The sequence below is a fragment of the Mycobacterium sp. E2733 genome (assembly GCF_001667585.1).
Lineage (GTDB): Bacteria > Actinomycetota > Actinomycetes > Mycobacteriales > Mycobacteriaceae > Mycobacterium.
The window spans coordinates 1-57671 of the sequence record NZ_LZJZ01000131.1 but is presented as its reverse complement, the minus strand read 5'-3'; the positions used below and the strand labels follow the sequence as shown (position 1 = coordinate 57671).

General features: G+C 67.1%; 53 protein-coding genes, 1 tRNA gene and 1 riboswitch (1 of these 55 running past the window's edge). Of the genes, 30 read left to right on the top strand and 24 right to left on the bottom strand.

What is annotated here, in order from left to right:
* From A5678_RS23985 to A5678_RS23970, 4 genes are all read left to right on the top strand, one after another.
* Positions 1-131 carry the final stretch of a phosphoribosyltransferase family protein gene (locus tag A5678_RS23985; protein WP_082945719.1) on the top strand. 1306 nt of this gene lie to the left of the window's left edge, so only the last 131 of its 1437 coding nucleotides appear in the window; the start codon falls outside the window, past its left edge; the stop codon is at positions 129-131.
* A 415-nt stretch (positions 132-546) separates the two neighbouring features.
* The gene (locus A5678_RS23980; protein WP_068047899.1) at positions 547-972 is read left to right on the top strand and encodes a hypothetical protein; all 426 of its coding nucleotides are present in this window, start codon (positions 547-549) and stop codon (positions 970-972) included.
* Positions 973-1073: 101 nt separating this feature from the next.
* The gene (locus tag A5678_RS23975) at positions 1074-1526 is read left to right on the top strand and encodes a DUF5709 domain-containing protein (RefSeq protein ID WP_068047896.1); all 453 of its coding nucleotides are present in this window, start codon (positions 1074-1076) and stop codon (positions 1524-1526) included.
* 211 nt (positions 1527-1737) lie between these two features.
* Positions 1738-1810 (top strand) — tRNA-Arg (locus tag A5678_RS23970).
* Positions 1811-1828: 18 nt separating this feature from the next.
* Here A5678_RS23970 and A5678_RS27355 read toward each other — a convergent pair.
* Positions 1829-2035 (bottom strand): hypothetical protein, encoded by a 207-nt coding sequence (locus A5678_RS27355; protein ID WP_156747061.1) that lies wholly within the window; start codon positions 2033-2035, stop codon positions 1829-1831.
* A 238-nt stretch (positions 2036-2273) separates the two neighbouring features.
* Here A5678_RS27355 and A5678_RS23965 point away from each other — a divergent pair, with 238 nt between their 5' ends.
* Entirely contained in the window at positions 2274-2501 is a 228-nt protein-coding gene (locus A5678_RS23965) for a hypothetical protein (protein ID WP_068047893.1), read from the top strand.
* 248 nt (positions 2502-2749) lie between these two features.
* Here the strand turns inward: A5678_RS23965 and A5678_RS23960 are convergent, their stop codons facing one another.
* Positions 2750-3133 carry a hypothetical protein gene (locus tag A5678_RS23960; RefSeq protein ID WP_156747060.1) on the bottom strand — a complete coding sequence of 128 codons (384 nt, stop codon included), beginning with the start codon at positions 3131-3133 and terminating at the stop codon, positions 2750-2752.
* Between the two features lie 212 nt (positions 3134-3345).
* On the opposite strand from A5678_RS23960, the gene A5678_RS26805 reads away from it, so the two are divergent.
* Both A5678_RS26805 and A5678_RS28095 read left to right on the top strand, forming a co-directional pair.
* On the top strand, positions 3346-3726 hold the full coding sequence (locus A5678_RS26805; protein ID WP_082945718.1) for a DUF4189 domain-containing protein: 381 nt from the start codon (positions 3346-3348) through the stop codon (positions 3724-3726).
* 84 nt (positions 3727-3810) lie between these two features.
* Entirely contained in the window at positions 3811-4173 is a 363-nt protein-coding gene (locus tag A5678_RS28095; protein WP_156747059.1) for a transposase, read from the top strand.
* Positions 4174-4508: 335 nt separating this feature from the next.
* Here A5678_RS28095 and A5678_RS23955 read toward each other — a convergent pair whose 3' ends face one another.
* The 3 genes from A5678_RS23955 to A5678_RS23950 form a co-directional block, all read right to left on the bottom strand.
* The gene (locus A5678_RS23955) at positions 4509-4742 is read right to left on the bottom strand and encodes a hypothetical protein (protein WP_068047887.1); all 234 of its coding nucleotides are present in this window, start codon (positions 4740-4742) and stop codon (positions 4509-4511) included.
* A 43-nt stretch (positions 4743-4785) separates the two neighbouring features.
* On the bottom strand, positions 4786-4926 hold the full coding sequence (locus tag A5678_RS27350; RefSeq protein WP_156747058.1) for a hypothetical protein: 141 nt from the start codon (positions 4924-4926) through the stop codon (positions 4786-4788).
* A gap of 84 nt (positions 4927-5010) precedes the next feature.
* Positions 5011-6492, bottom strand: coding sequence for a DUF4185 domain-containing protein (locus A5678_RS23950; protein WP_068047884.1), 1482 nt, complete (start codon positions 6490-6492; stop codon positions 5011-5013).
* A 249-nt stretch (positions 6493-6741) separates the two neighbouring features.
* Between A5678_RS23950 and A5678_RS23945 the strand changes: the two genes are divergently transcribed.
* The 4 genes from A5678_RS23945 to A5678_RS23930 all read left to right on the top strand — a co-directional run bounded on the left by A5678_RS23945 (position 6742) and on the right by A5678_RS23930 (position 11586).
* Entirely contained in the window at positions 6742-8142 is a 1401-nt protein-coding gene (locus tag A5678_RS23945) for an MFS transporter (protein WP_068047881.1), read from the top strand.
* Positions 8143-8361: 219 nt separating this feature from the next.
* Entirely contained in the window at positions 8362-9588 is a 1227-nt protein-coding gene (locus A5678_RS23940) for an acetyl-CoA acetyltransferase (protein WP_068047878.1), read from the top strand.
* A 1-nt stretch (position 9589) separates the two neighbouring features.
* The gene (locus tag A5678_RS23935) at positions 9590-11104 is read left to right on the top strand and encodes a carotenoid oxygenase family protein (RefSeq protein ID WP_068047875.1); all 1515 of its coding nucleotides are present in this window, start codon (positions 9590-9592) and stop codon (positions 11102-11104) included.
* Complete coding sequence (locus tag A5678_RS23930) at positions 11104-11586, top strand: VOC family protein (RefSeq protein WP_068047872.1); 483 nt, start codon at positions 11104-11106, stop codon at positions 11584-11586. The genes A5678_RS23935 and A5678_RS23930 overlap by 1 nt, the downstream gene beginning before the upstream one ends.
* A gap of 4 nt (positions 11587-11590) precedes the next feature.
* On the opposite strand, the gene A5678_RS23925 is transcribed toward A5678_RS23930, so the two are convergent.
* The 7 genes from A5678_RS23925 to A5678_RS23895 all read right to left on the bottom strand — a co-directional run bounded on the left by A5678_RS23925 (position 11591) and on the right by A5678_RS23895 (position 18626).
* A complete protein-coding gene (locus tag A5678_RS23925; RefSeq protein ID WP_068047869.1) occupies positions 11591-12019 on the bottom strand; it encodes a hypothetical protein in 429 nt (142 codons plus the stop codon).
* A 63-nt stretch (positions 12020-12082) separates the two neighbouring features.
* Positions 12083-12556: an SRPBCC family protein gene (locus A5678_RS23920; protein WP_068047866.1), complete on the bottom strand. Its 474-nt coding sequence runs from the start codon at positions 12554-12556 to the stop codon at positions 12083-12085.
* A 4-nt stretch (positions 12557-12560) separates the two neighbouring features.
* Positions 12561-12749 carry an antitoxin gene (locus A5678_RS23915; protein ID WP_067951478.1) on the bottom strand — a complete coding sequence of 63 codons (189 nt, stop codon included), beginning with the start codon at positions 12747-12749 and terminating at the stop codon, positions 12561-12563.
* A gap of 42 nt (positions 12750-12791) precedes the next feature.
* Entirely contained in the window at positions 12792-15164 is a 2373-nt protein-coding gene (locus A5678_RS23910; protein WP_068047863.1) for a cation-translocating P-type ATPase, read from the bottom strand.
* Positions 15161-16738: a serine hydrolase gene (locus A5678_RS23905; protein WP_068047859.1), complete on the bottom strand. Its 1578-nt coding sequence runs from the start codon at positions 16736-16738 to the stop codon at positions 15161-15163. The genes A5678_RS23910 and A5678_RS23905 overlap by 4 nt, the downstream gene beginning before the upstream one ends.
* Positions 16739-16776: 38 nt before the next feature.
* Positions 16777-17889, bottom strand: coding sequence for an MBL fold metallo-hydrolase (locus A5678_RS23900; protein WP_068047856.1), 1113 nt, complete (start codon positions 17887-17889; stop codon positions 16777-16779).
* A gap of 5 nt (positions 17890-17894) precedes the next feature.
* Positions 17895-18626, bottom strand: a complete 732-nt coding sequence (locus tag A5678_RS23895; protein ID WP_068047853.1) for an enoyl-CoA hydratase — start codon at positions 18624-18626, stop codon at positions 17895-17897.
* Positions 18627-18653: 27 nt separating this feature from the next.
* On the opposite strand from A5678_RS23895, the gene A5678_RS23890 reads away from it, so the two are divergent.
* Positions 18654-20126: a carboxyl transferase domain-containing protein gene (locus tag A5678_RS23890; protein ID WP_068047850.1), complete on the top strand. Its 1473-nt coding sequence runs from the start codon at positions 18654-18656 to the stop codon at positions 20124-20126.
* A gap of 80 nt (positions 20127-20206) precedes the next feature.
* On the opposite strand, the gene A5678_RS23885 is transcribed toward A5678_RS23890, so the two are convergent.
* Positions 20207-20758: a TetR/AcrR family transcriptional regulator gene (locus A5678_RS23885; RefSeq protein WP_068047847.1), complete on the bottom strand. Its 552-nt coding sequence runs from the start codon at positions 20756-20758 to the stop codon at positions 20207-20209.
* Between the two features lie 104 nt (positions 20759-20862).
* On the opposite strand from A5678_RS23885, the gene A5678_RS23880 reads away from it, so the two are divergent.
* From A5678_RS23880 to A5678_RS23860, 5 genes are all read left to right on the top strand, one after another.
* On the top strand, positions 20863-22002 hold the full coding sequence (locus A5678_RS23880) for an FAD-dependent oxidoreductase (RefSeq protein WP_068047844.1): 1140 nt from the start codon (positions 20863-20865) through the stop codon (positions 22000-22002).
* 187 nt (positions 22003-22189) lie between these two features.
* The gene (gene prrA, locus A5678_RS23875) at positions 22190-22900 is read left to right on the top strand and encodes a two-component system response regulator PrrA (RefSeq protein ID WP_156349628.1); all 711 of its coding nucleotides are present in this window, start codon (positions 22190-22192) and stop codon (positions 22898-22900) included.
* 16 nt (positions 22901-22916) lie between these two features.
* The gene (locus A5678_RS23870; RefSeq protein ID WP_068047842.1) at positions 22917-24257 is read left to right on the top strand and encodes a HAMP domain-containing sensor histidine kinase; all 1341 of its coding nucleotides are present in this window, start codon (positions 22917-22919) and stop codon (positions 24255-24257) included.
* A gap of 285 nt (positions 24258-24542) precedes the next feature.
* Complete coding sequence (locus A5678_RS23865) at positions 24543-24806, top strand: DUF2630 family protein (protein WP_068047839.1); 264 nt, start codon at positions 24543-24545, stop codon at positions 24804-24806.
* On the top strand, positions 24803-26383 hold the full coding sequence (locus A5678_RS23860; RefSeq protein ID WP_231983748.1) for an NAD(P)/FAD-dependent oxidoreductase: 1581 nt from the start codon (positions 24803-24805) through the stop codon (positions 26381-26383). Before A5678_RS23865 ends, A5678_RS23860 begins: the two co-directional genes overlap by 4 nt.
* 100 nt (positions 26384-26483) lie before the next feature.
* Here the strand turns inward: A5678_RS23860 and A5678_RS23855 are convergent, their stop codons facing one another.
* Positions 26484-27776 (bottom strand): citrate synthase, encoded by a 1293-nt coding sequence (locus A5678_RS23855; protein ID WP_068047832.1) that lies wholly within the window; start codon positions 27774-27776, stop codon positions 26484-26486.
* Between the two features lie 303 nt (positions 27777-28079).
* Between A5678_RS23855 and A5678_RS23850 the strand changes: the two genes are divergently transcribed.
* Positions 28080-37958 (top strand): BTAD domain-containing putative transcriptional regulator, encoded by a 9879-nt coding sequence (locus A5678_RS23850; protein WP_068047829.1) that lies wholly within the window; start codon positions 28080-28082, stop codon positions 37956-37958.
* Between the two features lie 99 nt (positions 37959-38057).
* Here A5678_RS23850 and pdxH read toward each other — a convergent pair whose 3' ends face one another.
* The gene (gene pdxH / locus A5678_RS23845; protein WP_068047826.1) at positions 38058-38717 is read right to left on the bottom strand and encodes a pyridoxamine 5'-phosphate oxidase; all 660 of its coding nucleotides are present in this window, start codon (positions 38715-38717) and stop codon (positions 38058-38060) included.
* 71 nt (positions 38718-38788) lie between these two features.
* Between pdxH and A5678_RS23840 the strand changes: the two genes are divergently transcribed.
* Positions 38789-39910, top strand: a complete 1122-nt coding sequence (locus tag A5678_RS23840) for a citrate synthase 2 (RefSeq protein WP_068047822.1) — start codon at positions 38789-38791, stop codon at positions 39908-39910.
* A 131-nt stretch (positions 39911-40041) separates the two neighbouring features.
* Positions 40042-40500: a VOC family protein gene (locus tag A5678_RS23835; RefSeq protein WP_066957585.1), complete on the top strand. Its 459-nt coding sequence runs from the start codon at positions 40042-40044 to the stop codon at positions 40498-40500.
* On the opposite strand, the gene A5678_RS23830 is transcribed toward A5678_RS23835, so the two are convergent.
* Entirely contained in the window at positions 40497-42185 is a 1689-nt protein-coding gene (locus A5678_RS23830) for an FAD-dependent oxidoreductase (protein WP_068047819.1), read from the bottom strand. The two genes, A5678_RS23835 and A5678_RS23830, sit on opposite strands and share 4 nt — an antisense overlap.
* Before the next feature lie 20 nt (positions 42186-42205).
* On the bottom strand, positions 42206-43231 hold the full coding sequence (locus tag A5678_RS23825; protein ID WP_068047816.1) for a diiron oxygenase: 1026 nt from the start codon (positions 43229-43231) through the stop codon (positions 42206-42208).
* A 257-nt stretch (positions 43232-43488) separates the two neighbouring features.
* Here A5678_RS23825 and serC point away from each other — a divergent pair, with 257 nt between their 5' ends.
* Together serC and sepH are read left to right on the top strand one after the other, a co-directional pair.
* On the top strand, positions 43489-44607 hold the full coding sequence (gene serC / locus A5678_RS23820; protein WP_068048006.1) for a phosphoserine transaminase: 1119 nt from the start codon (positions 43489-43491) through the stop codon (positions 44605-44607).
* Positions 44608-44781: 174 nt separating this feature from the next.
* Complete coding sequence (gene sepH / locus A5678_RS23815) at positions 44782-45555, top strand: septation protein SepH (RefSeq protein WP_068047813.1); 774 nt, start codon at positions 44782-44784, stop codon at positions 45553-45555.
* 78 nt (positions 45556-45633) lie between these two features.
* Here sepH and A5678_RS23810 read toward each other — a convergent pair whose 3' ends face one another.
* The 3 genes from A5678_RS23810 to A5678_RS23800 are packed head-to-tail and all read right to left on the bottom strand — an operon-like array spanning position 45634 to position 47164.
* Complete coding sequence (locus A5678_RS23810) at positions 45634-45906, bottom strand: DUF2537 domain-containing protein (protein ID WP_068047810.1); 273 nt, start codon at positions 45904-45906, stop codon at positions 45634-45636.
* The gene (locus A5678_RS23805) at positions 45903-46736 is read right to left on the bottom strand and encodes an RNA methyltransferase (RefSeq protein ID WP_068047807.1); all 834 of its coding nucleotides are present in this window, start codon (positions 46734-46736) and stop codon (positions 45903-45905) included. Before A5678_RS23805 ends, A5678_RS23810 begins: the two co-directional genes overlap by 4 nt.
* A complete protein-coding gene (locus tag A5678_RS23800; RefSeq protein ID WP_067951517.1) occupies positions 46733-47164 on the bottom strand; it encodes a MarR family transcriptional regulator in 432 nt (143 codons plus the stop codon). The genes A5678_RS23805 and A5678_RS23800 overlap by 4 nt, the downstream gene beginning before the upstream one ends.
* Positions 47165-47359: 195 nt before the next feature.
* Between A5678_RS23800 and A5678_RS23795 the strand changes: the two genes are divergently transcribed.
* On the top strand, positions 47360-47635 hold the full coding sequence (locus tag A5678_RS23795) for a DUF2530 domain-containing protein (protein ID WP_068048003.1): 276 nt from the start codon (positions 47360-47362) through the stop codon (positions 47633-47635).
* A 32-nt stretch (positions 47636-47667) separates the two neighbouring features.
* Positions 47668-48123 carry an SRPBCC family protein gene (locus tag A5678_RS23790; protein WP_068047804.1) on the top strand — a complete coding sequence of 152 codons (456 nt, stop codon included), beginning with the start codon at positions 47668-47670 and terminating at the stop codon, positions 48121-48123.
* On the opposite strand, the gene A5678_RS23785 is transcribed toward A5678_RS23790, so the two are convergent.
* Positions 48120-49070: a DUF3027 domain-containing protein gene (locus tag A5678_RS23785; RefSeq protein ID WP_156747057.1), complete on the bottom strand. Its 951-nt coding sequence runs from the start codon at positions 49068-49070 to the stop codon at positions 48120-48122. The genes A5678_RS23790 and A5678_RS23785 overlap by 4 nt on opposite strands.
* Positions 49071-49199: 129 nt before the next feature.
* Between A5678_RS23785 and A5678_RS23780 the strand changes: the two genes are divergently transcribed.
* Together A5678_RS23780 and A5678_RS23775 are read left to right on the top strand one after the other, a co-directional pair.
* On the top strand, positions 49200-50861 hold the full coding sequence (locus A5678_RS23780) for an MFS transporter (RefSeq protein ID WP_068047798.1): 1662 nt from the start codon (positions 49200-49202) through the stop codon (positions 50859-50861).
* Positions 50858-51346: a DUF2771 domain-containing protein gene (locus tag A5678_RS23775; RefSeq protein WP_082945715.1), complete on the top strand. Its 489-nt coding sequence runs from the start codon at positions 50858-50860 to the stop codon at positions 51344-51346. The genes A5678_RS23780 and A5678_RS23775 overlap by 4 nt, the downstream gene beginning before the upstream one ends.
* Here A5678_RS23775 and A5678_RS23770 read toward each other — a convergent pair.
* The 3 genes from A5678_RS23770 to A5678_RS23760 all read right to left on the bottom strand — a co-directional run bounded on the left by A5678_RS23770 (position 51340) and on the right by A5678_RS23760 (position 54828).
* Positions 51340-52347, bottom strand: coding sequence for a glutathione S-transferase family protein (locus tag A5678_RS23770; RefSeq protein ID WP_068047795.1), 1008 nt, complete (start codon positions 52345-52347; stop codon positions 51340-51342). The genes A5678_RS23775 and A5678_RS23770 overlap by 7 nt on opposite strands.
* Positions 52348-52374: 27 nt before the next feature.
* The gene (locus tag A5678_RS23765) at positions 52375-54303 is read right to left on the bottom strand and encodes an acyl-CoA dehydrogenase family protein (RefSeq protein WP_068047792.1); all 1929 of its coding nucleotides are present in this window, start codon (positions 54301-54303) and stop codon (positions 52375-52377) included.
* A 111-nt stretch (positions 54304-54414) separates the two neighbouring features.
* Positions 54415-54828, bottom strand: a complete 414-nt coding sequence (locus tag A5678_RS23760) for a cold-shock protein (protein ID WP_068047789.1) — start codon at positions 54826-54828, stop codon at positions 54415-54417.
* A gap of 163 nt (positions 54829-54991) precedes the next feature.
* Here A5678_RS23760 and A5678_RS23755 point away from each other — a divergent pair, with 163 nt between their 5' ends.
* The 4 genes from A5678_RS23755 to A5678_RS23740 all read left to right on the top strand — a co-directional run.
* Entirely contained in the window at positions 54992-55396 is a 405-nt protein-coding gene (locus A5678_RS23755) for a YccF domain-containing protein (protein ID WP_068047785.1), read from the top strand.
* Entirely contained in the window at positions 55393-56472 is a 1080-nt protein-coding gene (gene moaA / locus A5678_RS23750) for a GTP 3',8-cyclase MoaA (RefSeq protein ID WP_068047782.1), read from the top strand. The genes A5678_RS23755 and moaA overlap by 4 nt, the downstream gene beginning before the upstream one ends.
* Before the next feature lie 4 nt (positions 56473-56476).
* Positions 56477-56755, top strand: a complete 279-nt coding sequence (locus A5678_RS23745) for a MoaD/ThiS family protein (protein ID WP_068047779.1) — start codon at positions 56477-56479, stop codon at positions 56753-56755.
* Between the two features lie 209 nt (positions 56756-56964).
* Positions 56965-57183, top strand: a riboswitch (cyclic di-AMP (ydaO/yuaA leader).
* Positions 57184-57195: 12 nt separating this feature from the next.
* A partial coding sequence (locus A5678_RS23740) for a transglycosylase family protein (protein WP_197502240.1) occupies positions 57196-57671 on the top strand: 476 nt, incomplete at its 3' end.

Below are 57671 nucleotides of genomic sequence, written 5' to 3'. Positions count from 1 at the left end.
CCCATCTCTTCGAAGAACCCGGGACGCTCGAGCGGGTCGCGGTGCTGGCCCGCGAGTGGTTCATCGACCACTTGTCTAGCTCGGCGGCACGTGCTCCCCGGCCCGCGGGCACTCGTCGGGTAGATGGATGAGTACCGCGTCGTCATCGGCCGGCGCGGCTTGGCCGCGGCGATGCGCAGTCAGGTAGAGCCATCCCGGTCCGATGGTTTGTTTGCAGCGGGCGCATTGTGGGTCTGCGGCCATTGCTTCCTCCCTTCCCGGAGTCACGATCCCGGTTGCCATTCTCCGCGTCTTGGGCCGTCGTGGGCCGTCGTTTGAGGACATCGGTTGCCGCGTGGCGTGATTCGGGGCGTCCCGCGGTGCAGTCCGACGCGAACGGCATTGCGAGTCGGGTAAACCATTGAACCGCAAGCCGACACAGGGCGGCTGGCGGGGAACCGAGCCCGCAGGGGCCGGCCCGCTGCCAGGCCAATTGACGCAGGAGTTGACTCAAGACATGACTTTCGACTCTCGCCGGCACCGGGTCAGCCGCGCAGACTGCAGAGCATGACCACATCTGACGACACCGCCCAAACCTGGCGCGACGTGGCCGATCAGCTCACCGCCGCGCAGATCGCTCAGCTCGAGCGCCTCGAACGCGACGAACCGCGGACGCTGCTGGAAATGGCGCGCCAGTGGGCGGCCAAGAACGTGTCCGCCGGGATGCCGTTCGACGCCATCGCACCCCCCGACGGTGCCGTTCGCACCTTCGACTGGCAGCTCGACAGGAACTGGTTTCGCGACTTTGAGGGCACCACTCGCCGAGGCGGGCGGGCGCGCGTTCAGATCTACGGTCGACAGCAGGTCGACGGCTCGACGCGACGGTGGATCGCCGTGCACGCCCGCCACCTGGATGCGCTGGACGGGATCGCCGCACGCGAACTCGCCGCAGCGTTGACGGATGCGGCCGACGAGATCGAACGGCTCAGCTGATGACGTTTCGGGTAGAAACTTCGGGCCCTACCCCTCCATGAGACGACTTATATTGCAGCAGAACAGGTATGGAGGAACGACGGACACATGGCAGGCATATCGTGACTTCTCACTACGAGACCGGCCCTGCAGCCGGCGAATACAGTGTCGAGGACGACAACCAGCTTCAGCCCGAGGACACCCTGATAGATCGGGGTGTGGACGACGTCCTCGACGAGGGGTATTCGCCACCCGAGCGGCCTTACGGACGAGGCGCATTCGGCCCGGGTGAGACCATGGATCAGCTGCTCGCGGAGGAAGAGCCCGACCCGGCAGCTCGCATCAATGTCCCGCTCGACGAAGCCGAGCAGCAACGCTCCGATGCATCCGAGCGCGAGTTCGAATTCCCCCAGTGGAGCGAGGTGGGCCGCGCCCGAGCCGGCCGCCTTGTCGCGCCGGACGAGGGATTCGGCGGCGACTACGAGGATGAATTGGTGGCTTCGGACGTCGGGCTCGACGGCGGCGCGGCGTCCGCCGAGGAAGCCGCCATGCACGTCATCGAAGACGAGGACTGACCGAACCGGCGAGTCCGGCGGCTAGCTCTTGACTACTCTCGCCGGCTGACACCCAACCGCGCTGAGCGACCGCTACCGCGGACGAGGCGTGGAATGGCAATGGTCGCCATGAGCAGACCCGCTAAACTCACGGCGTCAGGACGCTAGACGCACCTTATGTACGCCTGCACGGATGCGACTCGGGGTGCGGTCGGGTGTTCGCAGACGGCCCGCCCTCGTAGCTCAGGGGATAGAGCACGGCTCTCCTAAAGCCGGTGTCGCAGGTTCGAATCCTGCCGGGGGCACAGGCGGGAATCCGCAGATCAGAGGCGGTTTTCGGGCCACAAAGGAGCGACAATCGTGCGATCATCGTGCGATGGTTTCTCGCGATCATCAGCGCCAGCCAGCGGATATTTCGGCGTGCCTGGCCACGGAATCGGCGTGGACTCGACTCCCAGACCACCGATAAGCTGGACGCCGAGCGTGGCACAGAACGACCACAGGCGGGTATGGGCCAGCACATGGATCACTCTCTTTCTCTCTCGAAGGACGACATAGAACGAGCCTGGGTCCGCGCCAACCAGGCCCGAGAATGTGCCGAGCGAACAGTGCGCGACTCAGTTGCAGCTCTTGAACCTGCCGCCGCGTTAAGGGCAAAGAACGGCCCGGTGCCGCTAGGACACGTCTCTTCCCATTGCTTACGGTCCGCGGCCGGACACGCCTCCCGATGCACCCTGATCTACCAACGACACCCGCGATAATCGGCCCATGGCCTGGGAGTTGGTCGCCCCGGTGGCGGCAGCCGTGGCGTCGATTGCAGTCGGCGTCGGCGGCGTGTTCTTCACCTGGCTCACTGGCAGGCAGGGCCGCGAGCATGCCGAAGCGGTCCTCGGCCAGCAGTTGGCCCATGAGCGACTGCTAGCCAGCGAGGCGCGGGATCAGCAGCGGCTCGAACGGCCTACGTCGATCTGCTCGGTATGCCCCTTTGCGGCATAACGGAATGTCTCAACGCGCAAAGGAGCACCTCACCGCTCCTGGATGATCGGATGCAGGGCCACTGAGGCGCTGTCCACATCGGCCCTCAGTCCCTTGCACGACGGATGCCGCAATGTGATGCCAGAGTCTCGGTACTCAATGGCCCCGACCACTTCGGCATTGGCCCGCCGCGCATAAGTGGCGATCTCCGAAGGCATTTCGGCGAATAGGGATGTAATGCGCTGTAACGGCTGTAGACACTTAATGAGTCATCGTCGCTCTGCGGCGCTGAGGCCGGTTCCGACCACTCCGCAAAATTGCAGCCGTCCTTGTGAGGTGTAGGCGCCGACGAGGAGCGCGCTGACGGTCTGCCAGTTGACGCCAACGCCTGGTACCCATCCTCCGACGATGAAGTCGCCACGTTTACGGTGCGGTGTCTTGATCCAGTCCCGTGATCGCACTCTCGGCGTGTATACGGAATCAAGGTGCTTGCACACGATCCCTTCGAGGCCCAACTCCGCCGTCGCGGCCAGCACCATCACCGAGTCCGTCACCGGGTCGACATCGGTCCAACTTCCGGGAATTGAAAGACACTGCTGCCGCTGCTCGACGCGATGTCCACTAAATCGGTTTCCGATTAGCGACATCGTCATGGCGGGTTAGCGCGAGGACAATCCCCCACCCGAGCCTTCCGGTCATCCGAGGTGGCGAACACCGTGACAAGGCAGGGCCGAGCCTCCCCAGCAGCGGTCGACGGTTATCGGCTCAGTGACCATGGGCTCATCGTGTTGGTGGCGAAGGACTCTACGTGATAGGTCGCTGTGACAGGAGGCTCACGGTATCCGCTCATCGTGAAGGGGTATCGATGAACAACAAATTGAACGCAGGCGTCGGTGCACTGTTAGTGGGCGTAGCCATGGTTGCCGCCCCGGTGGCTCATTCCGATCCGGGATGGGTGGCCGTTGCGGCCTCCGATCGTGAAGATCACACCCACTGGAGCTGGGGTCCAGCAAGCCAGGGCGCCGCGGAAGGTCAGGCCTTAGCCGCCTGCAGAAACACGGGCGGGCCAAACTGTCACGTCATTGCCTCCGGTACGCCGTGCTTGGCGCTGGTGGAGGACGCCGAAGACTATCACTGGGGAATCGCTGGCAACGCCGATGACGCCATGGCGAATGCAAAAGCACGGGCTGTGGGGGAGTTAACTATCGACGGCGTCCACTGCATCTGGGACATAGCGCGTGGCTGACAAAGGTTTCGGGTGTTGTGCCTGAGGCTTAAGGGATGTCGCGTTTTCAGTTGCTTTCGGATGCTCGGTGGGCGTTGATCGAGGATTTGTTGCCAGTGCGGACCGGCACGCGGGGCCGTTTCGGGATGCCCGGCAATTGGTGGAGGCGTCATTTACCGGTATCGGTGCGGGATCGCCTGCCGGGACGTGCCCGAGGTGTTCGGGCCGTGGCAGACGATTCGGACCTGGCATCGCCGGATGAGTGCTGAGGGTATTTGGGATCAGGTGCTGGGACGGTTGCTGGCTGATGCCCAGGAGGCGGGCATCATCGATTGGTCGGTGGCGGGGGATTCCACGATCGCTCGTGCGCATCAGCACGCCACGAACGTCACCCGCCCACACCCTCGGCGGCGCCGGCGTCCACCGCCGAGCGCATCCGAGCCCGGCGCCTGGCGGGGGGCCAGCTGACCAAGGGGATAACCGCCCCATCGTTTATTCACCGTTTACGATCGGGAATCGGCGCGAACTACCGGCAATCGTTGCTAACACTAGAGCGTCCAAACCATTGCAGCCCAACCAATAACGGCAACTAACGAAACACGCTGGCTGATAAAGCCGGTGTCGCAGGTTCGAATCCCGCCGGGGGCACTCACGGGTGTGTATGACGTCGGCCGATGGTTGACATTTTGTCTTCGGGTGATGCCTGACAGTGTTTCGGTTGATGGTTGACAGTTACTTCGGTTGATCCTTGACGCTCCCTAGATGAGGGAGTTGAGCGTGGCCGAGCAGAGGTATCAGAGCGCTCAAGGGGTAATCCCGTAACCTTCGCCGTCGTCGGCCAGGTAGGTGACGTCGTACCAGCGTCGAGGCGGTTGGGCGCCCGTTTCGTACTCCTCGGTCGCGGTTGCCCGCGCCAGCCGAACGTCCGTCAGAAGCGGATTATGCACGCGGATATAGTCTTCGAGTTCAGCAAGTAGGGCATCGCCCGTCAGTGTCGCGTCCGCGAGCGCCTTTGCTTCACGCTTGGCCCAACTCACGCATATATATTGCCCCGGCCGTTGCGGCCGGCGACGCGCTGGGTTATGTGGCCATCCGTCCGTCGAGCAAGATGCCCAACCGGACGGCGCCATCCCTTCGGCGCACGCCCTCGATGCGCACCTCGATGTCTGGCCGCCGTGGCTTACTGGCGGTCGAGGTGGCCGGGTTCTCGAAGGTGATCATCGCCGATCTCCTCTCTCACTAGAGCCCCACTTCATTCAGGGTGCGCCTGCTTTGTTGACTATTCGGGGTGCGACACGATCACGATTAGGGCAAGACGGTGTGCATCAGCATCACGTCATATGCCGACCACAGCGACAGGTTGAAGTACAGGTCCCGCCCCGACGACCAGGGGTGGATCATCGGCGCATAGATGCCGCCGGGCATCGAGAAGGCCGACACGAGCGGTTGCTCGGGGCTCCACGGTCCCTGCGGGGCCGGCGCGGTGCGTGCGACCACGTCGTTGCTGCCGCCGTTGGTGTAGAGCACCAGATACTGCTTTAGGTAGTTGTTGTATTGGGCCGACATCTCGCCCACCGGGCCCGGGAAGATCGGCGTAGCCGCGCCCGGGTTGTTGGGAACCCAGCGGCCACCGTTGTCGCCGTTCCAGTACTGGTACTTGGTCACGTCGGGCAACTGACCCGGCGGCACCCGCGACAGGAATGCCGCACCACCGCGTCCCGACGGGGTCCCGAACTGATACAGGTAACCGTCGTTGCCTTTCATGAAGGCACCCATTTGGAAGTTCTCATTGCCGGGCGTGAATCCGGCTCCCGGGATGGCGTCCGCGGAGGCCGTGCGGATCGAGGTGGGAAAGATCCCCCAGTTCTGGCCGTTGTCGTTGGACCGCGCGATCGCCGAGTAGTTCGTGCTCCATTCGCCGTCTCGGCCCCACTGCCGGATGGACATGTAGCTCATGTACTGCGTCCGGCCGATCGAGATGCCGGCGGTCGGAATGATCCCGGTCTCGTGGGCTGCCTTGTGGATGGTGTTGACGACCTGCTTGGACAGGTTCGTCGCCCACACCGGTGAACCGGAGTACCGGTCGTTGGGGATGCCGTCCGCGATGTGGATTCCGTGCGACAGATCCCGGTCCGAGCTGCGGAACAGCGTGTTGTAGCGCCATTGTTGACCCTTGACTTTGCAGTAGCCGAAGGTGTCGCCAAACGCCATCAGGACCTGGCGGTTCATGGGATCGCCGTTGTCCCAAGCGATACCGAGGTCGGTACCGGAAATGCTGAAACGCTGCAGCGTCTTGTTCGGGCCGTCGGGTCCGGTCACCCAGTCGACGAGCGACGTCGGCGCGCCCGCGATCGAGGGAGGTGGTGGTGGCGCCGGCTGTGGCTGCGGCGGTGGGACCGCTGCGCCGTTGGGCTGCAGCTGACCGGCGTTCGGCGGTTGCGGGAGTCCGGGGACGGGAGGATTCGGCCCGGGCGGTAACACCTCCGCTTGCGGTCTCATCGGCGCGGCCTGTCGTGGGATCGCCGGCTTGAGAAATGAGGAGATCAGCGGCCCCAGCTTGGGCAGCGGGGCCTGGTCATTGGTATGGGTGGGCCTGCGCCCGGTCGGCGGTTGGACGACCGGCTGGGGTGCGGGCATCGCCGGCTGCGCGGCGGGCGGGTCGATGTTCGCCTCCGGCGCGCCGCACGGGGTGGCGTTGGCCGACGGCGCTGGGCCGATCACGTAGACGAGTCCGACAGCGGCCGCCGACGCCATCGATAGCGACACACTTCGAAGAATCGCCGACATGTAACACCTTTCGAGCGGCGGGACACCGCATTGACGTCCGCAGTTGGCTCATGTGACGATAGTGAGTGGCGCGACTGTTGTGACTAGTGATGCAGCGATAGGTACGCATCCGTGACCGTGTCGCAACGCAGGCCCGGGCCAGGTACGCTCCGATCCGCCAGCACACTCATCGCCGCCCAGAGAATGCCCGGTTTCGGCACACGGCCTGCGCGGCGGCCACGGGTGGGCGGCCGCCAAGGAGGGCGATCGATGAGTGTGCGTGATGGCCTGCGCGCCAACCTGTCCCAAGGCCAGGCGTATCTGCGCCGCGTGGTCGCCGCGTCCATGGCCGGCACGGTGGTGGAGTGGTACGAATTCTTCCTCTACGGCACGGCGGCAACCCTGGTTTTCAGCAAGGTGTTCTTTCCCCGTGGCGGTAACGAACTCGACGCAATCCTCGCCGCCTTCGTGACCTACGCGGTGGGTTTTGCCGCCCGCCCGCTCGGTGGCCTCGTCTTCGGCCAACTCGGTGACCGGTACGGCCGCAAGAAGTTGCTGCAGCTCAGCCTGCTGCTGGTCGGCGTCTCCACCTTCGCGATGGGCTGTCTGCCCACCTTCACCCAGATCGGATACTGGGCGCCCGCGTTGCTGGTGGTGCTGCGATTCCTGCAGGGCTTCGCCGTCGGCGGCGAGTGGGGCGGGGCGGTGGTGCTGGTTGCCGAGCACAGTCCGAACTCCAGTCGCGGCTTCTGGGCCAGCTGGCCGCAGGCCGGCGTGCCCGGCGGGAACATGTTGGCCACCGTGGTGCTACTGGTTCTTACCTCGACACTCTCCGATCCGGCATTCCTGAGCTGGGGCTGGCGCGTCGGCTTCTGGCTTTCCGCGATCGTCGTTCTGATCGGCTATTACATCCGCACCAAGGTGACAGACGCACCGATCTTCTATGAAGCGCAGCAACGGTCCGAGCTGATCAATCACACCCGGATCGGTGTCGTCGAGGTGTTGAAGCGTTATCCCCGTGGCGTTTTCACCGCCATGGGTATGCGGCTCGGCGAGAACACCATGTACTACCTTGTCGTGACCTTCTCCATCACCTATTTGAAGGTCCACGTGCACGCCGAGACCAAGACCATCCTCTGGTGGCTGCTGGTCGCGCATGCCGTCCACTTCGTGGTCATTCCGCTGGTCGGGCACCTCAGCGACCGGTTCGGCAGGCGCCCAATCTATTTCATCGGCGCGATCAGCGCATGCACGTGGGGTTTTTTCGCATTCCCGATGATGAACAGCGGGCGCAACGGGATCATCTTGTCGGCGATCGTCCTCGGCTTGGTCATTCACGGCCTCATGTACGCAATCCAGCCGGCGGACATGGTCGAAATGTTCCCCACCCGGATGCGATATTCGGGGGTGTCCCTGGGCTACCAGGTCACCTCGATTGTGGCCGGTTCGCTTGCACCCATCATCGCGGTTCGCTTGCTCGAGACCTACAAGTCCGCGGTGCCCATCTCCTGGTACCTGGCGGCCACCGCCGCGGTGAGCGCCGTGGCCGTCCTCGCCGCTGCTGAGACGAAGGGCATCGACTTGGCGGCGATCGACTTGGACGACGTCCGCGTTCCGGGAGGTCGATCGGACGGGCCCGAGCCCACCGAGCTCGTCGAAGGCGCCGTTTAACGCGCACGACGGCTTTAGACGCAAGCCGCATGTTTGTTCGCCGCCGTACGGGGCAATGTTCCATGAGAGGCGAACGCGTCGGCCGGCCTTCGCGTACGCCTAGGTCCCGTCGGTTCAGCCCGAGAGCCGACGGGGCCGCCCCATTTCGGGGCTGCTTTTCGATTAGGGCGCTCGCGATACGCCTCAACGACGAGGTCATCCAGGAGTACCGTGCGGCGTATGAATGGCTCGTCGGGTGTGTGGATCCTGGGCGGTTGGCAAACCGATTTCGCCCGCAACCTCACCAAGGAGGGCCGCGATTTCGCCGCCCTGACCGTGGAGGTTGTCGAGCGCACGCTCGCCGCGGCCAGCGTGAACGCGGCCGACATCCAAGTGGTCCACGTCGCGAACGCCTTCGGCGAGATGTTCGCCGCTCAGGGCCACCTGGGCGCGATGCCGGCCACCGTCTGCGCCGACCTCTGGGACACCCCCGCCTCCCGGCACGAAGCGGCGTGCGCGTCCGGCAGCGTCGCAACGCTGGCCGCGATGGCCGACCTGCGGTCGGGCGCCTACGACACGGCACTGGTGGTCGGGGTCGAGCTCGAGAAGACGGTGCCCGGCGACACCGCGGCCCGGCACCTGGGCGCGGCCGCGTGGACGGGTCACGAGGGGGCCGACGCGCGTTACCTGTGGCCGTCGATGTTCGCTCAAGTCGCCGATGAATACGACCGGCGCTACGGCTTGGACGACGCACACCTGCGGGCCATCGCGCAGCTGAACTTCGCCAACGCGCGGCGCAACCCCAACGCCCAGACGCGCGCGTGGACCGTCCCCGACCCCATCACGGACGACGAGGCAACCAACCCCATCACCGAGGGCCGGTTGCGGCGCTTCGACTGCAGCCAAATGACCGACGGCGCAGCGGGATTGGTTCTAGTCGGCGATGCCTACCTGCGCGGCCATCCCGATGCCCGCCCGATCGGCCGCATCGAGGGCTGGGGGCACCGAACGGTGGGGCTGGGTCTGCGGCAGAAGCTGGACCGGGCCGCCGATGACCCCCACGTCCTTCCGCACGTGCGGGCCGCGGTACACGACGCGTTGGCCCGCGCCCGCATGACCCTCGACCAACTCGACGGGTTTGAGGTGCACGACTGCTTCACTCCCAGCGAGTACCTGGCCATCGACCACATCGGGCTGACCGGCCCAGGTGAGTCATGGAAGGCCATCGAAAACGGGGAGATCGAGATCGGCGGCCGGCTGCCGATCAACCCCAGTGGCGGGCTGATCGGCGGCGGCCATCCGGTCGGGGCTTCCGGCGTGCGCATGCTGCTCGACGCGGCCAAGCAGGTCAGCGGTGCGGCAGGCGATTATCAGGTCGAAGGAGCCAAGACGTTCGGCACCCTCAATTTCGGCGGCAGCACCGCCACCACCGTCAGTTTCGTCGTCAGCACGGCAGAGAGTGTGTGACATGGATGTTGAGATTGTCGGTAAATTCCTGTCCACCCTGCCCGAAGACGACGACCACCCGTACCGGACCGGGCCGTGGCGTCCCCAGACCACCGAGTGGGATGCCGACGACCTCATCGCTGTGGACGGGGAAATCCCGCGCGACCTGGACGGCATCTATCTGCGCAACACCGAAAACCCGCTGCATCCGGCGCTGAAGACCTATCACCCGTTCGACGGCGACGGCATGCTGCACATGGTCGGCTTTCGCGACGGAAAGGCCTTCTACCGCAACCGTTTTGTCCGCACCGACGGCTTCCTGGCGGAGAACGAAGCCGGCGAGCCGCTGTGGCCGGGGCTGGCCGAGCCGGTGCAATTGGCCAAGCGCGAGCACGGCTGGGGGGCGCGCACCCGGATGAAGGACGCGTCGAGCACCGACGTCATCGTGCACCGGGGCGTCGCACTGACCAGCTTCTACCAATGCGGCGACCTCTACCGGGTCAATCCGTACTCGGGCGAGACGCTGGGCAAAGAGAGCTGGAACGGGCGGTTCCCGACCGATTGGGGCGTTTCCGCGCACCCGAAGGTGGACAGCAAGACCGGGGAACTGCTGTTCTTCAGCTACAGCAAGCGAGACCCGTACATGCGGTACGGCGTGGTCGACGAAAACAGCGAGTTGGTCCACTACGTCGACATCCCGCTGCCCGGCCCGCGACTGCCACACGACATGGCGTTCACGCAAAATTATGTGATTCTCAACGACTTTCCGTTGTTCTGGGACCCCGCCCTGCTCGAGCACGACGTGCACCTGCCGCGCTTCTATCCCGACGTGCCATCGCGGTTCGCGATCCTCCCCCGCCGCGGCGGAACCGCCGACATCCGGTGGTTCGAGGCGGACCCGACGTTCGTGCTGCACTTCGTCAACGCCTATGAGGACGGTGACGAGATCGTCCTTGATGGCTTCTTCGAGGGTGATCCTTCGCCGGTGGACACCGGTGGTTCGAAGTGGGACAAGCTGTTTCGGTTCCTGGCGCTCGATCGCCTGCAGTCCCGGCTGCACCGTTGGCGTTTCAACCTGGCCACCGGGACGGTGCGGGAGGAGCGGCTGTCGGAGTCCATCACCGAGTTCGGCACCATCAACCCGGACTACGCCGCGGGCGACTACCGCTACTCCTATGCCGCCACCGGCAAGCCGGGGTGGTTCCTGTTCGACGGCCTGGTCAAACACGACCTGCGGACCGGAACCCAGCAGGAATTCCGCTTCGGCGACGGCGTCTACGGAAGCGAAACGGCAATGGCGCCAAGGGTCGGGGCCACCGGTGAGGACGACGGTTACCTGGTCACCCTCACCACCGACATGAACACCGACGCCTCCTACTGCGTGATCTTCGACGCCGCCCGGATCGCAGACGGCCCGGTGTGCAAACTTCAACTGCCCGAGCGCATTTCCAGCGGCACCCACTCGACGTGGGCGCCCGGCGCCGAGCTCCGGCGCTGGGATACCGCCGAGTCGCCGGCAAGCGCAATCGGGCTCTGATGGCCGCGCAGAATCCGCGCCGCACCACGCACTGGCCGGTGCAGCTGGCGTCGATCGGCGGCATCCGTTTCGCGCGCCGGTCGGCGAACTTCCAAGAGACGGTGCGGTTCTATCGCGAGCTGGTCGGGTTGCCGCTTTTCGAGACGTTCGGCGAGAGTTACGGCAGCAACGGCGCCATCTTCGGACTGCCCAGCTGGAACCTGACCATGGAGATCGTCGAATCCGTCGAGCCCGTAGCGGTGGACCACCACGAACAACTGTGCCTGTACTTCCCCGACCAGCAGGCGCAACAGGCGGCGATCGCGCGCCTGCAGGCGGCAGGGATCAAAGCCGTCGAACAGCACCCGTACTGGGCGGCGACGGGCGCCGTCACCTACCGCGACCCAGACGGTCGCGAGATCGTGTTCGCGCCCTTCGTGTTCGGCGTCAACGAGCCGAGCGACAGCTCCGCCTCAGGAACGCACGAGTTCCCTTCGCCCTGAAACCTCAGCGGCCGGACGAAGTCAGGGCCGCGATGACCGCCGCAATCGAGCACACCACCGCACAGATCGCCGCGACGACGCCGACGTACAGCCCATATTGGGCCGCTACCGGTGGATTGACGTTGAGCTTGTAGTACCACGCCATGAGCGCGACGATCAACAGCGAAATCACCAGCGCGGCAACCGAAGCGAGCCTGACGGATAGGCCGCGGCCGACCATCGCGCCGGTCACCAGCAGCGCCGAGGACAGCAGCACGATGAGCTGGCCCGCGCCGAACCCGCGCGGCAGTTCCAAGTTCCCGTGGGCGCCTCCGATGGCGTTGGCCCAGCCCCCGCCGTTGACCGAGGTCGTCAACCACGGCAGCCACGCGCTGGCCGAGATCAGCAACGCGAAAAGTGCCACCAGCCAACCAGGACGCAGCCGGCGATTCATGCAAGCGAGATTAGCCGACGTCCGACGGACCCGGGAACGTCACGCCAGCGTGGCGCTCGTCGGTCAGCGACGACCGCCGCCGGAACCGTTCATGCCGGGGTCGGGCCGGGTGAACACAGTGACGAAGTTCTGCAGCGACATGTCGATGTCGCCCCGCAGCGCGGCGGCGACGATCATGCCGATGGGCCCGAACAGCGCGGGGCCGCCGAGGTGGACGTCGAAGCTGACGATCGAGCCCTCTTCCGCGGGCTGAACTTTGGCCATCAGCTTGACCTTGACGCCGCCGACGCCGTCACCGTTGAGGGTCATCCCTTCCGGTGGCTTGTAGCGCACGACCGTCCACCTGATCCGGTTGTACATGCCCTTGACTTCGACGATCGACTCCACGACCGTGCCCTTGTCGATGCCGTCGGGCAGTTTGCTGCGCCATACCCGGTGAATGGTCAGCCAATCCTTGTACCGGGACAGGTCGGAGGCATGCTTCCAGGCCACCTCGGGTGGCAGCGGGACGTCGATGGATCCGGAGAGTTTCGCCATGAGCTCAGTTCTGGTCGTCGCCTTTAGCCGCGGACTCGGCCGCTTTCTTGGCCTCTTCCTGCACTTTATGGATGGTGTCGGAGTACTTGCCCTGCGTCTTCTCGTCGACGAATTCGCCGGCCTTGTCGATAGCGGTCCCGACCTTGTCGGCGTTCTGCGACAACAGGTCTTTGGCCTTGTCCAGGAATCCCATGTACCCGTCCTTTCCCCGCCGAAATCCTACTTGGCCCGGCCGTTAGCGCCACAGCCGCGGCTGCATGCCCAGCAGCCGTGCCCGGATCCACCACATCGCCTCGATGGCGCCGGCGCCCAGCAGGCCGATCCCCACCGCGGTCGAGGTCACCACGACATCGGAGGGGTCGAGCAAGAACGCCCGGCGGGCCAGCGGGATGCTGAAGATCACCACATAGGCCAGGCCGGAGGCGACCACCAGCGCGACCCGCCACCACTGGTAGGGGCGCGCGACCACCGCGAGTACCCACACCGCCGACATCAGCAGCGTGATCAGGGCCGCGGTCGACGCCTGCTCCTGTTGCTGGAACGTCGCGTGCCGGCCGTGATAGGCCAGCAGGTAGGACGCGAAAGTCGCGGTGCCGACGATGAGCCCGGAGGGCAGGGCCGAGCTCAGCACCCGCCGCACGAAGCCCGGGTAGGCGCGTTCGTTGTTGGGGGCGAGGGACAGGATGAACGACGGGATTCCGATGGTGAACCACGCCGCGATGGTGACGTGAATCGGCTGGAACGGATACAGCAGGGGATCGGCTTGGAGCGGTTTGGCAAACAGGCATTCGATGCCGACGAGCAGCGCCAGCAGCACCGAATAGACGGTCTTGGTCAAGAACAGGTTGGCGACCCGCTCGATGTTGCCGATTACCCGCCGGCCCTCGGCGACGACATATGGCAGGGTGGCAAACCTGTTGTCCAGCAACACGATCTGCGCGACGGCACGCGATGCCGGGCTGCCGGAGCCCATCGCGACACCGATGTCGGCATCCTTGAGGGCCAGCACGTCGTTGACGCCGTCGCCGGTCATCGCGACCGTGTGCCCGTGCGATTGCAGGGCGTGCACGATCGCCCGCTTCTGGTCGGGCCGCACCCGGCCGAACGTGGTGTGGGTGTCCAGTGCGTCGGCCAACTGCGCGGGCTCCGCCGGCAGCCGGCGCGCATCCATCGTCTCCCCGCGCAGTCCGAGCTTGTCGGCGACGGCGCCGACCGACACCGCGTTGTCGCCGGAAATCACCTTTACCGAAACATCCTGCTCAGAAAAATAATCCAGCGTCTCGGCGGCGTCCGGACGCACCCGTTGCTCGAGAACCACCAGCGCTACGGGGGTAACGCGGCCTGGCGCGTCCGGATGATCGACGGCGACGTCGCCGGTGCCCACCAGCAACACCCGCAAACCCTGCGCACCGATCCGCTCGGCCTGTTCGACCGCCGTCGACGCCGGGTCGAGCAGCACATCCGGCGCCCCGATCACCCAGTTGCCATTGTCCCCGAAGGACACCCCGCTCCACTTGGTGGCCGATTTGAAAGGCGCAGTGGCCGTGGCGATCCAGGGGGGTGGGCGCTGGTAGGTCTCGGCGATCGCCTGCATGCTCGCGTTGGGGCGCGGGTCGGCGGCGGCCAACGCCGCCAGCGCGTCCGCGACCCCGTCGCGCTGCGCCGCGTCGAGTTCTTCGACGGCCGCGACGCGCATGCCGTTCTCGGTCAGGGTGCCCGTCTTGTCCGCGCAGACCACATCGACCCGGGCGAGGCCCTCGATAGCGGGCAGCTCCTGCACCAGGCAACGGCGCTGCCCGAGCCGGATCACCCCGACCGCGAACGCGACCGACGTCAGCAAGACCAGGCCTTCCGGCACCATCGGCACCAGCGCGCCCACCGTCCGGAGCACGGACTGTCGCCAGCCCGCGTGGGTGGTGAAGAACTGGGTGTAGATAGTCAGCAGACCCGCCGGCACCAACAGGTAGGTGATGAACTGCAGGATACGGTTAATCCCATTGCGCAGTTCGGATTTGACCAACGTGAACTTGCTGGCCTCCTCGGCCAGCTTGGCCGCGTATGCCTCCGGCCCGACCTTGGTGGCGCGGTAGGCGCCCGTGCCGGCGACGACGAAGCTGCCCGACATGACCGCGTCCCTGATGCCCTTCGCCATCGGGTCGGCCTCCCCGGTCAGCAACGACTCGTCGACCTCCAGGTTCGCCTCCTCGACGATCTCGCCGTCGACCACGACTTGGTCCCCGGGCCCCAGTTCGATGATGTCGTCGAGCACCACCTCGGATGGTGCCAGGGTGCGCGTCCCGGACTGCCTGCGCACCAACGGTTTCGCCTGTCCGACGATGGCCAGCGCATCTAGCGTCTGTTTGGCACGGATCTCCTGAACCATGCCGACGACACTGTTCGCGATGATGAGCAGGCCGAACATCCCGTTGATCAGCGAGCCCGTCGCCAGTACGATCAGCAGCAGCACCCCAAGTATCGCGTTGATCCGGGTAAAGACGTTCGCCCGCACGATGTCCGTGATGCTGCGGGTGGCGCGTTCCCGGACCGCGTTGCTCTTGCCGTCAGCGACCCGCTGCGCCACCTCGGCATCGGTCAGGCCGGCGATCATCGGGCGAACGTTCCCAGCTTGTCCGAGTCGTAGTACTCCAGGTTCAGCGTGGTTCCCGCGAAGGTTGCCTTGGAAATCGTTCCGGGCGGGGCGTTTTCGTCGGTCAAACCGAAGGTGAAGGTGTCGCCGTCCCAGTGCGTCAGCCTGACCGTCCGGTTCTTGGGACCCATCGCCAGCTGGAGGGAACCATCGTGTTCGGTGACGACGGCCGGGCCCCAGTATTCGCTGGCATACACGCCGGCGTAGTCGCCGAGCGGCCTGGCCGGCGCCGGGTTGGCCGGTGGCTGCTTGCCGACCAGCGACCCCTCCGGGTTGTTCAGCCAACCGATCGCCTTCTTGTACAGAGCCGCCCAATCCTCACGAATCTGGCCGTACTGCACGAGATCCATGAATTCGGTGGTGAGCGTTTCCGGGATGCCGTAGGGCGCGCCGTTCGTCAGCGCGATGATGCCCACGTCCTCCGAGGGCATCACCACGAAGTTTGTCGCCGCCCCCAAATCGAATGCGCCTGAGTGGCTGTATTCGGTGCGCCCAGACGAGTCGACCGACGCGTTGAAGCCGTATCCGTAGAACCCGGCGCGCGCCTTGGGCGTCCTTGCGGGCGCGGAAACCATCTGCGGGCTGGTGGCGGCCAGCAGGGCCTCCGGCGACGCGATGCGCCGACCGCTGTAAGTTCCGTTGCCCAACAACATCATCAGCCAGTGGGCCATGTCGTTCACCGACGAGCTCACTCCGCCCGCGGGTGACTGCGGATCCGGATCGCGCTGGAATCGGGCCTCCCACTTGTCGGCGATCTTGATGTGATTGACCGCGTGGTTGGGCCGGGCGAGGAAGTCGGCGAACCGCGAACTGGTCGACGTCATCCCCAGGGGGCGGTAGAGCACCTCGTCGGACAGGTCCTCCCATGACTTGCCCGCCGCGGCCGCCACCGCCTCGGCCGCTGCGGTCACTCCATAGTTGGTGTAGGCGTAGCTGATTCGAAACGGGGCCAACGGCAGAAACTTCAGCCGTTCGAGGGTCTGTCGACGGTCGTAGCCCAGATCTTCGAGTTTGTCACCGGCGTGGTCGGGCAGCCCGGAGCGATGCGAATACAGGTCGGCGACGGTGACGTGGGCGGTGACGTAGGGATCGCTCAACGTGAACCACGGCAGCTTCGACGCCACCGGGGTGTCCCACGCGACGACATTGTCGCTGACTTCACGTGCGACCACCGTCGAACCGACCGACTTGGACACCGAGGCCAACTGAAAGACGGTGTCGGCGTCCACCTTGTTGTCCTGGGCCTGTCCCTTGGTCACATCCTTGATGCCGAAACCCTTGGCGTACAGTACGTTTCCCCCGCGGACGATGGCCACGGCCATGCCCGGGACGCCGGTGCCCTTCATCAGGTCGCCGACCATGCCGTCGACCTTGGCGACCGCCTCGTCGATGCGTCCGGCGGGGATCGCCAGACCGGACACCTCGTTGGGCGGTGCGTCAGAGAGCGCGGGCGGGCGGGATACCGGTTGCGCCGGCCCACATCCGGCTAGGCCCAGCAGCACCGTGGCAACGGCCGCGGCCGCGCGTTTCGTCATGGCGAAACTCTAACGTGGGGAAGCTGCCAGACCCCGAATCAGAGCCTCCACCAGGGATTCGATTTCGGCGGCGCCGCGCGATCGACGCGTTGGCCGGGGGCGGGGACCGCCACTTCGACCCGTTCCGGTTCCGCAGCGGCGAGCAAACGTTCGACCGGCTCAGCCCACGGATGGGGAGCCAGCCGGAACGTGCCCCAATGAATCGGCACGAGCAGTCCATCGCCGGTGAGGTCCAGGTGCGCCCGGACCGCTTCCTCGGGGTTCATGTGGACGTCCGGCCACGCGGTGTTGTAGGCGCCGATGGGCAACAGCGTCAGGTCGAACGGTCCATGGTCGGCGCCGATCTGCGCAAAGCTCTGGGTGTAGCCCGTGTCGCCGCCGAAGTAGGCGCGATGATTCGGACCGGCGAAGGCCCACGACGCCCACAACGTGGTGTTGCGGTCCAGGAAGCGGCCCGAAAAGTGCCGCGCCGGTAAGCAAGTCACGGTCAGCTCGTCGACCAGGCCGCTCTGATGCCAATCGAGCTCGACGATGCGGTGCTCCGGTATCCCCCAGGCGCGCAGATGGGCGCCGACACCGAGCGGCACGAAGAACGGGGCCCGCTGCGTGTGGGCCAGCGCGGTCACCGTGTCGATATCGAGGTGGTCGTAGTGGTCATGGCTGATCACCACCGCGTCGACGGCGGGCAACCCTTCCAATTGCACCGGCGGCGGGTGCAGCCGCTGCGGTCCGACGATGTCCGACGGTGAGCATCGGTCGCTCCAGACCGGATCGGTGAGCACCCGGTAACCGTCGATTTCCAGCAGCGCCGTCGAGTGACCGAACCAGCTGACGGCGAGCCGGCCGGGGTCACCGTCGAAGATCGCCGGCGCGGCCAACGGGATTGGCGCAGCCGGCCGGCTCACGCCCCGGCTGCCGATGAGCTCCCACGCGACCAGCCGCAGTTCTTCGCGATCCATCATGAGATTGGACGCGGGGTCGAGGTTGACGAATGCGCCGTCACGGTAGTTCGGTGACCCCTCCGCCACCGCCCTGATCGCGACGGGATGGGCGCCGAGGGCGGCAGGCGCGCCGTGCAGCGCCCGCACTACCCAGCCGCCGGCCGCCAGCGAAGCCGTGCCGGCGGCCAGTCGCAGCGCCCCCCGCAGCATGGCGATCAGGCCCCCTGGAACTTCGGCGGTCGCTTCTCGATGCGGGCGACCTGCGCCTCGATCACGTCCTGGCTCGCCCACGCTCTCTCGAAGAGCTCCTTGTGCACGGGCCCGGCCTCCTCGATGGCGCCGTCGTCGTTCAGCACCCGCTTGGCATGCTGAATCGCCAGCGGTGCCAGGCCGGCGATCTCGGTGGCCCACGCTTGGGCGTCGGCCAGCGTTCCGATGCGGTTGGCCATTCCGGTCTGCAGCGCCGCATCGGCGGTCAGCTTCTCCGCGGCCAGCAGCATCGCGCGGGCCCGCCCGTGACCGACCAGCGAAGACAACCGCCGGATGCTCCAGTTATCAAGCGCCAGACCGTATTTCGACGTCGGAAATTGAAAGAACGCGTCCGGTGCGACGACCCGCAGATCGCATTGCATGGCCAGCTGCAGCCCCGCGCCGATGGCGGGGCCGTTGATGGCGGCGATCACCGGGATCAGCGTGGTATCCATCACTTTGTGCAGCTCGATGAGCCGGTCCGGGTAGTCGGCGGCGAACGCGTCGCCGCTCAGGTCCGCGCCGGCGCAGAACGCGGTCCCCTGGCCGGTCAGCACGATGGCCCGAACGGAGCCGTCGCTCGCCTTCTGGAACGCCTCCCGCAGCTCCTCGACGAGCTGTGAATTCAGCGCGTTGCGGCGCTCGGGCCGCTGCAGCTCAATCGTCAGCACGGCTTCGGCCTGGGTAACACCGATCATGGCAGCCACCCTATATAGCCTCGTGTCGTGAGTCGTATCACGGCTGCTCAGCTGCGCGACGCGGTGCTCGACGAGGGCTCCTTCATCCGCTGGGACAGCGAGCCGCTCGGGGTGCCGGTCAGCGAGGCCTACGCGCAAGAGCTGGCGGACGCGCGAGCTGCCACCGGTCTGGACGAATCGGTGCTGACCGGCGAGGGCCGCATCTGCGGACGCCGGGTGGCGGTGGTGGTCTGCGAGTTCGGCTTCCTGGGCGGCTCGATCGGGGTGGCCGCGGCCGAACGGATCACCGCCGCGATGCAGCGAGCGACCTCCGAGGGCCTACCGCTGCTGGCTTCGCCCAGCTCCGGGGGCACCCGCATGCAGGAGGGCACGGTCGCCTTCCTGCAGATGGTGAAGATCGCCGCAGCCGTCCGCCTGCACAAGCAGGCCCACCTGCCCTATCTGGTCTACCTGCGCAATCCGACCACCGGCGGGGTGTTCGCGTCATGGGGTTCGCTCGGCCACGTCACCGTCGCCGAACCGGGCGCCCTGATCGGTTTCCTCGGGCCCCGGGTATACCAGCTGCTCTACGGCGAACCCTTCCCTGAAGGCGTCCAGACGGCGGAGAACCTGCAGCGCCACGGCGTGGTCGACGGGGTCGTCCCGGTCGGCGAGCTGCGGCGCACGCTGGACCGCGCGCTGACCGTCATCGCCGACCCACCCGAGCCCCTGCCCGCTACGGCGCCGCCCGAACCGCTACCCGACGTGCCGGCGTGGGATTCGGTGGTGGCGTCCCGCCGTCCCGACCGGCCGGGCGTCGGGCTGCTGCTGCGCCACGGGGCCACCGATCGGGTACTGCTCTCGGGCACCGGGCAGGGAGAAGCGGCGACGACCCTGCTGGCGCTGGCCCGTTTCGCCGGTCAGCCCGCGGTGGTGCTCGGGCAGCAGCGGGTGACTGGCGGGATGGTGGGGCCCGCGTCCCTGCGCGAGGCCCGGCGCGGCATGGCGCTCGCCGCCGAGCTGCGCCTGCCGCTGGTGCTGGTGATCGACACCGCAGGGCCCGCGCTGTCGGCCGAGGCTGAACAGGGCGGGCTGGCCGGCCAGATCGCCCAGTGCCTGGCCGAGCTTGTGACCCTCGATACCCCGACGGTGTCGGTGCTGCTCGGCCAGGGCAGCGGCGGGCCGGCGCTGGCGATGGTGCCCGCCGATCGGGTGCTCTCGGCGTTGCATGGCTGGCTGGCGCCGCTCCCGCCGGAAGGCGCCAGCGCGATCGTCTTCCGCGACACCGATCACGCCGCCGAACTCGCTGCGGCGCAGGGCATCCGGTCGGCCGAATTGGTGGCGTCGGGCATCGTGGACGCCGTCGTGCCGGAGCATCCCGACGCCGCCGACGAACCGGTCGAGTTCTGCCAGCGACTCTCGCGCGCCATCGCCGCCGAGGTGCAGGCGCTGCGCGCGCTGCCGGCCGGCGAGCGGCTGACGGCCCGCTTACAGCGCTATCGGCGCATCGGATTGCCCTGAACGGCGGCCGGGCGGCTCACGACACGTAAACCACGCACTCGACACGCCGCCAAACGTCACCGTGGTTTATGTCTCGCCAGTCAGTCGTCCGGTAGCCCGAGGTAGCGCTGAATGGTCGGGCCGAGCCAGTCGACGATTTCGTCGCGGGTCATCTCGACGACCGGTGGTAGCCGTAACACGAAGCGGCACAACGCCATCCCCAGGATCTGCGTGGCGATGAGCCCCGCCCGCACGGCGACTTCCTCCGACGGCACAAGCGAGCTGACCAGCGGCCGGATCTGGGTTCCGAAGATCTCCTGCATCCGTTGCGCCGCTTCGCCGTTGGTGGCGCTGGACCGCAACAGGATGACGAGCGCCTCGTCGCCCTCCCAGCGTTCGAGAAAGTGCCGCACCAACGACCGCCCGACCTGCGCCGGATCGGTCGCGGCGAAGTCGGGAAACCGCAAGTCGAACTCGGCCGCCGCGGCGAACAACTTGTCCTTGCTGCCGTAGTACCGCATGACCATCGCGGGATCGATCCCCGCGTCGGCGGCGATGGCGCGGATCGTCGCGCCCTGGAACCCGACCGCGCCGAACCGCTCGCGGGCCGCCGCCAGGATCACCGCCTTTGTCTCGTCCGACGACCTTCTCATGCCAACAAGTGTAGGCCAACAACTGTTGACATAGTTCGGTCGGCGCGCAAGCATGGAGGTATGCCAACAAGCGTTGACTAACCGATCTAGGGAGAGGAACGACCATGAGGGACACCGATGTCCTGGTGGTAGGCGCAGGCCCCACCGGCCTCACCCTCGCCGCCACACTGCTCAGCCGCGGAATTCAGGTGGCCGTGGTCGACAAGCTGGCGGAGGGCGCAAACACGTCTCGCGCCGCGGCGGTCAACGCGCGCACCCTCGAGGTGCTCGAGGAGCTCGACGTGGCCCGGCGCATGGTCAAGGCGGGGCTGATCGCGCCGCGATTCACCATGCGGCAGGGCCGGCACGTCTTGATGCCGGTCGACTTCAGCCAGCTGCCGACGGACCACCCGTATACCCTGATGCTGTCCCAGGCCGACACCGAGCGGCTGCTGCTCGAGCGACTCCACGAGTTGGGCGGTGACGTGGTCCGCCCCAAGGCGCTGAGCCGCATCAGCCAGGACGCCAACGGCGTGACGGCCACGTTCGACGACGGCGACACGGTCAGGTCCGGCTACGCCGTCGGGGCGGACGGCATGCACAGCACTGTTCGGACCCAAGCCGGAATCGGCTTCGCCGGTGGGGAATTCGCCGAGTCCTTCACGCTCGCCGACGTGCGGGTGACCGGCGAGGCGCCCCGCGACGAGGTGATCCTGTTCTACGCCAAAGACGGCCTGACGGTGCTGGCCCCGCTGCCCGGCGACATCTTCCGTGTGGTCGCGCCGACCGCGGACGCGCCGCAGCTACCGTCGGCGCAGTATGTGCAGGCGCTGCTGGACGGCCGGGGCTTCGGGCCGGGACAAACGGTCGTCACGGAGCTGGTGTGGGGGTCGCGGTTCCACATCCATCACCGCGTCGCCGACACCTACCGGGCCGGCCGATTGTTGCTGGCCGGCGACGCGGCCCATGTGCACAGCCCGGCCGGCGGCCAGGGCATGAACCTCGGGATCACCGACGCGGTGGCGCTGGCGGAGGCGCTCGCCGCCGTCCTGCGGGGCGGCTCGGACGCCGCGCTGGACGCCTACAGCGCCGCGCAGCGCCGCCGCGCCGAGCGGGTGCTGAAACTGACGGGACGGCTGACCCGGGTCGCGACCCTGCCCCGCCCGTTGCGGCCCCTCCGCAACACCGGAATGCGCCTGGCCGCAGGGGTTCCCGCGGTGCGCCGGCAGCTAGCGGTGCGGCTCAGCGGGCTCACCGTGGAGTGACCCGATCCCTCGGGGAGGCAACATCAATCAGACACCGGTCACCCCGGGCGCGAATGCCACTTCACACCAACCGATCTCGGGGTGGCCCGCCCATACCAACGGGCAGTCGCGGCCCAGCCTCGAAAACGTAACCTTTTAGGCATCGACGGCCCGGCCAGAGCACCGCCGCGATCAACAATCAGGCAAGATGGGCGGCATGGACACTGGTGGCATCTCACCCCGCGTCTTGGTCGTCGACGACGACTCCGATGTGCTCGCCTCGCTGGAACGCGGCCTGCGGCTGTCCGGATTCGAGGTCTCGACCGCGGTCGACGGCGCCGAAGCCTTGCGCAGCGCCACCGAGACGCGGCCGGACGCGATCGTGCTCGACATCAACATGCCGGTGCTGGACGGCGTCAGCGTCGTCACGGCACTGAGGGCGATGGACAACGACGTCCCGGTCTGCGTGTTGTCCGCCCGCAGCTCGGTCGACGACCGGGTGGCCGGGCTGGAGGCCGGAGCCGACGACTACTTGGTCAAACCGTTCGTGTTGGCCGAGCTTGTCGCGCGCGTGAAGGCGCTGCTGCGCCGTCGCGGCGCGACCGCGACATCCTCCTCGGAAACCATCACGGTGGGCCCGCTGGAGGTCGACATTCCCGGCCGGCGCGCCCGCGTCAACGGCGTCGACGTCGACCTGACCAAGCGGGAGTTCGACCTGCTGGCCGTGTTGGCCGAGCACAAGACCGCGGTGCTTTCCCGCGCGCAGCTGCTGGAACTGGTGTGGGGTTACGACTTCGCCGCCGACACCAACGTCGTCGACGTGTTCATCGGGTACCTGCGCCGCAAGCTGGAGGCCAATGGCGGTCCCAGGCTGCTGCACACCGTCCGGGGAGTAGGGTTCGTGCTGCGTATGCAGTAATCAGCTCGAGCGGCCAATGAATTTTCTGTCCCGAATCCTGACCCGTACGCCTTCGCTACGAGCGCGGGTCGTGGTCGCGACGGCCATCGGCGCGGCGATTCCCGTGCTCATCGTCGGCATCGTCGTCTGGGTGGGCATCACCAACGACCGCAAGGAGCGGCTGGACCGCCGCCTCGATGAGGCCGCCGGCTTCGCGATCCCCTTCCTGCCGCGCGGTCTCGACGAGATTCCGCGCTCGCCCAATGACAACGACGCCATCATTACGATTCGTCGCGGCGACCAAGTCAGGTCGAACTCCGACGTGACGCTGCCGAGGCTGGACGTCGACTACGCGGACGCTTACGTCAAAGGCGTGCGCTACCGGGTGCGGACGGTGGAGATTCCCGCGCCGGAGCCCACGTCGCTGGCCGTGGGCGCGACCTATGACGCGACCCTTGCCGAGACCAACAACCTGCACCGGCGGGTGCTGCTGATCTGTGGCTTCGCCATCGGCGCGGCGGCGGTGTTCGCCTGGTTGCTGGCCGCGTTCGCGGTGCGCCCGTTCAAGCAGCTCGCGCAGCAGACCCGATCGATCGATGCCGGCGACGAGGCGCCACGGGTCGAAGTGCACGGCGCCACCGAAGCCGTCGAGATCGCCGAAGCCATGCGGGGCATGCTGCAGCGCATCTGGGATGAGCAGATCCGGACCAAGGAGGCGCTGGCGTCGGCCCGCGACTTCGCCGCCGTGTCGTCGCACGAGCTGCGCACACCGTTGACCGCGATGCGCACCAACCTCGAGGTGCTGGCCACCCTGGACATGCCCGACGAGCAACGCAAAGAGGTGCTGAGCGACGTCATCCGCACCCAGTCGCGGATCGAGGCCACCCTGAGTGCCCTCGAGCGGCTGGCCCAGGGCGAACTGTCGACATCCGACGATCAGGTGCCGGTCGACATCACCGAGCTGCTTGACCGCGCCGCTCACGACGCGATGCGCATCTACCCCGACCTCGACGTGTCACTCGTGCCGTCGCCGACGTGCATCATCGTCGGATTGCCGGCCGGATTGCGCCTCGCGGTGGACAACGCGATCGCCAATGCCGTCAAGCACGGCGGCGCGACCAGCGTCCGCCTCTCGGCCGTCAGCTCGCGCGCCGGGGTGGAGATCGCCATCGACGACAACGGCAGTGGCGTGCCCGAAGACGAACGCGACGTCGTGTTCGAACGGTTCTCCCGCGGGTCGACCGCCTCGCATTCAGGTTCGGGCCTGGGGCTGGCGTTGGTAGCACAACAGGCCCACCTACACGGCGGAACCGCTGCACTGGAAAGCAGCCCGCTGGGCGGGGCGCGCCTGGTGCTGCGCCTCCCCGGCCCGAGCTAGCGCTTCCGGGCCGGCTCCGAATTGCCCAATGACACAGGACTTTTGCCCGTGCAGAGCATCAGTGTGGGGGCCAGCGCCCGGACCAGGGTCTTGTTCGCCGGCTGGGCTCAAGCCAAAGCCGTTCTTGCCGAGGGGGATTCGGCCGTGGGACGCGGCGCCGATGGCCCACCGCGAGTTCTTGCACGGTCCGGCGACGGGGAGCGGCGGTGCTCGTGCGCGCGTCCGCCCGGCAGCCGACGTGCAACCTAGCGATTCGACCCCCGCCGTGTCGGGCACACTGGAGCGATGGCCAACGGCAAGAAACCGACCGACAACGAAACCCTGGAACACATCCGCAACCTGGTCGCGCAGGAGAAAGCCCTGCGGGAGGAGCTGCAGCGCCGCGACATCTCCGAATCGGAGGAACACGACCGCCTGCGTCGGCTGGAGGTCGAGCTGGACCAGTGTTGGGACCTGCTGCGGCAGCGTCGGGCACTGCGCGAGACCGGCGGTGATCCCCGGGAGGCCGAGGTCCGTCCCCCCGGCGAGGTCGAGGGCTACCTGAACTGAGCCGTCACGCGCCAGACGTCGATGCCTTAGACGCCATAGTGATTGGTGGCGGTCACAACGGTCTGGTCGCGGCGGCGTACCTGGCTCGGGCGGGCCTTCGGGTGCGGTTGCTGGAGCGGCTGGGCCACGTCGGCGGGGCCGCCGTTTCGGCGCAGGCCTTCGACGGTGTCGGTGTCCGGCTGTCCCGGTACTCCTACCTGGTCAGTTTGTTGCCGCCCCGCATCGTCGCCGACCTGGGTGCCGCGGTACGGCTGGCCCGGCGGCGGTATTCGTCGTATACGCCCGACCCCGCCACCGCTGGCCGCGATGGGCTGTTGGTCGGCACGGCCGGTGACACGTTCGCCGCGATCGGCGCCGGCCCCGATCAGCAAGGGTTCGCCGCCTTCTACCAACGCTGCCGAATGGTGACCCAACGGCTATGGCCGACACTGCTGGAACCGCTGCGCACCCGCGAGCAGGCCCGCCTGCATGTCTTGGGGAGCGGTGACCGCGGGGCGGCGGCCGCGTGGCACGCGTTGATCGACGAGCCGATCGGGCACGCCATCGCAGCCGCCGTCAACAACGACGTGGTCCGCGGTGTGATCGCGACCGACGCGCTGATCGGAACGTTCGCGCGCCTCGGCGACCCGTCGCTGATCCAGAATGTCTGTTTCCTCTATCACGTATTGGGTGGCGGGACCGGGGACTGGCATGTTCCCGTCGGCGGAATGGGCGCGCTGACCGATTCCCTGGCAATGACCGCTGTCCGCCATGGTGCCGAAATCACCACTGGCGCAGAGGTTTACGAGCTAGAACCGGACGGCCTGGTGCGCTACCGCACCGGCGACCAGGAGCACCTGATCCGGGCCCGGTTCGTCCTCGCCGGTGTCACACCGGCGGTATTGGCGGGCCTGCTCGGCGAACGGCCGCCGACCCCCGCCCAGGGCGCACAGGTCAAGGTGAACATGGTGCTGCGGCGGCTGCCCCGGTTGCGCGACGACGGTGTCACCCCCGAACAGGCCTTCGCCGGGACATTCCATGTGAACGAGACCTGGACCCAACTGGACGCCGGGTATTCGCACGCGGCGGCCGGGCATATCCCGAATCCGCTGCCCTGCGAAGCCTACTGCCATTCGCTGACCGACCCGAGCATCTTGTCGGCCGACCTGCGCGAATCGGGCGCCCACACGATGACGGTGTTCGGCCTGCACACCCCGCATTCGCTGTTCGACGGCAGCTACTTTGGCGCCCTGCGAGACCGGCTGGCCGAGTCGGTCCTGGCCTCGCTGAATTCCGTTCTGGCCGAACCCATTCAGGATGTGTTGATGAGCGACGCTCAGGGCCGGCCGTGCATCGAGACGACGACCACCCTGGACTTGCACCGCACACTGAGGATGACGGCCGGCAACATCTTCCACGGCGGCCTGTCGTGGCCGTTCGCGGACGACGGCGATCCGCTCGACACGCCGGCGCGGCAATGGGGGGTGGCGACCGCGCACGAGCGGATCATGTTGTGCGGCTCGGGCGCCCGCCGCGGCGGCGCGGTGTCGGGCATCGGCGGGCACAACGCCGCCATGGCGGTGCTGGCCTCGCTCTGATTACCTCATCGGCGGCGAGGGTGCGTAGCCGCGCGCTTGGGGCGGCGTGTCTCCGTACAAACACGCACGCTCGCCGGTCGGAAAATACGCGCCGCTCTGATTAGCGCGCGTCGATCGTCTTGTAGTCGCGTTCGGTGTAGCCGGTGTAGATCTGACGCGGCCGGCCGATCTTGCTGTCGCCCTCGTCGTGCATCTCACGCCAGTGCGCGATCCAGCCGGGTAGCCGACCCAATGCGAACAGCACGGTGAACATCCGGACCGGGAAGCCGAGGGCCCGATAGATCAGCCCGGTGTAGAAGTCGACGTTCGGGTACAGCTTGCGCTCGATGAAGTAGTCGTCGGTCAGCGCCGCCTCTTCCAACTCCTTGGCGATGTCCAGCAGCGGGTCGCCGCCGAGCTTGGCCAGGATCTTGTCAGCCTGTTCCTTGACGATCCGGGCGCGCGGGTCGTAGTTCTTGTAGACGCGGTGGCCGAAGCCCATCAGCTTGACGCCCTCTTCGCGGTTCTTCACCTTGCGGACGAACTCGCTGACGTCGTCGCCGCTTTCGCGGATCTGGTCGAGCATCTCGAGCACCGCCTGGTTGGCGCCGCCGTGCAGCGGTCCCCACAGCGCGTTGATGCCACCGGAGATCGAGGTGAACAGGTTGGCCCGCGACGACCCCACCAGCCGAACCGTCGACGTCGAGCAGTTCTGCTCGTGGTCGGCGTGCAGGATGAGCAGCATGTCCAGCGCCCGCACGACTTCGGGGTCGGCCTGATAGGGCTCCGCCGGTAGCCCGAACGTCATGCGAAGGAAGTTCTCCACCAGCGACAGCGAATTGTCCGGGTAGAGGAACGGCTGCCCGACGGACTTCTTGAACGCGTACGCGGCGATGGTGGGCAGCTTCGCCAGCAGGCGGATGGTCGACAGCTCGACCTGCCTGTTGTCCATCGGGTCGAGCGCGTCGGGGTAGTAGGCGCTCAGCGCGTTCACCACGGCGGACAGCACCGGCATGGGGTGCGCATTGCGCGGGAAGCCGTCGAAGAAGCGCTTCAGGTCCTCGTGCAGCATGGTGTGCATCTGGATCCGCGTGGTGAATTCCGCGAGCTGGTCCTTGTCGGGCAGCTCGCCGTAGATCAGGAGGTAGCTCACCTCGATGAAGGTCGACTTCTCGGCGAGCTGCTCGATCGGGTAGCCGCGGTAACGCAGAATCCCGGCGTCGCCGTCGATGTAGGTGATGGCGCTCTTACAGGAGGCGGTGTTGACGAAGCCGTTGTCGAAGGTGGTGTGCCCGGTTTTGGACAACAGGGAACCGAGCGCAATCCCGTCGGCACCCTCGGTGGCGCGGACGATCTCTAAGTCGATCTCGCCCCCCGGGTACTTCAGAGTTGCGGTGTCGTCGGTGTCGGCCACGAGAACCCCTTTGCGCTCTGGCTGGTATGGCTGCCCTGACTAGGTGCTTATAGGTGAAGGTAGTCGTTGTCGCGTTCGCGTGCCTGCCCGGGGTCGGGTCTGCTGGTCTTGCAGCCTTTCGTCGGTGAGCCGCTAACGGTCGTAGCGATGACAGGAGCAACTCCGGCCAATCTGGCCCATCAAGGCAAGGGGTGCGAAGGAAGCGGCACTCTCAGAAATAGCCGACAAGACAGCTTTTACTCGACCTTGACCGCGTGTTGAATCACGCCACCGACGATGAGTGGCGTGACTAGGCTGCAACACGTGGAACTGGGGGTTTTGGGACCTCTCCAGGTCCGGCACGACGGTACGCCCGTCGAAATCCCGGGCGCCAAACCGCGCGCCATCCTCACGTTGCTGGGACTGCACAATGGCTCGGTCGTCGCGGCCGACACGCTCGTTGAGCTGCTCTGGGGCGAGGATCCGCCGCGCACCGCCGCCAAGGCCCTTCAAACCCACATTTCGTTGCTGCGGCGCACCCTGGGCGATGGCTTTGTCTTGACTCGGGGCGCGGGGTGGACGCTGGCCGGCGCCGAGGTGGACGCCGCCAGCTACAAAGCGGCTGCCCGCCTGGGACGCGACGCCGCCGCTGCCGGGGAGACCAGCCAGGCGGTGGCCCGCTTCGAGGAGGCGCTCGCCCTCTGGCGCGGCATCCCCGAACTGCCCGACGGGCGGCGCGGAACGTCGGAAAAAACGCGGTGGATCGAGGGCCATGCCGCGCTCGTGGAGGACCGGGCCGACGCGCTGCTGGCGACGGGCCGCGCCGCGGAAGTGATCGGCGAGCTCGAGGCGGCAGTGGCCGATGCGCCGCTGCGCGAGCGGCGATGGGGCCAGCTGATGCTCGCCCTGTACCGCGCAGGTCGGCAAGGCGACGCCCTGGGCGCGTATCAACGGGCACGGTCGCTGCTCGCCGATGAATTGGGGGTCGAACCCGGGCCCGAGCTTCGACGGCTCCAGGCCGCAATCGTCGCGCAGGATGGGGCGCTGGAAAACCCCGCTGCACAACAGCTTTCGTCATCTACTCGCACCGTGACCTTCTTGCTGACCGACATCGAGGGGTCGACGGTCGCCTGGGAGGCCGACCCAGATGCGATGGCGGTGGCGCTCGCACGACACGACGAACTCGTCGAACAGGTCGTCACCTCACGCGGGGGGCGGCTGATCAAGACGCGCGGCGAAGGCGATGCCACGTTCTCGGTGTTCGAGCGCGCGTCGGCGGCCGCCGCCGCCGCGATCGAGCTACAAGGCGCGATCGGTCACGAGCCGTGGGTGTTGCGAGCACCTATGCGGATCCGCGTGGCGCTGCATACCGGTGAGGTCGAATTGCGCGACGGCGACTACTTCGGTCGGGCCGTCAACCGCGCCGCCCGCCTGCGGTCGTTGGCCACAGGTGGTCAGATTCTGTGCTCGGGTGCGACCGCGGAGCTCGTCATCGACTCACTGGCCGACAACGTCGTGCTCGCCGACCTCGGGACGCGCCAGCTGCGCAACCTCCCCCGTCCGGAGCATGTCTTCGAGCTGGGAGTGGAAACCGACGACCATCCGGAGCCGGATACAACGGATGGTCCGGTGGAGCGGCCGAGCCTGCCCCCGGTGCTCGCCGGTTCCGGGCCCTTCGTGGGACGCGGCCACGAACTCGAGCGGCTCTCTGCGGCGTGGCAGACGGTGCTCGCCGGGGGTGCAAACGCGATGCTGATCGCCGGCGAACCGGGAGTGGGTAAGACGCGTCTGGCCGGGGAATGGTCGCGACAGGCCTACGACCAGGGCGCCCTGGTGATCTACGGCCGCTGCGACGAGGACCTCGGTGCCCCGTACCAGCCGTTCGCCGAAGCCCTGCGGTCGCTGGTGCCATGCCTTGGCGCACGTGCGCTGCGTGGGCTGCGCGGCGTGGAGGCGCTCCTCCCAATGGTTCCTGGGCTGGCCGATGTCCTCCCCGATCTTCCCGCGCCGACCCGCGCCGACCCGGACACCGAACGCTACGCACTGTTCGACGCCGTCGTCGCGCTGTTGGGACTCGCCTCCGCGGGCGCGCCCGTCGTCCTGATCCTCGACGATTTGCACTGGGCGGCCAAACCCACGCTGCTGCTCTTGCGGCATCTGCTGCGTTTCGGCGAGCACGCCCGCGTGCAAGTCATCGTCACGTACCGCAGCACCGACCTCGACCGCGCCCACCCGCTCTCGGCGATGCTGGCCGACCTGCACCGTGACGGCACCGCCAGTCGAATTCAGTTGAGCGGCCTCGACGAAGACGATGTGAGCGCCTACGTCGCCGAGGCGGGCTACAACGACGACGAGCTGGCACGGGCTTTGGCGTCGCTCACGGGCGGCAACCCGTTCTTCCTCATCGAGGCTCTGCGCCACGTGGACGAGAGCGGAGGCCGGTGGGACCAGACCACGCTGCCCCAGGGGGTGCGAGAGGCGGTGAGCCGCCGTCTTTCCCGGCTTTCGCCGGAGACGAACAAGGCCTTGGCCGCGGCCGCGGTGGTCGGCAGCCGGTTCTCCGTGGAACTGGTCGAGGGGGTCGTCGGGGACGACCTCGTCGACGCGTTCGACGAGGCGGGCAAGGCCGGCATCGTCATCGAAGAGCCCGGCGGGCGCTACCGGTTCAACCACGCCCTCGTCCGGCAGTCGCTGCTGGCCGAGCTGCCGTCCGTGCGGCGCTTGCGGCTGCACCAGAAAATTGCCACGACGCTGGAGAGTCAGCCGGGCGCCGACGACGAGCTGCTCGCCGAACTGGCACACCACTACTTCGAATGCGCGTGGGCTGGCAACGCCGCCAAGGCCGTCGAGTACTGCCGGCGCGCAGCCGACCAGGCGATGGCCCGCCTCGCCTACGAAGGCGCCGCCGAACTCTACGACCGGGCTCTGCACGCACTGGAGGAAATCGACGACGAGCTGCCCGATCGCGCCGACCGGACCGCGGACCTTCTGGTCGCGCGCTGCGAGGCGCTGCTGGCCGCCGGCGACGTCACCTCGGCGGCCGGCGCGGTCGCGCGACTGCAGGAGTCGACGGTCGGCTCGGCCCGCCTGGCGGCGTGGGCGACGTGCTTTGACGGCCAGCTCGCGATGCTGGCCCATCCCGAGCGACTCGACGACATCGAAGCCGCGGTCGGCGCGGCCGCCGACAAACTGGCCCAACTCGATGATCCGGCCGGAGAGGCCAAGGCGCACACCGTGCGTGCCGGATGCCTGGCCAGGCTGGGGAGAATCGGTGACTGCGAAGTCGCCCTGGACGATGCCCTGACGGCGGCGCGGCGCGCGCGTGATCACCGCCGCGTGAACGCGGTGCTGGCGCAAGCGCCACTGGCGGCGCTGTGGGGGCCCAACCCGGTGCCGCGGGCGGGCGGCCGGTGCCTCGACGTGGTGCGGTTGCTGCGGATCACAACGGATTCACCCTCGGTCGAGGCGACGTCGACGCGCTGCCAGGCCGTGCTGGAGGCCTTTCGCGGCCGCGACGCCGCAGCCCGACGGATGATCGAATCGGCGCGGCGCACGGTCACCGAGTTGGGGTTGCGCCACGCCCTGCTCGAGGTCGAGCAGTTTGCCGGCATCGTCGAACTGATAGTCGACGAACCCGCCGCAGCCGAGGCGCATCTCCGGAAGGCCTACAACGGCTTTCGCCGCATGGGCCTCGATGCGGACACCGCCGAGACTGCCGCCCTACTCGGCCGCACGTGCCTGACGCTCGATCGAGATGCCGAGGCCCGCGAATTGTGTTCGGAGAGCGAGCGTCTCGCCGGCCACGCGCTGAAGCCATCGATCGCCTGGCGAACACTACGGGCGCGGCTGCTTTCGCGCAGGGGTGCGCACGGCGATGCACGGCGGGTCGCCGACGCCGCCGTTGGCCTCGCCGAGCGCACCGACCTGTTGGTTGATCACGCCGATGCTTGCCTGGCGTTGGCAACGGTGTTGGGTGCCGCCGGCGACGCAGCGGGGGCACGGGCCGCCGCCGAGCGTGCGGTCGGCCTGTACGAGCGCAAAGGCGCTGCGGCACTTGCCGAGAATGCGGGTGGCGTGCTCGGTGAGCGCGCGACCTCGCCCGTCCCGGCACCGGAAATGCCGGCCGTCGAGTTGGACAACGCGTGCGCGCGGGTGATCAGCCGCGGGGCGACTGCTATCGATCGCGAGGCGTGGGACGAATTCGAGCAGTTGTTTGCACCCGAGGGCGTCGTCGAGAGCCGCCGCAAGATCACCGGCGGCTTTGCCCGTAAGGATTTTTCGCATAGCGAGGCGCGACGCATAGCCGAGAGCGGTGCACTGCGAATTCGAATCCCGGTCATCGCCGTACGAGGCGAGCGCTTGGCCCTCGCCCGACTAGAAATTGGCACAGCCGATGCGAGCCCGGGGGCATCACGCGACGAGATGCTCCAGCTATACGGCATCGACGAGGAGGGTCGGGTCGCCCTGCAGGTGTCTTTCGACATCGAAGACATCGATGCCGCGCTCGCCGAACTGGACGCCGCGCAAACCCGGTTCGAAGACGTACATCGTCCAGCGCCGCTCAAGAACGCCGCGACGCGGGTCAACGACCAGATGGGCAAGCTGTTCGGCAGCGGGCGCTGGGACGAGATCGGCGGGTTGTTCGCCGACGATCTCTGTGTCGTTGACCGCCGACGAGGACTTCGCCGAGAGAGCAGTGACCGCACGACAGAGGTCGCCAACCTTCGCGCGTTCGCTGACTTGGGCATCGTGAGTATCTCGGCAACGAAGCTCGCGGTCAGGGGGGATCGTCTGTGCCTAAGCCACGTAACTCTCCACGGGCGCGACGAATTCGACACTGAACTTATGGTGATCACTGAGGTCGACACCGTTGGCTTGATAGTGAGCATGATCGCGCTCGACCTCGACGATATCGACGCCGCCATCGCCGAGCTTGACGCGCGATACCTAGCCGGCGAGGCGGCGCCCTACAGAAACGTCGTGCAGCCCGTAATGGACGCCGTGGGGGAGCTCAATCGTCACGAACCGGGGCCGATGCTTAAGCGGCTTGGGTATGCCGATCGTCGACGGGTCCCGTTCGGGTCGGGGGAAGACTACGGGCGAGCGATCGAGCAGCTATGGACGCTGGCTCCCGACGCCCGCTATTGGATGAAGGCCATACATGCGCTCGACGCCCACGGGCTCGTCTCCACCCTCGTCATCGAAGGCACCGACGCACACGGGAACGAACTGCAGTGGGGTCGAACCTTTTTGTTCCTTTCGCATGGATCGCGGGTGGAGGTTTATGAAGAGGACGAAGTCGATGCCGCGCTCACCCGGTTCGAGGAGCTGCGCCCGCAGACGCGGCGGCTGAAAAACGCGGCAAGGCAGACGATCGAGCGCTACTTGGCGCACTTCGCGGCCCGCGACTGGGATGCGCTCGCGGAGGTATTGGCCGATGACATCTCTATCGACGATCGACGGCGGGTCGTAAACGCAGGGGTCCGGCACGGCCGGGATGCCGAGATCTCAAACCTGCGGGCAACAGCCGAGGCCGGGTTCACGTACATGTCGTCCGTCGTCATCGCGACGCGTGGGGAGCGCCTCATTCTCGCGCGCGCCTCGGGCCGCGGTAGCGGGTCCGACGACTTCCTCTCCGAGGGCTTGGGCGTCGTCGAAATCAACTCCGGCAATCAGATCGCGGCGATCGTCGTCTTCGCCCCCGACGACGTTGAGGCCGCCATCGCCGAACTCGACGCCCGCTACCTCGCCGGCGAAGCCGCCGACCAGTCGCACACGTGGTCGGTCATCGCCGGGGCCTACAGTGTAATCAACAGGCACGAGGTCCCCAAGTTGACGCCGGACTATCTCAATGTCGACCATCGGCGAATCCCAATGATCGAGGCGGGCAATGAGACCGCGAACGTTGTTGTCGGGTGGGACCTTACGCCCAAATTCACCCTCCGCATCGAGGCTGTACATCGGTTGAACAACCTCGGAGCAGTCGTCACCCGGGTTTCGAATGGAACCTCGCAAGAGGGCTTAGACGTCGAGTGGCGAGCGATCGACCTCCTGACGGTCGAAGGCGACCTACTCAGCCGGTGTGAAATCTTCGACGAGGTGGAACTCGACGCCGCGCTCGCGAAGTTCGACCAACTCAGCCGCCCGGCAGCGCATTTGGAGAATATGGCAAGCCAAGTCGCCGAGCGCTACTTGGCGCACATCGCCGCAGGGGACTCGGACGCCATGGCGGAGATCTTGGCCGACGGCTTCTGCAGTGACGATCGCCGCCGGGTGGTGGGTGCGGGAGTCCGACGCGGTCGAGACGCCGTGATCCTGGACATGCGGGCGATCGCCGACCTCTCGATCATGAACATGACATCGACCGTCATAGCGACCCGCGGCAAGCGCGTCGTCCTCATGCGGGCCCAATACTCGGGCCACATGCGCGGGCCGGATGGGGCGTTTCTATCTGAGGTGCTTGGAGTCTTTGAAATCGATCCCGGCCAGCGGATCGTTGCAGCCGCCTCATTCGACCTCGGCGAGATCGATGCCGCCTTCGAGGAGCTCGACGCTCGCTACCTCGCGGGCGAAGCATCCGCCCACGCGCGCACTTGGTCGGCTATCGCGAAGATCTATGCCGGGCTGAACCGGCATGAACTTCCCATGACGACGTCAAACTGGGTCAACGTCGATCGCCGACGAGTCGTAGGAAAGATGGGTGGCGACCTGATCGCAACGCTCCGTGATACGTGGGACATCACGCCCGAGTTCGCCATTCACATCGAGTCTGTGCATCGATTAACTGGCCTGGGAGCGGTAGTCACCCTCGTTGCATGCGGAACTTCGCCAGATGGCTTCAACGCGGAGTGGCGAATAATCCAACTTCTCACGGTCGAAGGCGATCTGATCGACCACTCTGAGCTATTCGACGAGGCAGACCTCGATGCCGCCCTGGCCCGGTTTGACGAGTTGCATGCGCAGAACCGGCGGTTGGAAAACGCGGCAAGCCGAGTGGAGCAACGCTCCTTGACCTATTTCGCGGCCCGCGACTGGGACGCACTGGCGGAAATACTGTCGGACGACATTTCCATGGATGATCGTCGTCACGTAGTGAACTCCGGGCTCAGGCGAGGTCGAGATGCTGAAATCGCAAGCCAACAGGCGGTTGCCGACGTCGGAGTCATGGGCTATACGTCAGCCGTTATTGCGATCCGCGGGGAACGCCTCGCCCTCAGTCGTTACTCCATCTTGGATGGCTGGTCGGGGAGCAAGGTGCTATGCGTCGTTGAAGTCAACGCCGCAAACCAGATCGTGGCGCGTGTTGCGTTCGACTCCGACGACATCGACGCGGCCTTCGCAGAGCTCGAAACCCGTTACATCGCAGGCGAAGCCGCCGCCCACGCGTGCACATGGGCGGTCATCACAAGAGCCTGCGCAGCGCTCACCCGGCGCGAGCTATTCCCGACGACACCTGATTGGGTGAACATCGACCACCGGCAGGGCATTGCGTTTACGCCCGGTGACCTGACGGCGTATGTCCGTTCCGCGTGGAACCTGTTATCCGACGGCGGCGTCTACATCGAGACCGCGCATCGGCTAACCAGTCTAGGCGCGGTTGTCACCTGGGCTGGGCATGGGAAGTCGCACGAGGGCGGCGACGTCGAATTCCGCGGAATCAACGTGCTGACCGTTAAAGGCGACTTGATCAGCCGCTGCGAAATCTTCGACGAGGCAGACCTCGGGGCCGCCCTTGCGCGCTTTGATGAACTGTCCGAGGAACTGCTCCGCAAGCCACGGCGGCTGGAGAACGCGGCAACCTACGCAACAGAACGCTTCATGGCGCACTTCGCGGCCCGCAACTGGGCCGCGTTAGCCGAGATCCTTGCCGCGGACAGTTGCATCGACGATCGCCGGCGCGTGGTGAATGCGGGATTCTGGGGCGGTCGCGATGCGGTGATCGCAAACATGCGAGCCCTAGACGAGGGTGGGGCGAACATAGAATGGACCGCCATAGCCACCCGGGGGGAACGGCTCGCCTTGATTCGGATCTGTTCCTCGAACGGTAATCCGCGACACGGGGAGTTTGGGGTCGAGATGCTCGGTGTCGGCCACATCAACAACGATGGGCGGTTCACGGCGCACGTCTTATTCGACCCCGAGGACGTCGACGCCGCCGTCGAGGAGCTGGATGCTCGGTACGTCACCGACGAAGCGACCGCACAGTCGCATACGTGGTCGGTTATTGCGCGGGAATGCGCCGCGTTCAACCGGCAGGAGCTTCCGGCGGCGGACTGGGTCACCATCGACCACAGGCAACTTGCTGTGATCGATGCGCGCGAAGGGCAAGCGGCCATGCGCGGCATCTGGGAACTCACGCCCAACCTCAGCATGCACATCGAGGTGGTGCATCGGCTCAGCAGGCGGGGAGCGGTCTGCAGCTATGTGGCGTTTGGGACCTCGCCAGAAGGCGTCGATGCCGAGTGGCCAATGATCCTTCTTTTAACCGTCGAAGGCGACCGGATCGGCCGCTGCGAAATCTTCGATGAGGCAGACCTTGACGCGGCCCTTGCCCGCTTTGACGAACTGCAACCGTGTGCGCCACGTCTCGAAAACTCGGCAAGTCGCCTGTGCCACAGCTTCTTTGCACTTGTGGAGAACCAAGAGTGGGACGCGATGGCCGATATCCTGGCGTCCGACTGTGTCTTCGAAGATCGCCGGCGCGTGGTGAATGCCGGGGTCTGGCACGGTCCCGACGCTGTGATCGCGAACATGGGAGTCCTCGCCGAGATCGAGGCGAACATAACGTCGACTGTGATGGCGACCCGCGGCGAGCGCCTGGCGCTTACCCGTATCTATTCCATGAATCGCAACCTGCGGCACGGCGAGTTCGACGTCGAGCTGCTGAGCATCGTCGAGATCGACGCCGACAACCGAATCGCGGCGCAAATCACGTTCGACCTTGGCGACATCGACGCCGCCTTCGAGGAGCTCGATGCCCGATACCTCGCCGGCGAAGCGGCTCAGGCGCATATTTGGTCGGTTATCGCCGCGGGCTACGCCACGCTGAACAGACACGAGTTACCGCCGGCCTCCACGGATTGGGTGACAACCGATCATCGGCTACGCGCTTCGTTCGAGGCGGCTGATCAGACCGCGTACATCCGCGGCGCCTGGGATCTCGTACCCGACCTCACGATGTACATCGAGTCCGTGCATCGGCTGGGCAACCTCGGAGCGGTCGTTACTCACGCTGCGTATGGAACGTCGCAGGACGGCTTGGATGCCGCATGGCGGATGATCGGGGTTCTCACGGCCGGAGACGACCGGATCAACCGCTGCGAGTTGTTCAACGAGGCGGACCTCGACGCCGCTCTCGCGAGATTCGAGGAACTGCTCCCCCTGTCGCGGCGGCTGGAAAACGCGGCGGTCCGAATACTCGAGCGATACTGTCCGTGCTTCTCGGCCCGGGACTGGGCCGCCATGGCGGAGCTACTCGCCGACGACATTGTTGCAGACGATCGCCGTCGTGTCGTGAACGCAGGGATTCGACGCGGCCGAGATTTGTACATCGCGGACAACCAAGCAGCCGTCGAGGTCGGCGCGGAGACCATCTCTTCGAGCGTCGTTGCGACCCGCGGCGAGCGCCTTGTCCTCGCCAAGGTCCGTTCCGTCAACCGCGGCATGTCCGGCGAGGTGGGTGCCGAGATGCTCGGCATCGTCGAGATCGACGCCGATGAGCGAATCGTCGCGGGCGTGATATTCGACCTTGACGACATCGACGCCGCTTTCGAGGAGCTTGATGCTCGCTACCTCGCTGGCGAAGCGGCCGCCCACGCGGATACGTGGTCGGTCATCGCACGAACCTACGCCTCGTTCAACCGCCACGAAATCCCCCCGACGGACTGGCACACCATCGACCACCGGCCACTCATCGCGACCGCCGCGAACGCTTCGGCATTTATTCGCTCCGTTTGGGACCTCACGCCGGACCTCAGCATGCAGATCGAGGCGGTGCATCGGCTCACCGGCTTGGGAGCCGTCATCGCCCTCAAGGCGCATGGGACCACGCCGGAAGGCTTCGACGCCGACTGGCGAATGATCCAGATCCCGATTGTCGACGGCGACCGAATCGGCGGCAATGAGGTATTCGACGAGGCAGACCTCGACGCCGCCCTCGCCCGCTTTGAGGAGTTACACCTGCAGGCGCGGCGGCTGGAATGACACCGGGCGAGTGCCGCGGGCGGGGCTCCCAACCGCGCTCAATCGATTCGCGGAAATAATTTCCTGGCGATACGTGCGCGATTGACGCAGTGGGGCGGCCTAGGGCTGGAGGCGCTCGACGTGACCGCCGGTGACCCGGATCCGGTTATGCAACCGGTTCTCCCGCCCCTGCCAGAATTCGATCGACTCCGGGGCGAGCAGGTAGCCGCCCCAGCCCGGCGGCACCGGAATCTGTTCTTGGTCGGCGAATCGCGCGGTCACCTCCGCCAGCTGGTCGAGCAGCGCGGCGCGCGACGCGATCGGCCGGGACTGATCCGATGCCCACGCGCCCAGTTGGGAGCCGCGCGGCCGCTTGGACCAGTAGTTTTCGGTGGCCGCCGAGGTGACCTTGCTCACCGGACCCCGAAGGTGAACCTGCCGCCCCAGTTGGTACCAGGGAAACGTGACCGACGCGTACGGCGTCGTCGCCAGCTCGGCGCCCTTGGCCGAGCCATAGTTGGTGAAAAATGTGATCCCGGACTCGTCCACGCTCTTGCACAACACCGATCGGCTCGCCGGCCTGCCGTCGACGATGGTCGCCAGGACCATGGCGTTCGGCTCGGCAACGCCGGACCGCTCGGCGTCGTCGATCCACTTGCGCAACAAGGAAACCCAACCGTCGTCGAGCCAATCCGCGTCGAGATCGGGACTGCCGTCCTTTTCCACCGATCCGTATTCCACGCGCATCCTTTGCAGGTGCTCGGAGTCTGGTCCTGCCATCGCGCCAACGCTACCGGGGCTCGCTACCGGCCGGTAGCGTCGGCCCGAGGGTGGGGTGCGAGAATTTTCGTATGACTGTGGTCCCCGAAGACTTTGTTCCCGGCCTCGAAGGCGTGGTCGCCTTCACGACCGAGATCGCCGAACCGGATAAAGACGGCGGCGCGCTCCGCTACCGCGGCGTCGACATCCAGGACCTGGTGAATCAGCAGGTCACGTTCGGTGACGTGTGGGCCCTGCTGGTCGACGGCAAGTTCGGCCACGGTTTGCCGCCAGCCGAGCCGTTCCCGCTGCCCATCCACACCGGCGACGTGCGCGTCGACGTGCAGGCGGGCCTGGCGATGCTGGCACCGATCTGGGGGTACCGGCCGCTGCTCGACACCGACGATGCCACGGCGCGCGACCAGCTGGCCCGGGCGTCGGTGATGGCGCTGTCCTACGTCGCGCAGTCCGCCCGCGGCATCTATCAGCCCGCGGTACCGCAGCGGGTCATCGACGAATGCTCAACTGTCACAGCGCGTTTCATGACGCGCTGGCAGGGCGAGCCGGACCCGCGGCATGTCGAGGCCATTGACGCCTACTGGGTCTCGGCCGCAGAACACGGCATGAACGCCTCCACTTTCACCGCCCGGGTGATCGCCTCGACCGGCGCCGACGTGGCCGCCGCGTTGTCCGGGGCGATCGGGGCCATGAGCGGACCGCTGCACGGCGGGGCGCCGGCGCGGGTCCTGCCGATGATCGAAGAGGTCGAGCGCACCGGAGACGCCCGCGGGCTGGTCAAGAAGATCCTGGACAGCGGCGACAAGCTGATGGGCTTCGGGCACCGGGTCTACCGCGCCGAGGATCCGCGCGCGCGGGTGCTGCGCGCGACCGCCGAGCGGCTGGGCGCGCCGCGCCACGAGGTCGCGGTCGCGCTCGAGCAGGCCGCCCTTTCCGAGCTGCGCGAACGCCGGCCGGACCGGGCCATCGAGACCAACGTCGAGTTCTGGGCGGCGGTCATCCTGGACTTCGCACAGGTACCGCCCAACATGATGCCGGCGATGTTCACCTGCGGACGCACCGCCGGCTGGTGTGCGCACATTCTCGAGCAGAAGCGGCTCGGCAAGCTGGTGCGCCCGTCGGCCATTTATGTGGGACCGGGCCCGCGCAGCCCGGAGTCGGTCGAGGGTTGGCACCGCAGCCTCACCAACGCCTGAGGCGGGCCTGGTTGTCGGTGCCCGGCGATTAAATGAGTGTCACCGCGATGAGTTTTCGTCGCGGGTGGAGTCATAACTCGCGAGCCCGCCCGTCCCGGGCCGGCTGGGAACCGACAGCAAGGAGAACCACAATGGCGCTCAACATCGAACCCGCCCTGTCCCCGCACCTGGTGGTGGACGACGCCGCCGCCGCAATTGACTTCTACGTCAAGGCCTTCGGCGCCGAAGAGCTGGGACGTGTGCCTCGGCCAGACGGGAAATTGATCCACGCCGCGGTGCGCATCAACGGCTTTCTAGTCATGCTCAATGACGATTTCCCCGAGGTGTGTGGCGGCAAGTCGATGACGCCCAAGTCTTTGGGCGGCACCCCGGTCACCATCCACCTGACCGTCACCGACGTCGACGCCAAGTTCCAGCGGGCGCTGGACGCGGGCGCCACCGTGGTCGCTCCCTTGGACGACCAGTTCTGGGGTGACCGCTACGGTGTGGTCGCCGACCCGTTCGGCCACCACTGGTCGATGGGTCAGCCGGTCCGCGAGGTCGGCTACGACGAAATCCAGGCCGCGATGGCCGGGCAGGGCGCCGGCTAGCCGAGCAGGCGGTCCAGCAGCCCGCGTCGCGACGGCGGCGCGGGCTCGGCGGCGGCAGCGGCGGCGAGCATGTCGGCGACATCGGTGAACTTGTTTCGTGGCCGACCGTCGGCGCTGCCGCGCGCAATCTCGGCGGCGTCGATGGCTCGCCAGCCGCGGGCATCGACAGCGTCGGGCTGCCGGGCCTGCACCAGCTTGGCCAGCGCCTCCGGCTTGGCTACCGGATCGCTCAGCTCGCCGGCGTTGAAATCCGCTACCAGGGCCTGAACGGTTTGCAGGGAGCACGACTTGTTGGTGCCGATGAACCCGCTGGGCCCCCGCTTGATCCAGCCCGCGACGTACGCCCCGGGCACCGGAGCACCGGAGTCGGGATCAACCACCCGACCGCCGTCGTTGGGGACCACAGCCGCCGAATCGTCGAACGGCAGGTCGCGAATCGGCTTGCCGCGGTAGCCAATTGACGTCAGCATCAGACCCGCGTCCAGCCGGCGCAGCTCGTCGGTTCCGGTGACGCCGAACTCCACGCCGGTGACGCGTTGATCACCCAGGACACGGTGCGGGGTGAGCCGATAGGCCAGCCGGACCCGCGGGGCCGAGACCGGTGCCGAATCGGCACCGAGTGCGCTCAGGATCTCCAGCTTGCGCTTCGTCAAGCCGTCCGTGGCCGCCGCCAGATCGGCCGCCACCAGCTCGTGGTCGGCCGCGCTGAGCATGACGTCGGATGAGCCGGTGAGTCCGATCAGTTCAGGCAGGGTGAATGCCGACTGGGCGGGGCCACGGCGCGCGGCGACCACCACTTCGCGGACGGCGGAAGCGCGAAACGCCGCCAATGCGCGATCCGAGATGTCGGTGCGGGCCAGGTCGTCAGGGTTCGCCGTGAGCACACGGGCCACGTCGAGCGCGACATTCCCATTGCCGACGATCACTACCCGCTCATGGCTGAGATCGACTGGCAGATCGGCGAAATCAGGATGCCCGTTGATCCACGCGACCAGTTCGGTAGCGGTTCCGGCGCCCGGCACGCCCATGCCCTCGATCTCCAGCCGACGGTCGTCGGGGGCACCGACGGCGTACATCACGGCGTGATGGTGGGCCAGCAGGTCGGCATGGCTCAGGTGCCTGCCGACCTCGACGTTGAGGTAGAACCGGAAGCGGCGATGACCGGTGACCCGGTCGAACAGCCGGGTGACCCGTTTGGTGTCCTGGTGATCGGGCGCTACCCCGGCCCGCACCAGCCCATAGGGAGTGGGCAGCTTCTCAAAGACGTTGACCCGCACGCCGTGCTGGGTGAGCAGTTCGTCGGCGGCATACATCGCGGCCGGCCCGGATCCCACGATGGCCACGGTCAGCGGCTGGCGGCGGGCACGCACCTGGGCGGCCGGAATCACCGGTGCCAGCTTCGATGTGGGCGGCACCTTCTCACCCTCGGGCCGTTCCGGGTAAAACGACGCGTTGATCTCGACGAACGGCAGCTGTTTGGTATCCAGCCGGGTGACGGGCGCGATCGCGCCGACCGGGCAGGCGCTCACGCACGCCCCGCAGTCCACGCAGGCCACCGGATCGATGTAGAGCATTTCCGAGGTGGCGAAGCCGGGTTCGTCGGGCGTGGGGTGAATGCAGTTCACCGGGCACGCGAAAACGCAGGACCCGTCGTTACAGCACGACCGGGTAATAACGTGCGGCATAAACGATTATCCGTGCAGCCCTAGGCGGCCGGCGCCGCGGCCAGGTGCTGGCGCTGCGGCTCGCTGCGGTAGCGCGAGGGCTTGCCGTCGATCTTGCAGAGCCGCCACATCAGCCGCGCCGAGCGCGTCTCCATCATCCCGGTGTCGTGGGCCAGCATCCGAACGTCACCGAACATATCGCTCAGCCACTTTCGCGACTCCGGCGACCGGAAGAAGAGTTCCTTCTTGACGTCACGCGGGATGTCGAACTCCTGCCAGAACGCCTTGGGCGGAACCACGATTGCCCGGCACAGGATCTTCATCGTCAGCGGCAGGTACAGCGCTGTCCAGAACCGCTGGCGCTTGGTCAGCTCCGGCACCCGCCTGCGCAGGAATTCGTGGGCGAAGGAAATGTGGCGAGCTTCCTCGGCCACGTGAATGGCCATCACGCGCTCCATGATGGGGTGCAGCGACTTGCCTTCGCGCAGAACATTTTTCTGCGTGTGATCGATCGGCTCCTCGCCGGCGAGCACGCCGATGAAAAAGGCCACCGGCAGCGGGCCGGCCACCAGCGGAACCAATGGCGAGAGCCACTTAAGCGCCCGCGGCATGCCCGGCACGTCGGCGCCGATCCGATTGACCATCTCCTGGAACATCATGGTGTGGTTGCACTCTTCGACAGATTCGTGCAGGCAGTACCGGTATTCCGGGGACCCGTTCGGCACCCAGAACGTGTAGTTCATCAGGCCGCGGATCAGGATCGACTCGAAGTGCAGCCCGACCTTGGCGACGTTGGCCTGGCGCCACATGCCGATCTTGATCTTGCGCTCGTTGGACTGGGCCAGGTACCAGGGGTGGCGGCCCAATGGGTCGGTCGCCGGCAGAATCCACCGAGGGTCGTTCTCCGTGACGGCGAATTCGTCCGAATCCCAGTCGATGTCGGTGTACGGGTTGAAGTTTCGCCGCACCGACCCCTCGGACAGAGTGGCGAGCGTGTTGACGTACTCGGTGTCGTCGCGCACTTCCATATTGCGGCGCCAACGCCGAACCATGCGTGTCCTGGCCATATCCAAGCCTCCCCAGCGAGGTTTACATTAGGACGTGCTATGTCCAGACAGTACCGCAGGTACCGCATATCTTCCAGGCCCCTTGCGGGCACGGTGGGCTGACCAGTGGTCAGGGCTTTAGTGTGCCCTGCCTCACAGCGCGTGAAACAGCGCGTGAAACACAACGAGCCACGCGGCCAGGCGTTTTGCCCGGGCGGGTCCCGTCGGCAGTCGGACCGCCGTGCCGCCCGTCACGTCCGCTCACTACCCTGATGAGCATGGCTGACCAGCTCGAGGTTCCCGCTGACATCAAACCCCGCGACGGCCGCTTCGGATGCGGCCCTTCTAAGGTCCGGCCCGAACAGCTGCAGGCGCTGGCGACCACCGCGGCCCCGCTGTTCGGCACATCGCACCGGCAGGCGCCCGTCAAGGATTTGGTGGGCCGGGTCCGGGCGGGCGTGGCCGAGCTGTTCTCCGTGCCGGACGGGTACGAGGTCATCCTCGGCAATGGCGGCGCGACGGCATTCTGGGACGCCGCGGCGTTCGGGTTGATCGACAAGCGCTCGCTGCACCTGTCTTTCGGCGAGTTCAGCTCGAAGTTCACCTCGGCGGTCGCCCACAACCCCTTCGTCGGCGAGCCCATCGTCATCACGGCGGATGCCGGCAGCGCGCCCGAACCGCAGAGCGATCCCTCCGTCGACGTGATCGCCTGGGCCCACAACGAGACGTCGACCGGGGTGGCGGTGCCCATCCGCCGTCCCGCCGGCTCCGGCGACGCCCTGATCGTCATCGACGCCACCTCCGGCGCGGGCGGACTGCCGGTCGACATCACCGACACCGATGCCTACTACTTCTCTCCGCAGAAGAATTTCGCGAGCGATGGCGGCCTGTGGCTTGCCGTCATGAGCCCGGCCGCGCTGGCGCGGGTCGAGTCCATCGCCGCGTCAGGCCGCTGGGTTCCCGACTTTCTTTCGCTGCCGATCGCCGTGGAAAACAGCCTGAAGAACCAGACGTACAACACCCCGGCGATCGGCACTCTGGCGCTGATGGCCGAGCAGCTCGACTGGATGCTGGGCCACGGCGGGCTGGAGTGGGCCGTCAAGCGCACGGCCGACTCCTCGCAGCGGTTGTACTCCTGGGCCCAGGAACGGCCGTACACCACGCCGTTCGTCGCCGACCCCGCGTTGCGGTCTCAGGTGGTGGGCACCATCGATTTCGTCAACGATGTCGACGCGGCGGCCGTCGCGAAGGTTCTGCGGGCGAACGGCATCGTCGACATCGAGCCGTACCGCAAACTCGGCCGCAACCAGTTGCGGGTCGGGATGTTCCCGGCGGTAGAGCCCGACGACGTCAGCGCGCTGACACAATGCGTCGACTGGGTCGTCGAGCGGCTTTAGCCCGGCGACGATGCGGGCCGGAACGGCCGGCTGAGGAGGCGGGCAATCAAGCGCCGCTCCCCCGCAATCAGCACGCAACCCGCCCAGCGTGTCAGCACAGCTTGCGGACGTTGGCGCACTAGAGTGCGCACGAGACGGGTCCGTCGACCTGCACGGAGCCTGCGAGGAGAAGCCATGCGGGAACTCAAAATAGTTGGGGTCGATGCCGACGGCAAACACATCATCTGTGAGGCCGACGGTGCCGGTGAACCGTTCAAGCTCGCCCTCGATGATCAGCTGAAGGCCGCCGTGCGCGGCGACATCGCTCCCCCGGACCAACCGCACCTCGACATCCAGGTCACCAACATGCTGAGCCCCAAAGAGATTCAGGCCAAGATCCGCGCCGGCGCGTCCGTCGAGCAGGTGGCCGCGGCGTCCGGCTCCGACGTCTCGCGGGTCCGGCGGTTCGCACACCCGGTGCTGCTGGAACGGGCCCGCGCCGCCGAGTTGGCAACGGCCGCGCATCCCGTGCTCGCCGACGGACCCGCGGTACTCACCCTCCTGGAAACCGTGAGCGCGGCACTCGTGACGCGCGGTCTGGAACCCGACCGGCTCAGCTGGGATGCGTGGCGCAACGAAGACAGCCGCTGGACCGTGCAGCTTGCGTGGAAAGCCGGCCGGTCCGACAACATCGCGCACTTCTGCTTCGCCCCCGGCGCGCACGGCGGAACGGTCACGGCTATCGACGATGCGGCCAAAGAATTGGTCGACCCGAATTTCGACCGTCCGCTACGGCCGCTCGCGCGGGTGGCCCACGTCTCGTTCGAGGAACCGGCGCAGCCCGCCGCCCCCGCGCCCCAAGAGCAACCCGCGCCGCAGGAGCAGCCGGTGCACACCCGGCGGGGCAAGCCGGTCATCCCGGCCTGGGAGGATGTGCTGCTCGGTGTCCGCTCGGGCGGACAGCGCTAGGCCGGTGGTGCCGACCCGCCACTAGACCGATGGTGCCGACCCGCCACTAGGCCGGTGGTGGCGACCCGCCACTAGGCGCTACCGGGCCAGCGTCAGCGCGATCAGCGTCAACCACCCGCCGGCGACACCGATTCCCGCGCCCAGCAGGAACCAGCGCAGCACCAGCTTGTGCCGCCATCCCCACAGCGTGGGCGCCAGCCCGCCGGCGGCGACGACGTTGAGGCCGACCGCCAGGAGCGGATGCACCCGGATCAGTCCCAGACTGAGCACCACAATGCCGGCCCCGGTCACTGCGGCCACGAACCCGGCGACCGTCAAACCCGTTGCCCAGGGCACGGAATCGTCGGTCACGAGCCGAGCCTAGCCCGTTCGTAGAACGCCAAAGCCGCCGCAGTCGCGACGTTGAGGGAGTCGGTGCCGCGCGACATCGGGATGCGCACACGCACATCGCTCAATCGCAGGGTGGCCGGCATAAGCCCCGGCCCTTCGGCGCCCACCAGCACCGCGACGCGTTCGTCGCTCGCCGCCGCCATGGCCTCCGGCAGCGCGCATGCCTTGCTGTCCGGCGTCATCGCCAGCAGCCGAAATCCGTTCGCCTTCAGCATGATCAGCTCGGTGGGCCAGTCCGTCGCTCGCGCGTACGGGACCAGCAAGGCGTGGCCCATGGAGACGCGGACGGCGCGCCGGTATAGCGGGTCGGCGCAGCCGCTGCCGAACACCACCGCGTCCACGCCCAATCCGGCGGCGTTGCGGAAGATCGAGCCCAGGTTCTCGTGATCGTTGACGCCCTCCAGCACGGCGACGGTCCGGGCGCGCTCGATCAGTTCGACCACGCTGGGTTCCGGCACCCTGCGGGCGGCGGCCAGCACGCCTCGATTGAGGTGAAAGCCCACCACTTCCGCCATGACGTCGGCGGAGGCCCGGTAGAACGGCACCGCGCTGCCCGCCAGGTCGCCGGTGAGCTCGGCGAGCCGGCGATCGGTTCCCAACAGGGCGTGCGGGGTGAACCGGGAGGCGAGCATGCGCTGGACGACCAGCACGCCTTCGGCGATCACCAACCCTTTGCCGGACCGCAGATCGGGACGACGATCGACGCTGTTCAGGTCGCGGAAATCGTCGAGCCGGGGATCGTCGGGATCGTCAACGTCCTGGACGTTCAGGGCATCGGTTCCGTCGCTCACGGGCCTTCGTCGACCAAGGCCAGCATCAAGTCGGCCGCGTTGCGCAGGGTGTCACGTTGCTCGCTGTCCAGCGTCGCCAGCCGTTTGGCCAGCCACTCCTGGCGGGCGCGCCGGGTCGCTTTGACCAGCTCGGCGCCGGAGTGAGAAACCGAGACGAGCACCTGCCGGCCGTCGACGGGATGCGGGGCACGGTCGACCAGGCCCATGTCGGCAAGCGACGCGATCACCCGCGTCATCGACGGCGGCCGGACCCGTTCGCGAATCGCCAGCGCGCCGGGGGTCATCGGGCCCTCGTTTGCCAGCGTCGCCAGCGCCGACAGCTGAGACAACGACACCGGCGACGACGGGTTCCGGAACCGGAGTTGACGGGCCAGCCGCATGACCGCCAGCGACAGATCGCTGGCCAGCCGCGCATCGCTGTCAGGCATGGCGCGAGGTTACACGGAACCTTCGGGCATCGGGATACGAACCGGTGAACGACGGGCTTTGATCCGCAGCCCGCGCCGGCCGATAATCGCTCAACCGCTTTCGCGGCGCTTGACCCACGGCCCAGGCATTTTCGGTCGGCCCCACCACGCATGGGGTGGTACCGGCGGGCCGCAGCGGCGGCTATGTTAATCGCGATGTCTGTCGAACCCGGCCAGAGCCGCGAGGCGCCGCCGCTGCCGCCCGCGCTCCTCAACGCCTGGCCGTTCGTCGCACTCGGTGCGCTCGGCTGGCTGGCCGCGGCGGCAGCCGCATTTTTCGTGCCCGCCCTGCAGACCTGGCGCCCGCTGACGCTGGCCGGGCTCGGGGTCGGGGTACTGGGCACGAGCATCTTCGTGTTACAACTCGCCGCGGCCCGCCGCGGCGCGCGGGGTGCACAAGACGGACTCGAAAACTATTTCGACCACAGCTAGATTTCGCGACCAGAACGGACCCGGGAGGATTGATGGTAGCCCCGCTACTTCAAGCGCAAATCGATATTGACGCACCGGTTTCCACGGTGTGGGGATTGATTTCCGACCTGCGGCGGATGCCGGAGTGGAGTCCGCAATGCCGTTGGACTAAGACCTTCGGACCGCTGCGCCAGGGCATGCGCAGCATCAACATCAATCGCCGTAGCCGATTGTTCTGGCCGACCACCTCCACGGTCGTCGAGGTCATCCCCGAGACAAAGCTTGCGTTCCGAATCAACGCCAACCACACGATCTGGAGTTACGAGCTCCAGCCCACCGGCGGGGGCACCCGGCTGATTGAAAGCCGCCACGCCGAGAACGGCGTGACCGCGGTCTCGAACCTGACGGTGAATGCACTGCTCGGTGGGACCACCAACTTCGAACGCGAACTGCTCGACGGAATGAACACCTCATTGGCCAAGATCAAGGCCGCCGCCGAAACGGGCTAGTCGGCCTCGGGCTGCTCCGGTTGCGACTCCGGCGCCTCGGCTCCGGAGTCCGGCGCCTCGGGCTGGGCCTCCGACACCTCGGGCGTGGATGCCGCGAGCTCCGGCTCGGTCTCCGGGCTGGTGTCGGCATCGGATGCCTCGGCCGGCTCGGGTGCGTCGGATGGCTCGGGCGGCGCCTCGACGACGTCGAGCACGCCGTCGTCGTATGGCTCGTAAGCGGGCGAACCCGTACCAGCCGGAGTGGGCGTATCCGAATGCGCGCCGCAACCGTACTGCTTGTCGACGACCTGCCCGTCGGCCGAGAGTTCGTTACCGCACACACCGAACATCGCGCCGAGCGATCCCGCCAACGGCAGGAAGAAACCGCAGTCGCGGCACACCCGTTTGGTGGAGCGCGCCATGGGCGAGTCGGGACCGTGATCGCCGGTATGCCATCGTTCGGCCGCCTCCGCGCGACCCCAAGCGCTCATCACCCAGCGCCGGCCCAGCCCGATCTCGGCGGCCGTCTCGTCGACCTGTGCGTCACCGCTGGCCGCGTAGCCGGGCGCCAACCGCGGATCGTCGGCCGCGGGCGCCAACAAGTCCCCGGGGCTCAAGTCACCCGGGCGCACCCGCTGATCCCACGGAACCCACTGCGGCGCCAGCAACGCCGTCGGACCAGGGATCAGCACGACTTCGCTGACGGTGGCGTGGTCGGCGCCCGGGTGCGCGGCGACGACCACGGCCCACTGCCAGCCCTGATAACCGGGCAAATGCGCCAGGAACCGGTGGGTTGCGGCGGCCGGATCCTCGTAGCTCACGCCCAGGTAATCGCCCACCGCCTCCGCCCCGCTGAACTCCACGACGGCGGCCCTAGCCTGGTCCACCGCGCCCGTCAGCACGGCCGCCAACCCCTCGGGCCACTCGGCCACGGTCGCCACGGCGGATTCCTCGATGGACCCGGTCACGCTGTCCCCTTCCTGCATTGCGTCTCCAATACTAGGTTGGCGAGCCACGCCCCGTACCTGCAGACGCATGTCGTCGGCATAGGGGAGAATCGGAACGTGTCTGGACGGCGGCGTGACGATCCGGGCCGCGTGGCCGCCACTCCCGGCCGCCGGCCCCGCAATGGAGCTACAAATCAACACCCGGGCACGGCCAATTACCCCGCCGATGACGCCGACCATCGCCGAACGCGTCGCCCACCGCCGATGCCGAGCGCCAATCGCTACCTGCCGCCCATCGGCCAGCGGTCGGAGCCGGACCCAAGCGACAACGCCCCACCCCGTGCTGCCGCCGCCGGCGAACGGATCACCGTCACGCGCGCCGCAGCGCTGCGGAGCCGCGAGATGGGTTCGCGGATGTATTGGATGGTGCAGCGCGCCGCCACCGCCGACGGCGCCGACAGGTCCGGTCTGACCGCGCTCACCTGGCCGGTGATGGCCAACTTCGCGGTGGACGCCGCGATGGCGGTGGCGCTGGCCAACACGTTGTTCTTCGCCGCGGCCACCGGGGAAAGCAAGGGCCGGGTCGCGTTGTATCTGCTGATCACCATCGCGCCGTTCGCGGTCATCGCGCCGCTCATCGGCCCGGCGCTGGACCGGCTGCAGCACGGTCGCCGGGTCGCGCTCGCCGCGTCGTTCATTTTGCGGACGGCCTTGGCGCTGGTGCTGGTCATGAATTACGACGGCGCCAGCGGCAGCTACCCATCGTGGGTGCTCTATCCGTGCGCGCTAGCCATGATGGTGTTCTCCAAGTCCTTCAGCGTGCTGCGCAGCGCCGTCACGCCGCGGGTCATGCCGCCGACCATCGACCTGGTGCGGGTGAATTCGCGGCTGACCGTATTCGGTCTGCTGGGCGGCACCATCGCGGGCGGGGCCGTCGCGGCCGGCGTCGAGTTCGTCTGCACCCACCTGTTCAAGTTGCCCGGCGCGTTGTTCGTCGTCATCGCGGTCACCATCGTCGGCGCGTCGCTGTCGATGCGCATCCCGCGCTGGGTCGAGGTGACGGCGGGCGAGGTGCCGGCCACCTTGAGCTACCGCCAGGACAGCGAACCGCAGCGGCGGACGTGGTCCGAGGAAGTCAAGAAAATCCCAAAAAAGGCCACCGCAACGCTTCGACAACCGCTGGGCCGCAACATCATTACCTCGTTGTGGGGCAACTGCACCATCAAGGTAATGGTCGGCTTCCTGTTCTTGTACCCGGCGTTCGTCGCGAAGGCGCACCAGGCCAACGGGTGGGTTCAGCTGGGCATGCTCGGCATGATCGGCGCGGCCGCCGGCATCGGCAACTTCGCCGGAAACTTCGCCGCCGCACGCCTGCAGCTGGGGCGGCCGGCCGTGCTGGTGGTGCGCTGCACGCTCGCGGTCTCGGCGGTCGCGCTGGCCGCCTCGGTGGCGGGCACCCTGGTGGCCGCCGTGATAGCCACCCTGGTCACGTCGGGCTCCAGCGCCATCGCGAAGGCCTCGCTGGACGCCTCGCTGCAAAACGACCTGCCCGAGGAATCGCGCGCCTCGGGATTCGGGCGGTCGGAGTCGACGCTGCAGCTGGCCTGGGTGTTGGGTGGCGCCGTGGGCGTCTTGGTCTACACCGATCTGTGTGTTGGCTTCACCGCGGTCACTGCGATACTCATCCTGGGACTGGCGCAGACGCTGGTCAGCTTCCAAGGAAATTCACTGATCCCGGGCCTCGGAGGTAACAGGCCGGTCATGGTCGAGCAGGAGGGCGTCCGCCGCAGCCCGGCGGTGGTGCCTGAGTGAAACGCGGTGTGGCCGTGCTACTCGCCGGCCTGATGACTCTGTTGTGCGTGGCCGTCGGGGTCGGCACCTGGCTGCTGGCACGCCCGTCCGGTCCGCAGCGCCCGGAGATCAGCGCGTATTCGCACGGCCACCTGGCGAGGGTGGGGCCGTACCTGTACTGCAGCGTGCTCAACCTCGATCAATGTGACACGCCGCAGGCCCAGGGCGAGCTGAAGGTCAGCGAGCGCTACCCGGTGCAGCTCTCGGTGCCCGACGCGATCTACCGGGCGCCCTGGCGGTTGCTGCAGGTGTATGAGGACCCAACCAACACCACCAGCACCATCTTTCGGCCGAACACCCGGTTCGCGGTCACCATCCCCCCGGTCGACCCGCATCGCGGGCGGCTGGTCGGGATAGTGGTGCAGTTGCTGACGCTCGTCGTGGACCCCGCCGGTGAGCTGCGCGACGTCCCGCACGCGGAATGGTCAGTGCGCCTGAGCTATTGAGCTCCGTGCCCGGCCGCCACCCGCTCCCCTTCGACCGGCGGCCCGGGCGGCGTCCCATTCCCGAAAGGCTTGCCGCCCAAAGCTTCCCGACCATGCGGTGACAGCCAGCCCGCCAGGTCGGGCCCCTTGGGCACGATGCCGGTGGGGTTGATGTCGGCGTGCACGATGTAATAGTGCTGCTTGATCTGAACGAAATCGATGGTGTCGCCGAACCCTGGCGTCTGGAACAGGTCGCGCGCATACGCCCACAACACCGGCATCTCGCTGAGCTTGCTTCGGTTGCACTTGAAATGCCCGTGGTAGACCGGGTCGAAGCGGGCCAGCGTGGTGAACAGCCGCACGTCGGCCTCGGTTATGTTGTCGCCCACCAGGTATCGCCGATCGGCCAGGCGGTCGCTCACCCAATCGAGCGCGGCGAACAGCCGGTCGTACGCCGCTTCGTAGGCCTGTTGTGAGCCGGCGAAGCCGCACCGGTACACGCCGTTGTTGATCTCGGTGTAGACCCGCTTGTTCACCTCATCGATCTCAGCGCGCAGCCGCTCGGGGTACAGCTCGGGTGCACCGTCGCGGTGGTAGGCGGTCCATTCCGTCGAGAAATCCAGGGTCATCTGCGCGAAATCGTTGGTGACGACCGCGCCGGACGGGACGTCGACGATCGCGGGGACCGTGATGCCTTTCGGGTAGTCGGGGAAACGCTTGAAGTAGGCGTCCTGCAGCCGCGGGATCTTCAGCACGGGGTCGACGCCCCCGGGATCGAGGTCGAACGTCCAACTGCGTTCGTCGTGAGTGGGACCGCAAAAGCCAATAGAGAGAACACTTTCCAGGCCCAGCAACCGCCGGACGATGATGGCGCGGTTCGCCCACGGACACGCGCGGGCGACAATCAGCCGATACCGGCCCGGCTCGACGGGATAGTCGTCTCGCCCATCGGCGGTGATGCGGGTGGTGATGTAGTTGGTGTCGCGAGTGAATTCACCCGTCCCGGCAACATAGGTGGCCATATCTCCCTTGTTTCGCTCGAATGTCGGCTAGGAATCCAGAAATCGCCGAGCCAGATTCGTCTCGGTTGATGCGCCCTGCTCCCAGTGGGCGATCCAAGGGCCGGTCCCCTCCGACTGGTCGATGATGCCGTCCTCGAGCCAGGTGTACCGGCTCCGAACCACCTCGCGCGTCAGCCGGACGTCGCAGTCGTCGGTATTGGTCCACAACGCGTCGAACAGCGCCTCGACCCGCAGGGCGGCCTGCCGACAAAACGTATCGGCCAGCTCGTAGGCCTGTTGACCGACCGCCGGGTCCACGGCGCGCTGGGCCTCGGCCCGCACACAGGCCGCCGACATCGCGAACAACTCGGCACCGACATCGACGATGCGCCCGAGGAACCCCTGGCGCTGCTCCAGCTTGGCCTGCCAGCGCGCCATCCCGTAGAAGGTGTTGCGGGCCAGCTTGCGACTGGAGCGTTCGACGAACCGCAGGTGCGACGCCAGCGGTCCGAATTCGCTGTAAGCCCTGGGTCGCTGCCCTTCTCCAAAAACGAGCTGGGGCAACCACTTTGCGTAGAACCCGCTGGCGCCGACCGCCGCCGCGGCCTTCTGCCGCAAGCCGGCGTCAGGCTTCGCGAGGTCACCGGCCGCAGACAGGTGGGCATCGACCGCCTCCCGGGCGATGAGCAGCTTCATGATCTCGCTGGATCCTTCGAAGATGCGGTTGATCCGCAGGTCCCGCAGTATCTGCTCGACGGGCACCGCCCGTTCACCGCGCGCGGCCAGGGACTCAGCCGTCTCGTAGCCGCGACCGCCCCGGATCTGCATGACCTCGTCGGCAATGACGCAAGCCATCTCGCTGGACCAAAGCTTGCCCAGCGCCGCCTCGATCCGGATGTCGTTGCGCCCTTCGTCGGCCATCTGCCCGGACAACTCGAGCACGGCATCGAGCGCGTAGGTGGTCGCGGCGATGAACGAGATCTTGCCGGCCACCGCCTCGTGCTTGGCCAGCGGTTTGCCCCATTGCACGCGCTCCCCCGACCACTCGCGCGCGATCTTGAGCGCCCATTTGGAAGCCCCTGTCGCCATCGCGGGGATCGACAGCCGGCCGGCATTGAGGGTGGTAAGCGCGATCTTCAAACCGTCGCCCTCGCGGCCGACCAGGTTCTCGCTCGGCACCCGAACGCGGTGCAACCTGGTGACCCCATTCTCGATGCCGCGCAACCCCATGAATTTGTTGCGCCGCTCCACCGTGATCCCGGGCGAATCGGCCTCGACGACGAAAGCGCTGATGCCCCCGCGGTGCCCATCGCTGCGGGGCACCCGGGCCATGACGACCAGCAGTTCGGCGACCACGCCGTTGGTGGTCCACAACTTCACGCCATCGAGCTCGTAGGCCGTCCCGTCTTCGACGGGGGTTGCCGTTGAGGCCAGCCGGGCCGGATCAGAGCCCACATCCGGTTCGGTCAACAGGAACGCCGATATGGCGCCCGCGGCACATCGGGGCAAGAACTTCTTCTTCTGCTCTGGAGTTCCGGCGAGTTTGAGCGGCTCCGGCACGCCGATCGACTGATGGGCCGACAACAGCGCACCGAGGCTGGGATGAACGGAGGAAACCATCATCAGCGCCCGGTTGTAGGCCACTTGCGACATGTTCAGGCCGCCGTATTCCGACGGTATTTTCATGCCGAAACAGCCCAGTTCGGCTAGACCCTTCACGTACTCGTCGGGAATTTGCGCGTCGCGTTCGATGACGCTGCCGTCAACGCTGCGAAGGAAGTCGCGCAATTTGTCGAGAAACGCGCGGGTGCGCGCCTCGTCGGCATCCGACGGTTTGGGGAAAGGGTGGATGAGCTCCAACGGAAACCGGCCAAGGAACAGTTCTTTCGCGAAAGATGGTTTATCCCAACCGGTTTCGCGAGACTCCTCGGCCAGTGCCCTGGCTTGCTCCTCGGTGACGTGCGCTTGCAGTGCCATCGCAGCCTCCTTGCTCGACGACTGTGGCGGCCTGGGAGTACCCCGTGACCGGCACTTCCTCACCCTATCTGCGCGAGCGGGTGGCCCACGCACATCAGCGGCGCGAACGAGCTAGGAGTCGAGCTCCCGAGCGACCGCACGCACCACCTCGGAAACCCGTCGAGCCGTCTTGCGGTCCGGGTAGCGTCCCTTGCGTAACTCGGGCTGCACGGCGCTCTCCAGCAGCGTGATCATGTCCTCCACCATGCCGTGCAGCTCATCGGGGCTGTGTTTGTGCTCGACGGGCGTCTCGCGGCGGCCCTGGGCCTTGGTGAGGCTGGGCGGCGGCTCGATCAACTTGAGGCTCAACGCTTGCGGCCCCCGCCGCCCGGAGGCGATGCCGAACTCCACGCGCTGGCCCGCTTTGAGCCCCTCGACCCCAGCGGGCAACGCCGACGAGCGGACGTAGACGTCTTCGCCGTCCTCTTGCGACAGGAACCCGAACCCCTTGTCGGCGTCGTACCACTTAACCTTGCCGGTCGGCACTGGTCTCACCTGCTTGTCTAACGGATCAATAGAATGGCCAACACAATAAGCGTCCCGCCTGCGCAGGACGCCGTTTGGTCTGTAGATCCTACTCGGGTGCCGGCCTCGCGAGCACCCCCGTTATTGCCTACTCGGTACGCTGGGCATTACCGGTGGAGGAGATATGCGACTGATCCTGAACATCATCTGGCTCGTGTTCGGCGGCCTGTGGATGGCCGCCGGATACGTCGTTGCGGCGCTCCTCAGCTTCTTGCTGATCATCACCATCCCCTTCGGCTTCGCGTCGCTGCGCATCGCCTCGTACGCGTTGTGGCCGTTCGGCCGCACGATCGTAGACAAACCGACTGCCGGGACGGGGGCTCTCATCGGCAACATCATCTGGGTGCTGTTGTTCGGCGTGTGGTTGGCGATCGGTCACCTGGCCAGCGCGCTGGCGATGGCGATCACGATCGTCGGCATCCCGCTGGCGTTGGCCAACCTCAAACTGATTCCCGTGTCATTGATGCCATTGGGTAAGCAGATCGTTCCGGTCAGCTCGCCATCCCACTACGGGTCGGTGGGCGCATGACGGCGACCGCATTGGGTGTGCCAACGGTGCCGGGCCGCACCGACGGTGATGCCGCGCGGAACGCGCCGACCGAGGGCCCGTTGGTGGACACCTACGGGCGCGTGGCCACCGACCTGCGAGTCTCGCTGACCGACCGCTGCAACCTGCGGTGCACCTATTGCATGCCGGCCGAGGGCCTGGACTGGCTGCCCGGCGAGCACCTGCTTCGCCCCGACGAGCTGGCGCGACTGATGCACATCGCCGTCACCCGGTTGGGTGTCACCAGCGTGCGGTTCACCGGCGGCGAGCCCTTGTTGGTGCGGCATCTCGAAGACGTGGTCGCGGCGGCGGCCGGCCTGCGGCCGCGCCCGGAGATCTCGCTGACCACCAACGGCGTGGGGCTGGCGCGGCGCGCCGCTGCACTGGCCCAAGCCGGCCTGAACCGCGTCAACGTCTCGATGGACACCGTGGACCCCGACCACTTCGCGGCGATCACCCGTCGGAACCGGCTCGACGAGGTGCTTGCGGGCCTGGCCGCCGCCCATGACGCGGGTTTGACACCGGTGAAGGTGAACGCCGTGCTCGACCCGGTCACCGGTGGCGAGGACGTCGTCGAGCTGCTGCGGTTCTGCCTCGAATACGGCTACCAATTACGGGTCATCGAGCAGATGCCGCTCGATGCCGGGCACCAGTGGCGCCGGGGGGCGGCGCTGAGCGCTGACGACGTGCTCGACGCGCTGCGCCCGCACTTCCGGCTCCGTCCGGACCCGGCGCCGCGCGGATCGGCGCCCGCGCAGCTCTGGCTGGTCGACAGCGGACCGGGCACGCAGAGCGGCAAGTTTGGTGTCATCGCGTCGGTCTCGCAAGCTTTCTGTTCGGCCTGTGATCGCACCCGCCTCACGGCTGATGGCCAGGTCCGCAGCTGCCTCTTCTCGGCCGTGGAAACCGATCTGCGCACGCTGCTGCGCACCGGCGCGTCCGACGATGCGATCGAGACCGCGTGGCGCGTCGCGATGTGGGGCAAGCCGGCCGGTCACGGCATCAACGACCCGAACTTCATCCAACCCGACCGCCCGATGAGCGCGATCGGTGGCTAGCCCCATGGGTCAGGCCGCCGTCCAGCAAGACGGGATTTCGGTGACCGTGCGCTATTTCGCGGCCGCGCGGGCGGCCGCCGGGGCGGAGTCGGAGACGCTGGTGGTGCGCCCGGGCACCACGGTGGCCGAGCTGGTCGGACGCCTCGCCGTCCGGGGCTCTCGACTCGCCAGCGTGCTGAGCAGATGTTCCTACCTGTGCGACGGGGTCGCGGTCCGCGACGAGACCGCACCGTTACGCGCCGGCAACACGATCGACGTTCTACCTCCGTTCGCCGGCGGCTAAAACTGTGAAATGCATCACGTAACGGATTGATAACGGCACAATCACGCTCCGATATCGAGCGCGATGACCTGCGTGGATGCCACGTGTTCCTCGGGTTTTCGCACATGGCCGAGGGGGAAACGCCGGGTTTCGCAGAACGTGACGGGACCAACAGAAACCGCTACGTTTCTCCGAAGGCTCGCCAAGACAACCGAATTGGCGGACCTCCCCTCCCTATCGCGCCGAGCTCCATCCAATAGGCAGGGGTCCACCGACTGACCTACGTGGATGGAGACGGGGGACCCACCGGTCCACCGTGATCGGACTGGGGCCGCACGCGGCCTCTAGGGGTGAAGCCGACGTCGTTTCGCAGTGGAGACGACGACGGCCGGGTGGCCTCTCCAACCCGAACCCGACAGCTGACCTCGCAGGCGCGTGACAGAGAGGATCCTTCACGGCCTATGAGCGGACGTCACCGTAAGCCCAGCACGTCAAACATCAGCGTCGCAAAGATCGCCGTCACCGGAGCAGTCCTCGGTGGCGGCAGCATTGCCCTGGCCGGCCAGGCGGCCGCTGCCACCGATGGCGAATGGGACCAGGTAGCCCGTTGCGAGTCGGGCGGCAACTGGGCCATCAACACCGGCAACGGCTACCACGGCGGCGTGCAATTCAGCTCGAGCACCTGGGCCTCGCACGGCGGCGGCCAGTACGCCCCGTCGGCCGAATTGGCCACCAGGGACCAGCAGATCGCCGTTGCCGAGCGCGTGCTGGCCACTCAGGGCCGCGGCGCGTGGCCCGTGTGCGGTGGCCCGCTGTCGGGCCCGACGCCGCGCGAGGTTCCGGCGCCGGCCGGCCTGAACGCTCCCCCGCTGGACGCGCCCGGACTCAACGGCCAGCCGGCACCGCTCGCTCCCCCGCCCGCCGACGCGAAGCCGAA

Coding starts and splice junctions, on each gene's coding strand:
- sepH (WP_068047813.1), top strand. CDS start 44,782: ATGCGGGAACTCAAAATAGTTGGGGTCGATGCCGACGGCAAACACATC.
- moaA (WP_068047782.1), top strand. CDS start 55,393: ATGACGGCGACCGCATTGGGTGTGCCAACGGTGCCGGGCCGCACCGAC.
- A5678_RS23765 (WP_068047792.1), bottom strand. CDS start 54,303: ATGGCACTGCAAGCGCACGTCACCGAGGAGCAAGCCAGGGCACTGGCC.
- A5678_RS23900 (WP_068047856.1), bottom strand. CDS start 17,889: ATGCTGCGGGGGGCGCTGCGACTGGCCGCCGGCACGGCTTCGCTGGCG.
- A5678_RS23830 (WP_068047819.1), bottom strand. CDS start 42,185: ATGCCGCACGTTATTACCCGGTCGTGCTGTAACGACGGGTCCTGCGTT.
- A5678_RS23790 (WP_068047804.1), top strand. CDS start 47,668: ATGGTAGCCCCGCTACTTCAAGCGCAAATCGATATTGACGCACCGGTT.
- A5678_RS23980 (WP_068047899.1), top strand. CDS start 547: ATGACCACATCTGACGACACCGCCCAAACCTGGCGCGACGTGGCCGAT.
- A5678_RS27350 (WP_156747058.1), bottom strand. CDS start 4,926: ATGATCACCTTCGAGAACCCGGCCACCTCGACCGCCAGTAAGCCACGG.
- A5678_RS23940 (WP_068047878.1), top strand. CDS start 8,362: ATGAATGGCTCGTCGGGTGTGTGGATCCTGGGCGGTTGGCAAACCGAT.
- A5678_RS23840 (WP_068047822.1), top strand. CDS start 38,789: ATGACTGTGGTCCCCGAAGACTTTGTTCCCGGCCTCGAAGGCGTGGTC.
- pdxH (WP_068047826.1), bottom strand. CDS start 38,717: ATGGCAGGACCAGACTCCGAGCACCTGCAAAGGATGCGCGTGGAATAC.
- A5678_RS23910 (WP_068047863.1), bottom strand. CDS start 15,164: ATGATCGCCGGCCTGACCGATGCCGAGGTGGCGCAGCGGGTCGCTGAC.
- A5678_RS23755 (WP_068047785.1), top strand. CDS start 54,992: ATGCGACTGATCCTGAACATCATCTGGCTCGTGTTCGGCGGCCTGTGG.
- A5678_RS23945 (WP_068047881.1), top strand. CDS start 6,742: ATGAGTGTGCGTGATGGCCTGCGCGCCAACCTGTCCCAAGGCCAGGCG.
- A5678_RS23915 (WP_067951478.1), bottom strand. CDS start 12,749: ATGGGATTCCTGGACAAGGCCAAAGACCTGTTGTCGCAGAACGCCGAC.
- A5678_RS23770 (WP_068047795.1), bottom strand. CDS start 52,347: ATGGCCACCTATGTTGCCGGGACGGGTGAATTCACTCGCGACACCAAC.
- A5678_RS23930 (WP_068047872.1), top strand. CDS start 11,104: ATGGCCGCGCAGAATCCGCGCCGCACCACGCACTGGCCGGTGCAGCTG.
- A5678_RS23895 (WP_068047853.1), bottom strand. CDS start 18,626: ATGATCGGTGTTACCCAGGCCGAAGCCGTGCTGACGATTGAGCTGCAG.
- A5678_RS26805 (WP_082945718.1), top strand. CDS start 3,346: ATGAACAACAAATTGAACGCAGGCGTCGGTGCACTGTTAGTGGGCGTA.
- A5678_RS23960 (WP_156747060.1), bottom strand. CDS start 3,133: ATGACGATGTCGCTAATCGGAAACCGATTTAGTGGACATCGCGTCGAG.
- A5678_RS23745 (WP_068047779.1), top strand. CDS start 56,477: ATGGGTCAGGCCGCCGTCCAGCAAGACGGGATTTCGGTGACCGTGCGC.
- A5678_RS23825 (WP_068047816.1), bottom strand. CDS start 43,231: ATGGCCAGGACACGCATGGTTCGGCGTTGGCGCCGCAATATGGAAGTG.
- A5678_RS23965 (WP_068047893.1), top strand. CDS start 2,274: ATGGCCTGGGAGTTGGTCGCCCCGGTGGCGGCAGCCGTGGCGTCGATT.
- A5678_RS23950 (WP_068047884.1), bottom strand. CDS start 6,492: ATGTCGGCGATTCTTCGAAGTGTGTCGCTATCGATGGCGTCGGCGGCC.
- A5678_RS23795 (WP_068048003.1), top strand. CDS start 47,360: ATGTCTGTCGAACCCGGCCAGAGCCGCGAGGCGCCGCCGCTGCCGCCC.
- A5678_RS23870 (WP_068047842.1), top strand. CDS start 22,917: ATGAATTTTCTGTCCCGAATCCTGACCCGTACGCCTTCGCTACGAGCG.
- A5678_RS23905 (WP_068047859.1), bottom strand. CDS start 16,738: ATGACGAAACGCGCGGCCGCGGCCGTTGCCACGGTGCTGCTGGGCCTA.
- A5678_RS23885 (WP_068047847.1), bottom strand. CDS start 20,758: ATGAGAAGGTCGTCGGACGAGACAAAGGCGGTGATCCTGGCGGCGGCC.
- A5678_RS23880 (WP_068047844.1), top strand. CDS start 20,863: ATGAGGGACACCGATGTCCTGGTGGTAGGCGCAGGCCCCACCGGCCTC.
- serC (WP_068048006.1), top strand. CDS start 43,489: ATGGCTGACCAGCTCGAGGTTCCCGCTGACATCAAACCCCGCGACGGC.
- A5678_RS23835 (WP_066957585.1), top strand. CDS start 40,042: ATGGCGCTCAACATCGAACCCGCCCTGTCCCCGCACCTGGTGGTGGAC.
- A5678_RS23935 (WP_068047875.1), top strand. CDS start 9,590: ATGGATGTTGAGATTGTCGGTAAATTCCTGTCCACCCTGCCCGAAGAC.
- A5678_RS23920 (WP_068047866.1), bottom strand. CDS start 12,556: ATGGCGAAACTCTCCGGATCCATCGACGTCCCGCTGCCACCCGAGGTG.
- A5678_RS23925 (WP_068047869.1), bottom strand. CDS start 12,019: ATGAATCGCCGGCTGCGTCCTGGTTGGCTGGTGGCACTTTTCGCGTTG.
- prrA (WP_156349628.1), top strand. CDS start 22,190: ATGGGCGGCATGGACACTGGTGGCATCTCACCCCGCGTCTTGGTCGTC.
- A5678_RS23800 (WP_067951517.1), bottom strand. CDS start 47,164: ATGCCTGACAGCGATGCGCGGCTGGCCAGCGATCTGTCGCTGGCGGTC.
- A5678_RS23865 (WP_068047839.1), top strand. CDS start 24,543: ATGGCCAACGGCAAGAAACCGACCGACAACGAAACCCTGGAACACATC.